At 70.2% G+C, this 55,452-nt stretch carries 55 protein-coding genes and 1 pseudogene (1 of these 56 only partly in view); 32 read left to right on the plus strand and 24 right to left on the minus strand.

Translation table 11 applies throughout. The features are described from left to right. Window positions 1–141 precede the first annotated feature (141 nt). The gene (locus ACFYMC_RS20880; protein WP_388527338.1) at window positions 142–285 is read right to left on the minus strand and encodes a hypothetical protein; all 144 of its coding nucleotides are present in this window, start codon (window positions 283–285) and stop codon (window positions 142–144) included. A 508-nt stretch (window positions 286–793) separates the two neighbouring features. Here ACFYMC_RS20880 and ACFYMC_RS20885 point away from each other — a divergent pair. Both ACFYMC_RS20885 and ACFYMC_RS20890 read left to right on the plus strand, forming a co-directional pair. Then, the gene (locus ACFYMC_RS20885; RefSeq protein ID WP_388527341.1) at window positions 794–997 is read left to right on the plus strand and encodes a cold-shock protein; all 204 of its coding nucleotides are present in this window, start codon (window positions 794–796) and stop codon (window positions 995–997) included. A 296-nt stretch (window positions 998–1,293) separates the two neighbouring features. Further along, the gene (locus tag ACFYMC_RS20890; RefSeq protein ID WP_388527343.1) at window positions 1,294–2,811 is read left to right on the plus strand and encodes a DEAD/DEAH box helicase; all 1,518 of its coding nucleotides are present in this window, start codon (window positions 1,294–1,296) and stop codon (window positions 2,809–2,811) included. A 21-nt stretch (window positions 2,812–2,832) separates the two neighbouring features. On the opposite strand, the pseudogene ACFYMC_RS20895 reads toward ACFYMC_RS20890, so the two are convergent. After that, window positions 2,833–2,976, minus strand: a pseudogene (locus ACFYMC_RS20895) (helix-turn-helix domain-containing protein); the annotation flags it as partial. On the opposite strand from ACFYMC_RS20895, the gene ACFYMC_RS20900 reads away from it, so the two are divergent. Beyond that, complete coding sequence (locus ACFYMC_RS20900) at window positions 2,971–3,279, plus strand: SCO5918 family protein (RefSeq protein ID WP_388527530.1); 309 nt, start codon at window positions 2,971–2,973, stop codon at window positions 3,277–3,279. The pseudogene ACFYMC_RS20895 and the gene ACFYMC_RS20900 sit on opposite strands and share 6 nt — an antisense overlap. Window positions 3,280–4,356: 1,077 nt before the next feature. Next, complete coding sequence (locus ACFYMC_RS20905; protein ID WP_388527346.1) at window positions 4,357–4,695, plus strand: MerR family transcriptional regulator; 339 nt, start codon at window positions 4,357–4,359, stop codon at window positions 4,693–4,695. Window positions 4,696–4,940: 245 nt separating this feature from the next. Here the strand turns inward: ACFYMC_RS20905 and ACFYMC_RS20910 are convergent, their stop codons facing one another. Beyond that, window positions 4,941–5,576, minus strand: a complete 636-nt coding sequence (locus ACFYMC_RS20910) for a TetR/AcrR family transcriptional regulator (protein WP_388527349.1) — start codon at window positions 5,574–5,576, stop codon at window positions 4,941–4,943. A gap of 126 nt (window positions 5,577–5,702) precedes the next feature. Here ACFYMC_RS20910 and ACFYMC_RS20915 point away from each other — a divergent pair, with 126 nt between their 5' ends. Continuing rightward, complete coding sequence (locus ACFYMC_RS20915) at window positions 5,703–6,644, plus strand: alpha/beta fold hydrolase (protein ID WP_388527352.1); 942 nt, start codon at window positions 5,703–5,705, stop codon at window positions 6,642–6,644. 306 nt (window positions 6,645–6,950) lie between these two features. On the opposite strand, the gene ACFYMC_RS20920 is transcribed toward ACFYMC_RS20915, so the two are convergent. Further along, window positions 6,951–7,802 carry a helix-turn-helix transcriptional regulator gene (locus ACFYMC_RS20920; RefSeq protein WP_388527354.1) on the minus strand — a complete coding sequence of 284 codons (852 nt, stop codon included), beginning with the start codon at window positions 7,800–7,802 and terminating at the stop codon, window positions 6,951–6,953. A gap of 149 nt (window positions 7,803–7,951) precedes the next feature. Between ACFYMC_RS20920 and ACFYMC_RS20925 the strand changes: the two genes are divergently transcribed. Beyond that, on the plus strand, window positions 7,952–8,758 hold the full coding sequence (locus ACFYMC_RS20925) for an alpha/beta fold hydrolase (RefSeq protein ID WP_388527357.1): 807 nt from the start codon (window positions 7,952–7,954) through the stop codon (window positions 8,756–8,758). Between the two features lie 173 nt (window positions 8,759–8,931). Here the strand turns inward: ACFYMC_RS20925 and ACFYMC_RS20930 are convergent, their stop codons facing one another. The 3 genes from ACFYMC_RS20930 to ACFYMC_RS20940 all read right to left on the minus strand — a co-directional run bounded on the left by ACFYMC_RS20930 (window position 8,932) and on the right by ACFYMC_RS20940 (window position 11,197). Next, entirely contained in the window at window positions 8,932–9,408 is a 477-nt protein-coding gene (locus tag ACFYMC_RS20930) for a cupin domain-containing protein (protein WP_388527360.1), read from the minus strand. 350 nt (window positions 9,409–9,758) lie between these two features. After that, a complete protein-coding gene (locus ACFYMC_RS20935) occupies window positions 9,759–10,640 on the minus strand; it encodes an RNA polymerase sigma-70 factor (protein ID WP_388527363.1) in 882 nt (293 codons plus the stop codon). Next, a complete protein-coding gene (locus ACFYMC_RS20940) occupies window positions 10,637–11,197 on the minus strand; it encodes a carboxymuconolactone decarboxylase family protein (protein WP_388527366.1) in 561 nt (186 codons plus the stop codon). The genes ACFYMC_RS20935 and ACFYMC_RS20940 overlap by 4 nt, the downstream gene beginning before the upstream one ends. 213 nt (window positions 11,198–11,410) lie before the next feature. Between ACFYMC_RS20940 and ACFYMC_RS20945 the strand changes: the two genes are divergently transcribed. Both ACFYMC_RS20945 and ACFYMC_RS20950 read left to right on the plus strand, forming a co-directional pair. Beyond that, window positions 11,411–11,671, plus strand: coding sequence for a hypothetical protein (locus tag ACFYMC_RS20945; RefSeq protein ID WP_388527368.1), 261 nt, complete (start codon window positions 11,411–11,413; stop codon window positions 11,669–11,671). A 135-nt stretch (window positions 11,672–11,806) separates the two neighbouring features. Beyond that, on the plus strand, window positions 11,807–12,208 hold the full coding sequence (locus ACFYMC_RS20950) for a PPOX class F420-dependent oxidoreductase (RefSeq protein ID WP_388527370.1): 402 nt from the start codon (window positions 11,807–11,809) through the stop codon (window positions 12,206–12,208). 189 nt (window positions 12,209–12,397) lie between these two features. Here the strand turns inward: ACFYMC_RS20950 and ACFYMC_RS20955 are convergent, their stop codons facing one another. The 3 genes from ACFYMC_RS20955 to ACFYMC_RS20965 all read right to left on the minus strand — a co-directional run bounded on the left by ACFYMC_RS20955 (window position 12,398) and on the right by ACFYMC_RS20965 (window position 16,007). After that, a complete protein-coding gene (locus ACFYMC_RS20955) occupies window positions 12,398–12,610 on the minus strand; it encodes a DUF4287 domain-containing protein (RefSeq protein ID WP_388527373.1) in 213 nt (70 codons plus the stop codon). Between the two features lie 70 nt (window positions 12,611–12,680). Next, window positions 12,681–13,349, minus strand: coding sequence for a DUF998 domain-containing protein (locus ACFYMC_RS20960; RefSeq protein ID WP_388527375.1), 669 nt, complete (start codon window positions 13,347–13,349; stop codon window positions 12,681–12,683). Between the two features lie 252 nt (window positions 13,350–13,601). After that, complete coding sequence (locus ACFYMC_RS20965; protein WP_388527378.1) at window positions 13,602–16,007, minus strand: heavy metal translocating P-type ATPase; 2,406 nt, start codon at window positions 16,005–16,007, stop codon at window positions 13,602–13,604. Between the two features lie 218 nt (window positions 16,008–16,225). Between ACFYMC_RS20965 and ACFYMC_RS20970 the strand changes: the two genes are divergently transcribed. The 5 genes from ACFYMC_RS20970 (at window position 16,226) to ACFYMC_RS20990 (ending at window position 20,468) form a co-directional block, all read left to right on the plus strand. Next, a complete protein-coding gene (locus ACFYMC_RS20970) occupies window positions 16,226–17,422 on the plus strand; it encodes an NAD(P)/FAD-dependent oxidoreductase (protein ID WP_388527381.1) in 1,197 nt (398 codons plus the stop codon). Between the two features lie 29 nt (window positions 17,423–17,451). Further along, complete coding sequence (locus tag ACFYMC_RS20975; protein WP_388527383.1) at window positions 17,452–18,348, plus strand: RNA polymerase sigma-70 factor; 897 nt, start codon at window positions 17,452–17,454, stop codon at window positions 18,346–18,348. A 274-nt stretch (window positions 18,349–18,622) separates the two neighbouring features. After that, entirely contained in the window at window positions 18,623–19,033 is a 411-nt protein-coding gene (locus ACFYMC_RS20980; protein WP_388527385.1) for a VOC family protein, read from the plus strand. Between the two features lie 151 nt (window positions 19,034–19,184). Then, window positions 19,185–19,808 (plus strand): glyoxalase, encoded by a 624-nt coding sequence (locus ACFYMC_RS20985; protein ID WP_388527388.1) that lies wholly within the window; start codon window positions 19,185–19,187, stop codon window positions 19,806–19,808. 189 nt (window positions 19,809–19,997) lie between these two features. Further along, a complete protein-coding gene (locus ACFYMC_RS20990) occupies window positions 19,998–20,468 on the plus strand; it encodes an iron chaperone (RefSeq protein WP_388527391.1) in 471 nt (156 codons plus the stop codon). Window positions 20,469–20,517: 49 nt separating this feature from the next. Here ACFYMC_RS20990 and ACFYMC_RS20995 read toward each other — a convergent pair whose 3' ends face one another. Then, entirely contained in the window at window positions 20,518–21,933 is a 1,416-nt protein-coding gene (locus ACFYMC_RS20995) for an FAD-dependent oxidoreductase (RefSeq protein ID WP_388527394.1), read from the minus strand. A gap of 114 nt (window positions 21,934–22,047) precedes the next feature. Between ACFYMC_RS20995 and ACFYMC_RS21000 the strand changes: the two genes are divergently transcribed. Further along, window positions 22,048–22,413: an ArsR/SmtB family transcription factor gene (locus ACFYMC_RS21000; RefSeq protein WP_388527397.1), complete on the plus strand. Its 366-nt coding sequence runs from the start codon at window positions 22,048–22,050 to the stop codon at window positions 22,411–22,413. Continuing rightward, entirely contained in the window at window positions 22,413–22,907 is a 495-nt protein-coding gene (locus ACFYMC_RS21005; RefSeq protein WP_388527400.1) for a GNAT family N-acetyltransferase, read from the plus strand. The genes ACFYMC_RS21000 and ACFYMC_RS21005 overlap by 1 nt, the downstream gene beginning before the upstream one ends. 25 nt (window positions 22,908–22,932) lie before the next feature. On the opposite strand, the gene ACFYMC_RS21010 is transcribed toward ACFYMC_RS21005, so the two are convergent. From ACFYMC_RS21010 to ACFYMC_RS21020, 3 genes are all read right to left on the minus strand, one after another. Continuing rightward, on the minus strand, window positions 22,933–23,211 hold the full coding sequence (locus tag ACFYMC_RS21010; RefSeq protein ID WP_388527403.1) for a hypothetical protein: 279 nt from the start codon (window positions 23,209–23,211) through the stop codon (window positions 22,933–22,935). Window positions 23,212–23,281: 70 nt separating this feature from the next. Further along, on the minus strand, window positions 23,282–24,094 hold the full coding sequence (locus tag ACFYMC_RS21015) for an aquaporin (RefSeq protein ID WP_388527404.1): 813 nt from the start codon (window positions 24,092–24,094) through the stop codon (window positions 23,282–23,284). A gap of 106 nt (window positions 24,095–24,200) precedes the next feature. Continuing rightward, a complete protein-coding gene (locus ACFYMC_RS21020; RefSeq protein ID WP_388527407.1) occupies window positions 24,201–24,515 on the minus strand; it encodes an ArsR/SmtB family transcription factor in 315 nt (104 codons plus the stop codon). Between the two features lie 144 nt (window positions 24,516–24,659). Here ACFYMC_RS21020 and ACFYMC_RS21025 point away from each other — a divergent pair, with 144 nt between their 5' ends. Further along, a complete protein-coding gene (locus ACFYMC_RS21025) occupies window positions 24,660–25,076 on the plus strand; it encodes an arsenate reductase ArsC (protein WP_388527410.1) in 417 nt (138 codons plus the stop codon). A 40-nt stretch (window positions 25,077–25,116) separates the two neighbouring features. On the opposite strand, the gene ACFYMC_RS21030 is transcribed toward ACFYMC_RS21025, so the two are convergent. The 8 genes from ACFYMC_RS21030 to ACFYMC_RS21065 all read right to left on the minus strand — a co-directional run bounded on the left by ACFYMC_RS21030 (window position 25,117) and on the right by ACFYMC_RS21065 (window position 33,067). After that, window positions 25,117–25,647, minus strand: a complete 531-nt coding sequence (locus tag ACFYMC_RS21030) for a hypothetical protein (RefSeq protein ID WP_388527413.1) — start codon at window positions 25,645–25,647, stop codon at window positions 25,117–25,119. 62 nt (window positions 25,648–25,709) lie between these two features. Further along, a complete protein-coding gene (locus tag ACFYMC_RS21035; protein ID WP_388527416.1) occupies window positions 25,710–27,440 on the minus strand; it encodes a type IV secretory system conjugative DNA transfer family protein in 1,731 nt (576 codons plus the stop codon). 119 nt (window positions 27,441–27,559) lie between these two features. After that, a complete protein-coding gene (locus tag ACFYMC_RS21040) occupies window positions 27,560–29,626 on the minus strand; it encodes a peptidoglycan DD-metalloendopeptidase family protein (protein WP_388527419.1) in 2,067 nt (688 codons plus the stop codon). 6 nt (window positions 29,627–29,632) lie between these two features. Beyond that, on the minus strand, window positions 29,633–30,310 hold the full coding sequence (locus ACFYMC_RS21045) for a hypothetical protein (protein WP_388527421.1): 678 nt from the start codon (window positions 30,308–30,310) through the stop codon (window positions 29,633–29,635). A gap of 165 nt (window positions 30,311–30,475) precedes the next feature. Beyond that, complete coding sequence (locus ACFYMC_RS21050; RefSeq protein ID WP_388527424.1) at window positions 30,476–30,859, minus strand: DUF4913 domain-containing protein; 384 nt, start codon at window positions 30,857–30,859, stop codon at window positions 30,476–30,478. 27 nt (window positions 30,860–30,886) lie between these two features. After that, on the minus strand, window positions 30,887–31,903 hold the full coding sequence (locus tag ACFYMC_RS21055; protein ID WP_388527427.1) for a hypothetical protein: 1,017 nt from the start codon (window positions 31,901–31,903) through the stop codon (window positions 30,887–30,889). Then, the gene (locus ACFYMC_RS21060) at window positions 31,903–32,535 is read right to left on the minus strand and encodes a hypothetical protein (RefSeq protein WP_388527430.1); all 633 of its coding nucleotides are present in this window, start codon (window positions 32,533–32,535) and stop codon (window positions 31,903–31,905) included. Before ACFYMC_RS21060 ends, ACFYMC_RS21055 begins: the two co-directional genes overlap by 1 nt. A gap of 67 nt (window positions 32,536–32,602) precedes the next feature. Then, window positions 32,603–33,067, minus strand: a complete 465-nt coding sequence (locus tag ACFYMC_RS21065) for a hypothetical protein (protein WP_388527432.1) — start codon at window positions 33,065–33,067, stop codon at window positions 32,603–32,605. Window positions 33,068–33,350: 283 nt separating this feature from the next. Between ACFYMC_RS21065 and ACFYMC_RS21070 the strand changes: the two genes are divergently transcribed. The 9 genes from ACFYMC_RS21070 (at window position 33,351) to ACFYMC_RS21110 (ending at window position 44,647) form a co-directional block, all read left to right on the plus strand. Next, window positions 33,351–34,961 carry a conjugal transfer protein gene (locus tag ACFYMC_RS21070; RefSeq protein WP_388527435.1) on the plus strand — a complete coding sequence of 537 codons (1,611 nt, stop codon included), beginning with the start codon at window positions 33,351–33,353 and terminating at the stop codon, window positions 34,959–34,961. 66 nt (window positions 34,962–35,027) lie between these two features. After that, the gene (locus ACFYMC_RS21075; RefSeq protein WP_388527438.1) at window positions 35,028–35,294 is read left to right on the plus strand and encodes a hypothetical protein; all 267 of its coding nucleotides are present in this window, start codon (window positions 35,028–35,030) and stop codon (window positions 35,292–35,294) included. 91 nt (window positions 35,295–35,385) lie between these two features. Next, on the plus strand, window positions 35,386–35,961 hold the full coding sequence (locus ACFYMC_RS21080; protein ID WP_388527441.1) for a hypothetical protein: 576 nt from the start codon (window positions 35,386–35,388) through the stop codon (window positions 35,959–35,961). A gap of 7 nt (window positions 35,962–35,968) precedes the next feature. Then, window positions 35,969–38,944 carry an ATP-binding protein gene (locus ACFYMC_RS21085; RefSeq protein ID WP_388527443.1) on the plus strand — a complete coding sequence of 992 codons (2,976 nt, stop codon included), beginning with the start codon at window positions 35,969–35,971 and terminating at the stop codon, window positions 38,942–38,944. A gap of 50 nt (window positions 38,945–38,994) precedes the next feature. Continuing rightward, a complete protein-coding gene (locus ACFYMC_RS21090) occupies window positions 38,995–39,552 on the plus strand; it encodes a hypothetical protein (RefSeq protein ID WP_388527446.1) in 558 nt (185 codons plus the stop codon). Between the two features lie 213 nt (window positions 39,553–39,765). After that, window positions 39,766–42,126 (plus strand): hypothetical protein, encoded by a 2,361-nt coding sequence (locus ACFYMC_RS21095; protein WP_388527448.1) that lies wholly within the window; start codon window positions 39,766–39,768, stop codon window positions 42,124–42,126. A gap of 12 nt (window positions 42,127–42,138) precedes the next feature. Beyond that, the gene (locus tag ACFYMC_RS21100; RefSeq protein ID WP_388527451.1) at window positions 42,139–42,828 is read left to right on the plus strand and encodes a hypothetical protein; all 690 of its coding nucleotides are present in this window, start codon (window positions 42,139–42,141) and stop codon (window positions 42,826–42,828) included. A gap of 349 nt (window positions 42,829–43,177) precedes the next feature. After that, window positions 43,178–44,392: a hypothetical protein gene (locus ACFYMC_RS21105; protein WP_388527453.1), complete on the plus strand. Its 1,215-nt coding sequence runs from the start codon at window positions 43,178–43,180 to the stop codon at window positions 44,390–44,392. A 15-nt stretch (window positions 44,393–44,407) separates the two neighbouring features. Continuing rightward, complete coding sequence (locus tag ACFYMC_RS21110; protein WP_388527456.1) at window positions 44,408–44,647, plus strand: hypothetical protein; 240 nt, start codon at window positions 44,408–44,410, stop codon at window positions 44,645–44,647. Window positions 44,648–44,706: 59 nt separating this feature from the next. On the opposite strand, the gene ACFYMC_RS21115 is transcribed toward ACFYMC_RS21110, so the two are convergent. Both ACFYMC_RS21115 and ACFYMC_RS21120 read right to left on the minus strand, forming a co-directional pair. Further along, complete coding sequence (locus ACFYMC_RS21115) at window positions 44,707–45,666, minus strand: MASE1 domain-containing protein (RefSeq protein ID WP_388527533.1); 960 nt, start codon at window positions 45,664–45,666, stop codon at window positions 44,707–44,709. A 48-nt stretch (window positions 45,667–45,714) separates the two neighbouring features. Further along, window positions 45,715–46,656 (minus strand): PP2C family protein-serine/threonine phosphatase, encoded by a 942-nt coding sequence (locus tag ACFYMC_RS21120; RefSeq protein ID WP_388527458.1) that lies wholly within the window; start codon window positions 46,654–46,656, stop codon window positions 45,715–45,717. Between the two features lie 241 nt (window positions 46,657–46,897). On the opposite strand from ACFYMC_RS21120, the gene ACFYMC_RS21125 reads away from it, so the two are divergent. From ACFYMC_RS21125 to pucL, 7 genes are all read left to right on the plus strand, one after another. Further along, window positions 46,898–50,452, plus strand: coding sequence for a S8 family serine peptidase (locus ACFYMC_RS21125; protein WP_388527461.1), 3,555 nt, complete (start codon window positions 46,898–46,900; stop codon window positions 50,450–50,452). A 321-nt stretch (window positions 50,453–50,773) separates the two neighbouring features. Beyond that, on the plus strand, window positions 50,774–51,256 hold the full coding sequence (locus ACFYMC_RS21130) for a hypothetical protein (RefSeq protein ID WP_388527464.1): 483 nt from the start codon (window positions 50,774–50,776) through the stop codon (window positions 51,254–51,256). A gap of 51 nt (window positions 51,257–51,307) precedes the next feature. Continuing rightward, a complete protein-coding gene (locus tag ACFYMC_RS21135; RefSeq protein ID WP_388527467.1) occupies window positions 51,308–51,865 on the plus strand; it encodes a toxin in 558 nt (185 codons plus the stop codon). 44 nt (window positions 51,866–51,909) lie between these two features. After that, window positions 51,910–53,193, plus strand: coding sequence for an MAB_1171c family putative transporter (locus ACFYMC_RS21140; RefSeq protein ID WP_388527470.1), 1,284 nt, complete (start codon window positions 51,910–51,912; stop codon window positions 53,191–53,193). Continuing rightward, window positions 53,190–53,813 carry a hypothetical protein gene (locus tag ACFYMC_RS21145; RefSeq protein WP_388527473.1) on the plus strand — a complete coding sequence of 208 codons (624 nt, stop codon included), beginning with the start codon at window positions 53,190–53,192 and terminating at the stop codon, window positions 53,811–53,813. Before ACFYMC_RS21140 ends, ACFYMC_RS21145 begins: the two co-directional genes overlap by 4 nt. A 116-nt stretch (window positions 53,814–53,929) precedes the next feature. Beyond that, window positions 53,930–54,850, plus strand: coding sequence for an NADP-dependent oxidoreductase (locus ACFYMC_RS21150; RefSeq protein WP_388527476.1), 921 nt, complete (start codon window positions 53,930–53,932; stop codon window positions 54,848–54,850). Window positions 54,851–55,074: 224 nt separating this feature from the next. Further along, window positions 55,075–55,452: the 5' portion of a factor-independent urate hydroxylase gene (pucL, locus tag ACFYMC_RS21155; protein ID WP_388527479.1), read on the plus strand. It continues 576 nt past the right edge of the window; only the first 378 of its 954 coding nucleotides appear in the window; the start codon lies at window positions 55,075–55,077; its stop codon lies off the right edge, out of view.

Consider the following 55,452-nt stretch of genomic DNA (forward strand, 5'->3'; position numbering starts at 1 on the left):
TGAGCAGGGCGTCCAGGTCATTCGTCACAGATCGATCTTGGACGCCCTGTCTGCGTTCCCAAACGCACCGTCAGCATTCGGAATGACTCGTCTAGACCTCTCCGGGCGTCGCGCACCACCTGTACACCACCCACGCCCGCGTCACCTCGCGCGGTGCCCGAGGTAACGCGTCAGAAGGTCCGCGAAGCGCGGCAAGCCGGCTTTCGCAAGTCGGGCGACGGCGTCGTCGATCGTGACCGGCGGGTTGCGCTTCTCTTCGGCGAGCCAGACCACCGTCTCCGCCACCTCATGCGGCGACCTGCCAGCATCTCTTCGCCGACAGGATCCAAGCGGTGGTCGGGTTTCGAAGAGCGTGTGCAAGGCCGCAGCGAAGCGGTGCGCCTCCCCTTCGGCTCGCGGGCCGTGGGAACCTGCTCTGGGAAGGGCACTCGGGTCCAGACGGGTGGCTGTACACGCCGCAGACGGCAGACGCCCCGTTCAAGCTTGTTCGAGGCGCGGCACTCCAGGCGAATCGATATCTGTGCCCGCGGTCTAAGGATTTAACGGACCCCGCGATGAGACTTTTTACCACCGCGCACAGGGTGGATGAATTTCACACACAAGCCGCCGCAGCATGCTACTGTCGATCTCGGTTGCAGTTTTGGTACCCAGAATCTTCGAGCGTCTCCAGTCGGCCTCCGCGCCGCTGAAGAGCGCTCTCTATTCCCCGGCCATTCTCCGGGCGGGGCATCATCGCGGCGACGCGGTCTCCGCATGGTGCGGATTCCGCTGTACTGCCCCAAGGAGATATGACATGGCTACTGGCACCGTGAAGTGGTTCAACGCGGCAAAGGGATTCGGCTTCATCGAGCAGGACGGTGACGGCGCCGACGTGTTCGCCCACTTCTCGAACATCGCAGCCGAAGGCTTCCGTGAGCTGCTCGAAGGCCAGAAGGTGGCCTTCGACATCGTGCAGGGCCAGAAAGGCCCGACGGCCGAGAACATCGTTCCCGCCTGACGCTGACGCGCATTTTGTAGCTGGGGCCCGCATCCCTCGGGGTGCGGGCCCCAGCTGCACGCATTCCCCGCGGGACGCAGGATTTCATGTGGCGCCCTCTTCGTAGTCGCACCCCTCGACCGCCGTCCTGGATTTCACATCCGCCGGACGTCGCCTATTTCAACGCCTGGGCCTGTACGGATTTCCCGTAGCCCAAATGCACTTTCGCATTCCATTCGGCCCGGTCTCGTAATTCCCAGCGCTGGTTCTCCGCAGCGGGAGTTCCTTGATGCGTGCCGCACCAAGGAAGGTTCTGAATGAACTCCGCACGTAGGAACGAGCGCTCCTCTCGCACCCGCAGCCGCACCGGCGACCCCATTTTCGGCAAGGGCGGCGCTGGTTCGCCTAGGGGCAGCCGCTTCGGCTCGTCCGCGCCGGGCCATTCCGCAAGCCCGAGCCGCTCGGGCGGGCACGGCCGCCGGCCCGCCGCGGTACAGGGCGAGTTCGCCCCGCCGAAGACGATCACCCCGGCGCTGCCCGCGGTCGACGCCTTCTCCGATCTGGGCATGCCCGGGGAGCTGCTGGCCGCCCTCGGCGCGGAGGGCGTGACCGTGCCATTCCCGATCCAGGGCGCCACCCTGCCCAACACCCTGGCCGGCCGCGACGTCCTTGGCCGCGGCCGTACCGGCTCCGGCAAGACCCTCGCCTTCGGTCTCGCCCTGCTGGCGCGCACCGCCGGGCAGCGCGCCGAGCCCCACCAGCCGCTCGCTCTCGTACTCGTCCCCACCCGCGAGCTGGCCCAGCAGGTGACCGACGCCCTCACCCCGTACGCCCGCTCCGTGAAACTGCGTCTGAACACGGTCGTCGGCGGCATGTCGATCGGCAAGCAGGCCGGCGCGCTGCGCGCGGGCGCGGAGGTCGTCGTAGCCACGCCAGGCCGGTTGAAGGACCTCATCGACCGCGGTGACTGCCGGCTGAACCAGGTCGCGATCACTGTCCTCGACGAAGCCGACCAGATGGCCGACATGGGCTTCATGCCTCAGGTCACCGCCCTGCTCGACCAGGTACGCCCAGAAGGCCAGCGGATGCTTTTCTCCGCCACCCTGGACCGCAACGTCGACCTGCTGGTGCGCCGCTACCTGACCGACCCGGTCGTGCACTCCGTCGACCCGTCCGCCGGCGCGGTGACGACAATGGAGCACCACGTGCTGCACGTCCACTCCGCCGACAAGCAGCGCATGACGACGCAGATCGCAGCGCGAGAGGGCCGGGTCATGATGTTCCTGGACACCAAGCACGCCGTCGACCGCCTGACCGAGCACCTGCTCAGCAGCGGAGTACGGGCCGCTGCGCTGCACGGCGGGAAGTCCCAGCCCCAGCGCACCCGGACCCTCACCCAGTTCAAGACCGGTCACGTCACCGTGCTGGTCGCCACGAACGTGGCGGCGCGCGGCATCCACGTCGACAACCTCGACCTCGTCGTGAACATCGACCCGCCGACCGATCACAAGGACTACCTTCACCGCGGCGGCCGTACCGCGCGCGCCGGCGAGTCCGGCAGCGTCGTCACCCTGGTCACCGCGAACCAGCGCCGCGACATGACCCGTCTGATGGCCACCGCCGGGATCACCCCGCAGACCACCCGGGTCCGCCCGGGCGAAGAGGCACTACACCGCATCACCGGCGCCCAGGACCCGTCCGGGATCCCGGTCACCATCACCGCACCCGTGACCGAGCGGCCCCGGCGCAGCAGCGCCTCCCGCGGCCGACGCAAGCCCCGCCCGGCTGCCCGGCGCGTCAACGGGCGGCGGTCCTCCTTCGACGCGGCGGCCTGAGGGCCACTTGATCAGGTCCTTGACGTACGGCAGCCCTGCCGCGTGCGCTTCCTGCCGGGCCCGCAGGCCGTCGTTGAAGACCACGCGGGCGCACCCGAACGCCCCGGCCAGCGCGCGGCGCTGGCCGGGTTCGGGATAGACGCGCAAGTGGTAGCGGAGCTGCACAGCCGCGCCCGTTTCCCGTTCGACCTAACCAAGGGCGGCGTCCTGGAATCGGTGAAGGGTGTCAAGCCCGAGCCGGTCACCGGCGAGTCCCTGACCATCGGCCGCCGCATCTACCCCGCCAAGCAGGTCGGCCAGATCGTCACCCGCCAGGACCGACGCGACTTCAGCACCGGCGAAGTTCTCCGGGCCATCGCGCGGCTCGGCTTCACCTGCCGCGTCCGGCCCAGGGCCACCGCGCCGACGCACCCCCTCGGCCCGCTCCAGCAGGCGTCCGCAATGCTCGGCGTTCCGGCGACATTCTGACCGCCTGAGCGGTGGGCGCGGCACTGGCCGAGTAGCGAGGAGGGCCCGATACGTCCCGCCCGTCTCCGGGATCCCCACCGGTCCCCTGAAGGGTGCGGACCATGTGCAAGTGCAGATGTGTCGGCGGACCCTCCCGGCGGCCGTCCCACCCCCGCCAGCGGTCGCGCCCCTGGCGAGTAGGGCACTCCACATCTCGCCGCGAGAGGCGCGCCGGGCGAGGGCAGTCGCTCGGCCGAGACGATGGGCCACGCCGGAAGTAGTAGTCGAAGCACTGCGCATCGGCGCCACACCGAACCCCCGCGTCCGGCTGCCGCCACGCCCATGGGCCTGACCAGCAGCGATGACCGCCCTGCATACCTAAGACCACCACGGGCAGCTAGCTCAGTCCGAGGCACACGAAAATCTATCCTGGCCGAAGTAGACATTGAGCGGTGGCGTGGGTATGGTTTCTCTCGTAGCCCAGAGAGACCGAAGGGCCCGGCAGAGACGAACTGCCGGGCAGCAGTACAGGCAGTCGCAGTTCGCAAGTCGGTGCGGTGGTGGAGTTCCGAAGCCAGAGCGGTTGCAGGACGGCGACGGGACTGACGGCCGGACCGGGTGGCCCGCAGTCATCAGGGGCCGCCAGGAGCAGTACCGCAGTTGAAGTAGTGGCAGTACCAGCAGTGCAGTCAGTGAGCGGTACCTCGGTAAAGGCGTCGGCTGCGGGCGCGCGTACCGGGAAGTTCGGCAGTGGGGTTCCAAGCCAGAGCAGTTGCAGGATGGGCAACGGGGCTGGCTGCCGAAGAGTGGCGCTGTGACAGGCCACCAGCAGTTGGTCAATGAGGAAGAACGGAGGAGCCAGGCGCCATCAGGATCGCCCGGGCCGAAGGCTGAGCCCGGGTACCGCAGGACATCGATAGTGAGGTGGTCTCCGGTCAAGCAACCGCGATCCCCGCACTCCCGGCAGCAAGTCGGCCGGAGCGGCGGAAACAGGAGGTCGGCGCAGTATCAGGGCCGACAGATGGTGTAGTAGTTCCTTCGGGGCCCTGGTGCCGTACGGCACCAGGGCCCCTCGATGCGTTCCATGAGAGAGGTGCAATGACCGCAGACGACTCGTTCGGCCGCCTTGACGACGACGACTACCCCGCCTACACGATGGGCCGGGCCGCCGCCATGCTCGGCACCACCCAGGGCTTCCTGCGTGCCATCGGCGAGGCCCGCCTGATCACCCCGCTGCGGTCCGAGGGCGGACATCGTCGTTACTCCCGCTACCAACTGCGCATCGCGGCACGCGCCCGGGAACTCGTCGACCAAGGCACCCCCATCGAGGCTGCCTGCCGCATCATCATCCTCGAAGACCAGCTCGAGGAAGCCCAGCGCATCAACGCCGAATACCGCAAGGCCGCAGGATCCCCGAACCCTAAGACCGCCACCTGAAGCGAACTGAGACCCTCAACCCCCTCGGGAACGTGCGGTCTGCGCGCAAGGGCTGAAAGAGCAGCCGGGACGGCACCCCGGCCGAACCTTCTCGCAGTTCAGGGGCGATGAGCGGGCCCAAGCGCCGGATGGTTCCAAGCTCATGGGGCGGGTTCGGTTTCCGTCATCCGCTCCACGACGAAGCCCCAGGTCAGCGACCTGGGGCTTGTTTGTTGCTGAATCCTTCCGCGGTCCTTCGTGACGCGTCACTTCGATGCCACTACCCGCTCTGAGGCCCCCGCAGCCTTGAAGATCCGATCCAGGTGGTGGCGGAGCACCGCGATCGCCGTCTCCGGAGTCCGCTGGCCCACGAGGATGCTGGTACCCATGGTCGCCGCCATCGCGAGCAGGCTGATCGCCTCCGTGCGCGCGTCGGCGTCCGGGTCGGCCAGGCCGGCCCCCTGCGCCTGCTCCAGGAGTTTGGTCATGGCGTTCTCCGCGGCGTCGGGGTTGTCGATGAAGGGCTGGGCGGCGAGCGCCTCATCGGTCACCGACAGGATCGCGTAGGAGCTGTACAGCAGGTGGAACGTGCGGCTCTCCTCGTCGGTAGGCAGCGAGGCCAGCAGCAGCGCCTCCACCATGGCGCGCGGGCCCGGGTCGGGGCCGGCCGCGGCCAAGCGGGCACCCGCCCTCGCGGTGAAGCGGTCGGTCAGGTGCCCGAGGCCGTAGAAGAGCAGCTTCTCTTTGGTCTCGAAGTAGTACTGCACGAGTCGGAGCGAGACACCGGCCTCCGCGGCCACGTCGCGCATGCCGACGGCATGCAGCCCCCGCCGCCCCGCGACCCGGATGAGCGCCTCGGCGATCTGGGCGCGCCGCTCCTCGTGATCCACACGCTTCGGCATGTTCCCGCATCTCCGCCCGTCGACAGTGGGTTCGCACTCCGCCACCCGCCCCCTTCATGGTACCGATGTACCACATTGGTGGTACGGTCGTACCACGAAGAACGGATCTTCACCGGAGGTGCCGCCGTGCCCGAGAACACCACCCGCGTACGCCGCGACGTCGGCCGCTACGTCAACGACGCCCTGCGCGACCGCTACTTCGCCGCCGCCGACGTCCTCTACGCGATGGGGGCACCCGCCCGCTCCGAGATGGACGTGGAGACGAGCTTCGGCACCACCCACGTCTACCGGTACGGGCCCTCTGACCCGGCCGCTGACTCCCGGACGCCGATCGTCCTGATCCACGGTGCCGGATACAGCTCGGCGATGTGGTACCCCAACACACCTGGGCTCAGCCTCGACCGCCCCGTCTACGCCCTCGACACCCCCGGCGACGCGGGCCGCAGCGTCCACCGCGAGCCCATGTGGCAGCCCGAGCGCGCCGCGCAGTGGATGGACGAGGCCCTCGACGCGCTCGGCCTCGGCCGGGTCCACCTCGTCGGATCCTCCTACGGCGGCTGGCTCGTGCTCAACCAGGCCCACCGGCGGCCCGGACGGCTCGCCTCGGTCACCGCGCTCGACCCCGGCGGCCTGGAGAAGGTCGGCCTGCGCTTCTTCGCCTGGGTCTTCGTGAGCCTGTTCGCCACCTTCGCCCCGAAGGCGCTCCGTCCCCGGCTCGCCAAATGGCTGGACCAGCCGGTCATCGCCGTCCCCGAGATGCGCAAGTGGATCCACCTCGGCGCCCGCGCGTACCGGATCCGCCGCCCCGCACCGCTGCCGCTGGCCGAGGACGCGCTGCGATCCATCCGGACCCCGCTCTACCTCATCATGGGCAAGCACAGCCTGCTCGTACACCCCAAGCGACAGCTGGAGCGTGTTCCGCGCCTCGTCCCCGGAGCGCGCGCCGAGATCATCACTGCAACGGGCCACGGCCCGCAGATCGACCACCCCGACGTGGTCAACACCCGGATGCTGTCCTTCATGGAAGACGTCGACTCCCTCGACCCTGCTGCGGTCGGCGGCGCGTAGGACGACGGCAGGGGAAAGGAGCGCCGGCGGCGCCCACTGCGCGCCAGCGAGAACGATGAAGAACAGTCAACACGGGGTGCGCACAACCAGCCAGGACAGGTCAGCTGTCTGACATTCCAGCAGGTAGGGGGCGTACACACGGCCAAGTTCCGGGTGATTCCCAAGCCTACGGCGCGGGTTCGGTTCCCGCCATCCGCTCCACGACGAAGCCCCAGGTCAGCGACCTGGGGCTTCCTCATGGAGGTCAAGCAGGTCGGCAGCCACCGCGGAGGAGGGTGCGGCACGCCTCGCATGCCGTGCCGCCCGTCAATCGGAGGCGGTGAACTGGCCGGTGCCCACCACCTTGAGGAGCGCGAGGCGTTCGGCGGTGTCGCTACCGACGGGCGGGGTGTACAGGACCACGCGCTGGTCTCCCTCCGGGGCGAGCAGGACCTGGCAGTCCAGTTCGACCCGGCCGACCAGAGGGTGGAGTACGCGCATGCGAGAGGCCCGGCGTACGGAGACCTCGTGTAGTTCCCACAGGGCGGTGAACTCCTCACCGGTCGCCTTCAGCCGCTCCACGAGGCGGGTCGCGGCCGGGTCTGCGGTCCGTCGGCCCACTGTCGCCCGCAGGTCCGCGACGTGCAGCCGGCTGTAGTACTGGTGTTCCTCCGGCGGGTACGCGGTGCGCTGGGCCGGGTCGGCGAACCAGCGCCAGACCACGTTGCGGCCGTGCTCGGACACCGTGCACACGCCGCCGAGGAGGGCCTCGGCCATCGCGTTCTGGGCCAAGACGTCACCGAGGTCACTGAGTACCTGGACCGGCGTGACGGGCATCTGGTCCAGCAGGTGCAATAGGCCCGGGCTGACGTGGTCGCCCGAGGTGCGGGGGGCGGGCGGGCGTCGGCCGGCCAGCAGGTGGAGGTGGTCGCGTTCGTCGTCGGACAGGCGCAGGGCGCGGGCCAGGGCGGCGAGCATCTCCGGCGAGGGCTGCGGTCCGCGGGCCTGTTCGAGGCGGATGTAGTAGTCCGCCGACATGCCCGCAAGCTGGGCGACCTCCTCGCGGCGCAGGCCCGGCGTGCGCCGCCGCGGACCGACGGGCAGTCCCACGTCCTGGGGCCGTACCCGGTCACGCGAGCGGCGCAGGAAGTCGGCGACTGCCTCACGGTCGATCTTCATATGGTCATCCTGTCGGACGGACAGGGCCCCCACCAGGGACTGCCGATCCCAGGGCAGGCAGGTCTCTCCCGGCCGTTGCCGGACGGCGGCACTGTGGGCCCGACCGGAGCACGAACGCCCCGGCCGACACCGCGGATCAGGAGCACTCCATGGCCATCGTCAACGTCAACGGCGCACAGGTCCACTACGAGAAGACCGGCTCGGGCCCCGCCCTGGTCCTCGTTCATGGCACCGGATCAGCTGGCGCCGCCCTCAACTGGGGGCAGACCACACCCCGGTTCACCCCGGACCACACGGTGATCGCTCCCGATCTGTCCGGCACCGACGCGACCGTCGACGACGGCGCCCCGCTGACCGCCGAGGGCCTCGCCGCCCAGGTCATCGCCGTCATCGAGGACGCGGCGGACGGCCCGGTCGACCTGCTGGGCTTCTCGATGGGCTCCACCGTCGCCGCCACCGTGACCGCCCAGCGCCCCGACCTGGTGCGACGGCTGGTCCTCGTCGCCGGCTGGGCCCACACCGACAAAGACACGTACCTGCGCAGTCTGTTCACCCTCTGGCAGGACCTCGGCGCCTCCAACAACCCCGCCGCCTTCGGCCGCGCGGTGGCGATGACCGGATTCAGCCGCGGATTCCTCAACTCCATCGGCCCCGAAGCGTTCGAGACCCTCGTCTCCAACATTCCGCCCACCGCGGGCACCCTGCGGCACGTGGACTACGACCTGCGGGTGGACATCCGGCCCATGCTGCCCCGCATCGAGACCCCCACTCTCGTGATCGCGGGCACCCAGGACATCACCGTCCCGATCGAGCACTGCCGGGCCCTGCACGCCGCGATCGCGGGCAGCTCGTACGCCGAGGTGGACGCGGGCCACGTCATGTTCTTCGAGCAGGAGGACGCCTTCGTCAAGCTCGTGACCGACTTCATCGAGAGCCCCACGACGGCCGGCGACTGAGCGCGGCCTGACACCATGACGGGTCAGCCGACGCACCGGGCGGGGCTCGCGTCCGGATGGTCCAGGAGGCCGGGCGCCATCGTCGCAGTCACCGGCGAATCACCGCCCCCGGCACGCGGTGGCGAGGGCGGACGCCTGCTCCCCGACCCGACGTCGTCATACGTCCTCGTGGGTCAGGCGTGCTCGTCCGACGGCCGCCGGACAGGCTGGACCGACCAGCTCGGCGGCTCGTCGCCGCCTGCGTCCTCGTCCCGCTCCGCGTCGGCGGCCGTCGCATGGATCTTGCCCGACGCGTGGTGGACCGGCGCGTAGACGGCGTAGAGCCGCAGGGGCTCGTCACCGATGTTGGTGACGTTGTGCCAGGTGCCTGCGGGTACGAAGATCGCCCAGCCGTCCTCGACCTCCCGGTCGAAGTCGAGTTGGCCCTTGGTGCTGCCCATCTGGACTCGGCCCCGGCCGGCGTCGAGTCGGAGGAACTGGTCAGTCTCCGGGTGCGCCTCCAAGCCGATGTCCTCGCCCACCGGGATCGACATGAGGGTCAGCTGAAGGTACTTCCCGGACCAGGCGACCGTGCGATGGTTGGTGTTCCCGAGCGTCGCCTCCTCAAGGTCGAAGCTCTGAGGTGCCGGCCCGATGTCCTTGATGGTCATGCTTGTCTCCCGGTCAACGAAGGTGGTACGCGGTACTCGGTCGCGGTCTTGCGTCAGCCCACCTCAACGATCTCAGAGCCATGGGCTCTTCTGGCCTTAAGCGCGCGAGCCTAAGGGCTGCCGAACGAACGCGATCCGCTGTGGTCGCCCGGTGCGTACGGATCGGTGCCGAAGTTGACCTCGGACCACCCGCGGCCGGACCGAGGAGCGTTCCCGAGCCGTTTCACCGCTGGCCAAGGACGAGCTGCGGTCTTGCTGGTGCCCCCCCCAAGCCGCAGTTGTAGCGCGTACCGCGCCTCCCTCCCGGAGCCCAGGTCAAAGACCTTGGCCCGCGCCATCGTCCGGACTCCTCACTCCTTGCCGCACCCTCCGGCGGCGGGTCGGGCCAGGTGGAGGAGCTTGTCGGGGTTGCGGATGACCCGTATCTCGGTGATCCGGCCGTTCTCGACTTCTGCGCAGCTGACGCTGTCCGGCCGGCCAACCGTAGTGATCAGCAGACCCGGCCGACCATTGACGTCGATGGCCACAAAGCGCGGGTCCTCCATCGGCTGGGCGAGCACGGCTGCGAGGAACCGGGCCACGTTCTCGGCGCCGTGCAGCGGGCGCAGGGCCGCCTTGACCTTTCCGCCGCCGTCGCTCCATACGGTGACGTCCGGAGCAAGAAGTTCCAGCATGCGGTTCAGATCGCCCCCGAGACACGCGGCCAGAAACTCGTCGTTGACCTCGCGCCTCACCTCATCCGAGGCCGTATAACGCGGCTGACGTCCGCGGACGTGCGACTTGGCCCGGGAGCCGACCTGGCGCACCGAGGCCTCGGTGCGGTCGAGCGTCTCGGCGATCTCCCGATACGAGAAGGCGAACACCTCCTTGAGTACGAAGACCGCCCGCTCCAGCGGCGAGAGGCTTTCCAGGACCACCAAAATCGCGAGCGAGACCGACTCGGCCACCTCCGCGCCCCCGGTGGCGTCCGGCACGGTGACCAGCGGCTCGGGGAGCCAGGGGCCGACGTACTGCTCCCGCCTGACGGACGCCGACTTCAAGCGGTTGAGCGCAAGATTGGTGACCGTGCGGGCCAGGTAGCCGCGCGGATTGTCAATCTGACCGGACACCTGGCTACAGCGGAGCCAGGTGTCCTGCACCATGTCCTCGGCGTCCGCGACGCTTCCGAGCATCTGGTAGGCGATGCCGAAGAGCATCCGGCGGTGCTGTTCGAACACGGCGACTTCAATCACGCACGAGACGGTACCTCGCAGGCCTCGGAGAATCCCTGGCTGGTCAGGCCGAAGGCGCTGTTGATCCGGGAACGCCAGTTCTCCAGGGCGACGACGGCGGTGAGTTCCACGAAGGCGGCCTCCCCCAGCCGCCCCAGCAACGCTGCGGCGAGCCCGTCGGTGACACTGGGCTCGGTCTCGGTCATGGCCTCCGAGTACTCCATGATCTGGAGCTCCAACTCGGTGAAGGCCTCTCGGTGGTCCCGCCACTGCGGTACCTGGGAGATCTTGTCGCTCGACAGGCCGAGCTCGTCACCCTCCCAGTGGCCGAAGTCCATGCACCAGGAGCAGTTGATCCGGGCCGCGGCGGCCATCACGGCGAGATGCCTCAAGGCAGGGTCGAGCGCGTTCCACTTGGCCACGGAGCGCTCCAGCTTGACGTACGTGAGCAGGACCTTGCGGTTGTGGCCGATCGCGAGCCCGGGATCGAGCACCTTGCCGTACATCCGCCGCGAGTACCAGGAGCCGAAGCGGTTCAGCAGGGTGCGAGGCGGGGTGAGCGAGATTCGGGCGGTCATGGGGCCTCCAGGTTCCGGGGTCCGGCAGGTTCCGGGCTTGTGCGGATGCTTCTGGAGGTAGGACAGAGCAGCTCCCAGGACCGTGACATCAAAGACTCGTCTACGTGCGAGACCCCCACGGGGGTCTCAGGGGACGAGGTCGGCTCAAGAAGCGTACGCAGGGAGAGCCGGCCCGAACGCGTGACCTGCGCGGTGGGGACGCGTTCTCAGGACATGCGAAAGATCATCACCTGTGGCCTGTTGGCCGCCGCGGCGCTCTCCGCCGCCACGCCCGCCTTCGCCGCCGACGACGACACCAACTTCGGCGGTGGGGTCAACGCGGCGAACAACTGGAACTTCACCACCGCCGACGTGTGCACGCAGGAGGTCGCCGTGGTGCCGGCCCTGAGCGACTGGAGCAGCAGCCCCCAGAACACCTGCGCCAACGGCAACGTCATCGACCACTCGGACAGCGGGCAGCAGCAAGGCAGCTGACGTACGCCCGCGGGGCCGTGCCGCGGACGTGCACGACAAAGCCCCGGGCCCCGGCCCGGGGCTGAGTCGTCGACGGACGCACCCCCATTACGCTGTGTGCCCACTGTGGAACTTTCCGCGATGTGAGGAGTGGTCATGATGGAGATGCCGGCGCGGGTGAAGGAACTGCTGGACTCTCGGGTGTTCGCGGTCGTGAGCACCCTCCAGCCCGACGGCAGCCCGCAGCAGTCCGTCGTGTGGGTGCTGCGAGACGGCGACGACCTGCTGTTCTCCACCACCCAGGACCGGCAGAAGACCCGGAACATGGCCCGGGACCCGCGGGTGGCCGTCCTCGTCAACCCCGCCGACAACCCCTACACCTACGTCGAGTTTCGAGGCGAGGTCACGGTGACCACCGAGGGAGGGCAGGAGCTGATCGACAAGCTGTCCCAGAAGTACACCGGGAAGGAATACCGCGAGTTCAACCCGGACTCGACGAGCGACGGCACGCGCGTAGTGGTGCGACTGACCCCTCGGAAGGTCGTCGGCAACATCTGACGGGCATGCAGCCGGTACGGCCCGTCAAAGGAGAACTTCTCGCCCACCCGGTTGGGCGAGAACCGACTCGACCGCGGACCGGCGCTCCACACCGGCCCGGGTCGACCGGGCCTTGGGCGGCGTGTACTCCGTGACGTCCACGGCGAGTTCGGCTGCTCTACCAGCTGGACGGCACGACCTGACGACCGCTCACCCGCCACGGCTCTCAGCGAGGGTGTGCGCCACCAAGGCGTTGGCATGGCCGTGTCCGAGACCGTACTCGGACTTGAGCCAGGACACGAGCTCCATGTGCCCGGTCAGCGGAGACGAACGGATCAGACCCTTCCACTGGGAGATCGGACGGCCGTGCTTCTGCTCGATGGAAGGGAAGTAGCTGGCGGGGCCCTTTGCCGCGTCGGTCATGGCATGTATCCGTTTCCTGTTGAATCGGTCTTGGCCTGGCAGTGGTGCACGTCGAGAACGCCGGACGGCGCTACTCGTGGTTCCTTCGGACGTTCAGACGGGCCGTCACCGCGGTCAACGCCAGCAGGCCGAGGCCCGCACCAGCCGTGAAGGCCATCACCGAGGCGGCACTGGCCGTGAAGCCGACAAGGACGGCCACGGGCATCAGGCGAGAGGCGCGAGCCCAACGACGGTGGCCCCGGGCGGCGAGTGGGCGGGCCAGGACCACGAACGCGGCACACAGGGCGAGGTAGCCGATCATCCCGGCGAGCATGTGCGCCGCCCCGTGGCCGCTGATCACCGTGGTGTCCGCGGAGCCTTCGGGGAACCCCGCCCCCGCGTCGGCCGGGAAGAGCGCGGCAGCCCAGAACGAAGCGCCGAAGAGGCCGACCAGGAGCGGGCCCCCGGTTCCGCCCGGGCCACCGCGCAGCACCTTCCGCAGCCCGGCCGCACCCGCGAGCAACAGCGCTCCGGTGAGCAGGAAGTTCACCGTCTGGATCCAGCCCGACTCGCCGAGGGCGAGTTGACTGATCGCGTTGCGGCTGAAGTCGAAGCCGTCCCGCGCCAGGCCCTGGGCGAGTCCGACCGCCAGGAACAGCGGGCCCGCCACGACGGCGCCGATGGTGGTCCGCCGCGCCGCAGTTCGCGGCGGGGGTGCGACGGAGACGAACTCGCCGGGCGCGGTGAGCGTGTGGGTCATGGCGGTGCCTTCCTTGCGTCGAGTTCGGTGTTCGTATGACCGACGGCAAGGGGCCAAGTCATCGCTCACGACAGTGTGTGCTGCATCACATGTCTCCACCTGTGTGCGAGCGACTCCACCGAACCCGCCCTGCGGGTGCTGCGGTTCAGCCCGGGCGCTGTTCCGTTGGCCCGCAGGGTCGATGTCACCGCAACAGGCGCCGCGCGGGGCGCGACGAACCGCTTGGAGGGTGGCCGGCGACCACCCCGGACGTCAGGACGGCCGCACGGTATCGGGTCCTTGCGGCCCCGAAAGACGCAGGCGCTTGAGGGCGAGGGCGTTGACTGCGACGATCACGCTGGATCCGGACATGGACAGCGCGGCGATCTCCGGGCGGAGAACCAGGCCGGTGACAGGTTCGAAGACGCCTGCGGCCACGGGCAGGGCGATGGCGTTGTAGCCGATGGCCCAGCCGAGGTTCTGTCGCATCTTGCGCAGGGTGCCGCGGCCGATACGCAGGGCGGTGGGGACGTCGAGCGGGTCGGAGCGCATCAGTACGAGGTCGGCGGTCTCGATGGCGACGTCGGTACCGGCGCCGATGGCGATCCCGAGATCGGCCTGCGCGAGGGCCGGGGCGTCGTTGACACCGTCGCCGACCATGGCGACCTTGCGACCGCCGCGCTGGAGCTCAGCGATGGTGGCCGCCTTGTCGCCCGGCAGGACCTCGGCGATGACGGTGTCGATGCCCAGGCGCCGCGCGATCCGTTCGGCGGTGGCCCGGTTGTCACCGGTGAGCATGACGACCTCGATGCTGAGGGCGTGCAGTTCACGCACGGCGGCCGAGGAGGTCTCCCGTGGTGCGTCGGCGATGCCGATGAGGGCCGCGGCCTGGCCGTCGATGGTGGCGATGACGACGGTGCGCCCGGTGGCCGCGAGTTCGCCCCGGCGGGCGGCCAACGGTCCGAGATCCACGCCTTCGCGTTCGACCAGCCGGCGGTTGCCCACGGCCACCCGGTGTCCGTCCACCACCGCGGTCGCCCCGTGGCCGGGCACGTTCTCGAAGTGGCGGGCCTGAGCCGGCTCCACCCCGCGCGACTCGGCATGACGTACGACGGCCTCGGCGAGCGGGTGCTCGGATTCCCGCTCGATCGCCGCTACCAGGCGCAGGACTTCGGCCTCTTCGCGGCCCGGTGCGGTGATCACCTCGGTGACCTCGGGTTCGCCCCGAGTGAGGGTGCCGGTCTTGTCCATCACCACGGTCTGGATTCCGGCGGACGCCTCCAAGGCCATGGCGTTCTTGAAGAGGACGCCCCTCTTGGCTCCCAGCCCCGTACCGACCATGATCGCGGTGGGGGTGGCCAACCCCAGCGCGTCCGGGCAGGTGATGACGACCACCGTGATGGCGAACAGCATCGCGGTGCTGAACGGCCGATCGGTGGCCAGCAGCCAGACGGCGAGCGTGAGTGCGCCACCGGCGAGGGCGACGAGGACCAGCCAGAACGCGGCCCGGTCGGCGAGCCGCTGTCCCGGGGCCTTGGAGTTCTGGGCTTCCTGGACCAGCTGGACGATCTGGGCCAGCGCGGTGTCCGCACCCACCTTGGTCGCCCGTACCCGCAGGGTGCCGTTGGCATTGAGGGTGGCGCCGACCACGGTGGAGCCCGGGGCTTTGTGCACCGGCAAGCTCTCCCCCGTCACGGTCGACTCGTCGACCTCGCTCTCGCCCGCCTCCACGACACCGTCCGCCGCGATCTTCGTCCCGGGGCGGACGAGTAGCAGGTCACCGACGGCCACCTCGGCGGTGGCGACGTCGACCGGTTCGCCGTCCTTGAGGACCACGGCCCTGGGCGGCGCAAGGTCCAACAGGGTGCGGATCGCGTCATTGGCGCCGCCTCGGGCCCGCATCTCGAACCAGTGGCCAAGCAGGACGAAGGACGCCAGCACGGTGGCGGCCTCATAGAAGACGTCCCCGCCACCGGTGAGCGTGATGACCAGCGAGTACAGCCAGCCCGCGCCGACGCCTACGGCCACCAGCACCATCATGTCCAGCGTCCGGGCGCGCAGTGCCCGCACGGCGCCGGCGAAGAAGATCGAGCACGAGTAGAGGATCACGGGCAGGCTCAGCAGGAGCGCCCACACGTCCTGCCGGAGCCCGAACGGCACGGGCGCGTGCCAGCCGAAGACCTCCTCACCGATCGGGGACCAGATCACGATCGGAACGGAGAAGATCACCGCCACGAGGAAGCGGTTGCGCATATCGGCCACCATGGCCGCCATCGACATCCCCGGGTGCCCGCCGTGGCCGTCCGCCGCGTCTGGCGCCGTACCGCGCTCCGGCCCGCGCCCCTGGTGTACGGGGGGCACGGCCTCGGCTGTTCCCGCGGCTCCGGGCGGGTCCGGCTCGTCCAGCGGGTCGCAGATATGGGCGGGCACCGACTGGCCGGCGCAGTGGTAGCCGCACTCGGTCACCCAGCTGCGCAGTTCACGCAGCGAGGTCCGCCGCGGGTCGAAGACGACCGTGGCCGACTGGGCCACCGGGTTGACCTCGACGTCCAGTACACCCGGGCGGCGGCCCAGCACGGCGGCCACGGTGTTCTGCTGGCTGGCGCGGACCATGCCCCGCACGTCCAGCACCGCGGTACTGCGTTCCTTGCCGGCATCGCCCGGCTGGGGATCGCACATGCCCGCTCCCCTCTGGGGTCTTCCGTGGCCCGACTCGGCCAGGGCTCTTTCCCGTGGCCTGTTTGCAGCCTGTGGCCGTTGCCGCGGTGCCGCAACGGCAGAGCAGCCGCCGGAGACCTACTCGCGCCAGTGATCTGGGTCACGGTGCGTCACAGCTTCCGCTCGCCCGGTGTCTTGAGGCCGAACACCTGAGAGGGATCTGAGAGGGAGGAAACACCATGGCTGGACACACCGAGGTGGTCGTGATGGGCGGCGGATACGCCGGGGTCATGGCCGCCAACCGCTTGACACAGCGCGCCGACGTGACCGCGACCTTGATCAACTCTCGTTCGGTCTTCGTCCCGCGCCTGCGCCTGCACCAGCTGGTGGGCGGGTCCCACGAAGCGGTCGTCGACTACCGCCAGATCCTGGCCAACGGCGTTCGGCTGCTCGTCGACACCGTGACGCAGATCGACGCGGCGAAGCACCGCCTGACCCTGACGCGAGGCGGCTCGGTCCCCTACGACCACCTCGTGTACGCGGCGGGTAGCGGCAGCGGAGGGCTGGACGTCCCGGGGGCGGCCGAGTTCGCCTACCCGGTCGCCACCCTGGAGGCTGCGCAGCGGCTGCGGTCGGCCCTGGACGCCGCACCGGCTTCGGCGGCGCTGACGGTCGTCGGAGCCGGCGCGACCGGGATGGAGACGGCCGCGGAGCTGGCCGAGGGCGGCCGACGGGTGACCTTGGTCACCGGAGGGATGCTCGGTCCCTACCTGCACCCTCGCGCCCGACGAACGGCTTCCCGGAAACTCGCCCGGCTCGGGGTGAGGGTGCTCGACGGACCCGACACGAAGGTCAAGGCGGTCACGGACCGGGCCGTACACCTCTGCGACGGTCGCGAACTACCCGGCGAGATCACCGTCTGGACCGCGGGCTTCGCCGTGCCGGATCTGGCCGCGCGCAGCGGACTGAGCACCGACCCGGTGGGGCGCCTGCTCACGGACGAGACGCTGACCAGCATCGACGACGAGCACATCGTCGCCGCCGGCGACTCCGCGGCGCCATCGAACCTGCCGTTCCGGATGAGTGCCTACGCCGCAGGATGCCTGGGAGCACACGCCGCCGACACGGTGCTGGGCCGCATCGCGGGAGAGCGACCGAATCCCGTCAACCTGTCCTTCCCCGCCATGTGCATCAGCCTGGGCCGTCGCTCCGCCGTCTTCCAGCTCGCACGGAAGGACGACACCGCGACGAGGCTGTACGTCGGCGGCTGGGCCGGTGCCAAACTCAAGGAACTCTCCTGCCAGTTCAGCGTCAAGCACCTGGTGGAGGAGGCCCACAAGCCCGGTTCGCACACCTGGCCCAAGGGCGGGCATCGCCAACAGCTGCTCCGGGCCGCTGGCGCCAACTCGTCGGCCGCGACCAGGCGGACAGCCTGACCGGGGGGCGCGAGAAGAGGAGACGAGCGTTGACCGACCACACCCCGGACGCGGCGACCGAAGTCTTCGTCGCCCACCGGAACCTGCTCTTCACCGTCGCCTACGAAATGCTCGGCTCGGCGGCCGACGCCGAGGACGTCCTCCAGGAGACGTGGCTGCGCTGGATCAGAGCAGACCTCTCTCATGTGCGTGACCAGCGGGCGTACCTGGTGCGGATCACGAGCCGGCAGGCGCTGAACCGGTTGCGCACCATGAAGCGACGCCGCGAGGCGTATGTCGGCCAGTGGCTGCCCGAGCCGCTGCTCACCACTCCGGACGTGGCCGAAGACGCCGAGCTCGCCGAGAGCATGTCGATGGCGATGATGCTCGTTCTGGAGAGCCTGTCGCCGACCGAGCGGGCGGTGTTCGTCCTGCGTGAGGTCTTCGAGGTCGACTACGACGAGATCGCCGAGGCCGTCGGCAAGAGCCCCGGCGCCGTCAGGCAGATCGCACACCGCGCTCGCCAGCACATCGGCGCCCGCCGCCCCCGTAGGGCAGCGTCCCCGCGGGAAGCCCGGGCGGCAGTTGAGTCGTTCCGGCGCGCCCTGGAGACCGGGAACCCTCAGGACCTCCTCGATGTGCTCGCACCCGACGTCGTCCTGCTCAGTGACGGCGGCGGCATCAAGCGTGCCGCGCTCCGACCCGTCGTCGGCGCCGAGAAGATCGTCCGCTTCTATCTCGGCGGCTCCGCCAAGGCCGCCGCCACCATCGCCTGCGAGCCAACCGTGATCAACGGTGGCCCGGCGCTGGCTGTGCTCGTCGACGGCGAGTTCGACGGCGTGATGGCCGTCCACGTCGAGGACGGCCGGATCACCGGCCTCTACTTCGTCCGCAATCCCGAGAAACTGACCCATCTCAGCGCCCAAACCCCACTCACCCTGCGTTGACAACGGCGAGCAACGCCTGCGCCCCACCCAAGGGCGGCCGGGGTACGGGGGCGGAGGTCCAAACCGGCGCTGATCCGGCAAGCGCCCAGGAAGGCGCCCCACGGGCCGTCCCCCACACCGCGGCGGGCGCACGAGGACAGCCACGGCGCCTCGCCGCGTCGTCGAATCACCCGAGCGCACCCGGTATGAAGGCGCCCCTCCGCCTCGCGGCGCACCGCAAGGACGCCGCGCCCTGACCCACCGGGTGGTCCGGGACAGCCCTTAGCTTTGTGCCATGGAGATCACCATTCACACCACGGCGCTCCCGCAGGACGACCCGGACGCCGCACTGGCCTTCTACCGCGATGGCCTCGGATTCGAAGTCCGAAGTGACGTCGGTGAGGGCAGGATGCGCTGGATCACGGTCGGCCCGGTCGGACAGCCCGGCACCTCGATCCTGCTGGCGCCGCCGGCCGCCGACCCCGGGATCACCAAGGACGAGCGGCGCACCATCATCGAGATGATGGCCAAGGGCACTTACGGATGGATCCTGCTGGCCACCCCCGACCTCGATGGCACCTTCAAGAAGTTGCGGGCCCAGGGCGCCGAGGTCGTCCAGGAACCGACCGCGCAGCCGTACGGGGTTCGAGACTGCGCCTTCCGCGATCCCGCGGGGAACCTGGTCCGCTTCCAGGAAGTCCGCTGACCCCGCCGCACCGCCCGGTGGGCGCGACGTGACGACGGCGGCTCAACGCCGGCGTCCTGCGGTGAGGGGCCCTGGCGCGGGGAGGGACGGTGTCCGCAACGATCAGGAATCGAGAAGCGCCGGGAGCCCCTGAGTCACTAGCGTGACAGCCATGAACCCCATCGACTCCCTCACCCTTGAAGTGGCCGACCCCAGGGCCGCCAAACGCTTCTACACCGCCTTCGGCGTGGGCAGCCGAGTACGCCTGCGGGCCTCTGGGGCTCCGTCGGCTGGCTTCCGCGGGTTCGCGGTGTCGCTCACGGTATCCCAGCCCGCGGATGTCAACGGCTTCCTCGGTGCCGCCCTCGACGCCGGGGCCACGTCGTTGAAGCCCGCCTCCAAGTCCTTTTGGGGGTTCGGCGGCGTGGTGCAGGCCCCGGACGGGACGATCTGGAAGGTCGCGACCTCGGCGAGGAAGGACTCCGCGAGGGCCACCGGGCGGATCGACCGGCTCGTGGTGCTGCTGGGAGCCGCGGACGTGGCGGAGAGCAGGCAGTTCTACGTCGAGCACGGCCTCACCGTGGCCCGGAGCTTCGGACGCAAGTACGTCGAGTTCGAGGCTCCGGCGGACTCCGTCACGCTGGCGCTGTACGGGCGTCGCGCCCTCGCCAAGGACCTCGGCGTCTTCGTCGAGGGCGCCGGGTCGCACCGGCTCGTACTGGGCGGTGTCGCCGGATCGTGCACCGACCCGGACGGCTTCGCCTGGGAGACCGTGTCGATGGCCGCCGCGTCCTGATCGGGCCGCCGCGCGGCGTCGGATGCGGCGCGCCGCAAGGCGGCGGGGTGTTCCCGCGATGGAGTCGTCGGCAGTACCGGTGTGGCGGGGTGTCCCGCCAACGCCGCGAGGTGCCGTAGCCGCCACCGTGCGCTGTCCTGGGATGAGTGGGCAGGCATGAGCCAAGCTTTGCGAGAGAGGAAAACGGTAATGAATCGCACGCGACCGTCCGCGGCCAAGAGCACCGACGAGACCGCTGAGCGGCACGAAGGGTTCACCGAAGAAGAGCGGGATGCGATGAAGGAGCGCGCCGGGGAGCTGAAGAAGAAGGCGCGCCGCGGTGCCAAGGCGGACCTGGAGAGCGAGGTGCTCGCGAAGATCGCCGAGATGCCGGAGGCGGACCGTGTGCTGGCCGAGCGGCTGCACGCCATCGTCAAGGCGAACGCGCCGGAACTCGCCCCGAAGCTCTGGTACGGCATGCCGGCCTACGCCAGGAACGGCAAGGTGGTCTGCTTCTTCCAGGGCGCGCACAAGTTCAAGACGCGGTACGCCACGCTGGGTTTCAGCGACCAGGCGCATCTCGATGACGGGACCATGTGGCCGACCGCCTACGCCCTGACGGAGCTCACCGCGACCGTCGAGGAGCGCATCGGGGCGCTCCTCAAGGGCGCGGTGAGCTGATCCCGCGCCTGCCCACGGGCACAGGGGCCCGGCGCGGCCCGAGTGTCGTTCAGCAGCCGCCCGAACCGGTCGAGCCGGGCCGGGCGCCGATCTTCAGCGTGTCGGGCGAGGAGCAGCAGCCCGCGGTGTCCTCGGCCGCTTCGGGCTGGTCGAAGAGGCCAGAGCCACCGCAGACACCGGTCTGCGGGAGGGTCAGCTCCACCCGCTCGGCGGCTTCGTGGTCTCCCGCGAGGGCCGCGGCGATGGACCGCACCTGCTCGTAGCCGGTCAAGGCGAGGAAGGTCGGGGCCCGGCCGTAGGACTTCATGCCGACGACGAAGGCGTCCTTCTCGGGGTGGGACAGTTCGCTGGCGCCGTGTGGGTAGACGGTTCCGCAGGAGTGCTGGTTGGGGTCGATCAGCGGGGCCAGTGCGGTGGGGGCCTGGAGGCGTTCGTCCAGGGCGAGGCGGAGTTCGCCGAGCAGGGCGGGGTCGGGGCGGAAGCCGGTCAGGCAGATCAGCTCGTCGACCGGGTCGAGGCGACGGCCGTCTTCACTCACGAGGACGAGTCGGCCGTCGGCGGCGGGCTCCACAGCCGCGATGCGCAAGCCGGTGACGGCCTCGACGCGACCGTCCGCCACGGCGGCCTTGGCGGCGAGCCCCAGGGCGCCCCGGGCGGGGAGTTGGTCGGCCGTACCGCCGCCGAAGGTGGCGCCGCCGATACCGCGCCGCAGGATCCACTGGACGGAGGTGTCGGGCTCTTCGGCGCCGAGGCCGGCCAGGGCCGCGAGGGCGGTGAAGGCGGAGGCGCCGGAGCCGACGACGGCGGTGCGCCGCCCCGCGTAGCGGCTTCGCTGTGCGGGGTCCTTGAGGTCGGGTACGCGGTAGGAGACGTGGTCGGCGGCTGCCCGCTCGCCGAGGGCGGGCAGTCCGTCCGCGCCGAGGGGGTTCGGGTTGGACCAGGTTCCGGATGCGTCGATCACGGCGGCACCGAGGATCCGCTGTTGCGCACCGTCCGGCGTGGTGATGTGGACGGTGAACGGCTGGGCTCCGCGGTCGGCGTCGACCACCCGGTCGCGGCCGGCGCGGGAGACTCCGGTGACCTTCACGTCGTAGCGGACCCGGTCGCCGAGCGCGTCGGCCAGCGGCTGGAGGTACTTCGCGGCCCAGTCGCCGCCGGTCGGGTAGGTGGCGCCGTCGGGTCGGACCCATCCGTTCGGGGCGAGGATCTTCTCCGCGGCAGGGTCGGTCAGCTCGGCCCAGGTGGAGAACAGTCTCACGTGCGCCCAGGCCCGGACGGCGGTGCCGGCGTGCGGCCCGGCTTCCAGGACGAGTGGCTCCAGCCCGCGCGCGAGGAGGTGGGCGGCGGCGGCGAGACCTACCGGTCCCGCGCCGATGACCACGACGGGCAGGGGAGGCGCTGCGGGGAAGTCGGTGGTGGTCACGGGGACTCCGTTTCTGATTCGACATTCATCGATGTGTCGCATGGACCAGCATGGACCCTGCATCGACATGCGTCAACATAGACATTCATCTAATCAACTGGGTCGGGTGCCGGCCGTCCCCTCGCCCACTGATTCGACGCATGTCAACATAGATGCATGTCGAACACGAGGGCACTGCCCCTGGCCGAGCCGGGCACCGCAAGTGCGCCGTGCTGCCCGCCGCTCAACGAGCGCCCACTGGCAGCCGAAGAGGCCGAGACCGCCGCGCGGATGTTCAAGGCCCTGGGCGACCCGGTGCGCCTACGCCTGTTCTCCCTCGTCGCCTCCCACCCAGGTGGGGAAGCCTGCGTCTGCGACATCTCGGACGTGGGAGTCTCCCAGCCCACCGTCTCGCACCACCTCAAGAAGCTCAAGGAAGCCGGCCTGCTCTCCTCACAGCGCCGCGGAACCTGGGTCTACTACCGGGTGGAGCCATCAGTGATCGCCGCCATGAGCGCCCTGCTCCCCACGGTCCGGTCCTGATGACGGCGCACATCGCCCCGATGCTGCCCTCCCACGCGCAATCGGTGCTGGAGATATACCGGGCGGGCATCGACGAGGGCCAGGCCACCTTCGAGACGGCGGCACCGACCTGGGCGGCCTTCGACGCGGCCAAGCTGCCCGAGCACCGGTTCGTCTCGCTCGGCGAGGACGGCCAGGTACTCGGATGGATCGCTGCCGGAAGGGTGTCCCCCCGTCAGGCCTACGCCGGAGTGCTTGAGCACTCGGTCTTCGTCCACCCGCGGTCGCGCGGCCAGGGCGTGGCCCGGGCCCTGCTGGCCGCCCTCATCGCCTCCAGCGAGTCGGCGGGCGTCTGGACCCTCCAGGCCACCGTCTTCCCCGAGAACGCCGCCAGCCTGAGCCTCCACCAACGGTCCGGCTTCCGCAGCGTCGGCACCAGGGAACGCATCGGGCGTCAGCACGGCCGCTGGCGTGACGTCGTGCTGCTGGAGCGGCGCAGCCCCACCGTGGGCTGAAGCCGCCGACCAGGCGCGGACACACTCAGTACGGTCGCGGGGACATGACGTACTGCTCGCCGCCGGGCACCTGGAGGACGCAGCGCGGAAGACCGGGACCCGGTGTGGCCTTGACCTCAGCGGGCATCGGGGGATCGGTGGGCAGTTCGACGTGGAGGATCACGGGGCGATCGCGCTCGGTCGTGAGGTGTCCCGTTTCCTTGCCGTCCACCAGCACCTCCACCACCGGGTGTCGTCCGGTCTGGACGGTGGCACTGACCGAGTGGCCCGCGTGGTCGACGTGGAAGTGGTGACGCCGTCTCATCGACCTGCCTCCCGCGGGACGACCCCCCGAAGGTGCGCCCTTCCAGGTTAAGGGCCATCGCTTCGGTGGGTCAGCTTGCGGCGTCCGGGCGGGCGGCGGGCGGGCGGCCATGGGCGCCGTGGCGAAACACGACCGCCACCAGGGCCAAGCCCACCGCGGCGCCGACGAACTGCATGCCGATGAAGGCCGGCACGGAGCCCGGAGCGATCCCCGCGAAGGTGTCGGTGAAGGCGCGGCCGACGGTCACGGCGGGGTTGGCGAAGGATGTGGAGGAGGTGAACCAGTACGCGGCCCCGATGTAGGAGGCCACCGCCACGGGAGCGAAGCGGAGCCGGTCGGTGCGGGCCAGACCGAAGATCAGCATGATCAGACCGGCGGTCGCGACGACCTCGGCGAGGAGCAGTTGCCCGGCTGAACGGTCGTGGGTGGACCACTTCACCAACGGCTCGCCGAACATCGCGTCGGCGAGGATCGCACCGGCAATGCCACCGAGAACCTGTGAGGGCAGGTAGACGGCGAGTTCGCGGACGGTGACGCCGGGTCCACCGCGTCGGGCGGTCCACCACTCGGCCACCGTGACGGCCGGGTTGAAGTGCGCTCCGGAGACCGGGCCGAGCAGGGCGATGAGCACGCCGAGGCCGAAGACGGTGGCGGTGGAGTTGGCCAGCAGTTGCAGTGCGACGTCGTCAGTGAGCTCGGTGGCCTGGATGCCGGAACCGACCACGACCGCGACCAGGGCCGCGGTGCCGATGAACTCGGCCGCGGCCCGGGAGACCAGCGGGGCGCGGGGCGGGGTCGCACCGGGAGCCGGCTGCGGCCGGTCTGCGGCTATGGGCTCCCCCGTGGCGGGTGGGGTGGCGCCGGTGGGCTCGGTGGCGGTCAACGGGTTCTCCTCGGGCAGGTGAGGCGGGCGCACAGCCGTCTCGCGGTGGACGGCGCAGCATTGCGGGCGGGGGCCGGGCGGTCGGTCCCGCCCGTAGCCGTCCCCCTCAGGGGCAGGACCGCTTGAGGTTGGCTTCGGCGGAGGTGCGGGCGACCCGCGCCAGAGCGGCGAACTGGTCGGCAAGGCCTTCCAGTACCTCTGGACGCAGTCGGTAGTAGGTGAACCGCCCGCATGGTTCGGTCTCGACGACGCCGGCCTCCCGCAACACCTTCAGGTGGTTGGAGAGGTTCGTCTGCTTCGCACCGGTCTCCTCCACGAGGTGGGTGGTGCAGAGCGTCTCCCGGGCGAGGAGGGTCACGATCTGGAGCCTGAGCGGGTCGGCCAGAACCCGAATCAGATCAGTGTCGACTGACGTCATCATGGACTGATACTGTCACATCAGCATGGACTGACACCAGCAAGGGCTGATCCACGGCTGCGCCTCCCGCACGAACCAGCCGCGTTCGCCCCCCCGTGCACCGCCCGACCCGCACGACGAACCCCGCCCACCGTGAAGGAAGAAACCATGTCCTCCGCCAAGCCCTCCGTGCTGTTCGTCTGCGTCCACAACGCCGGCCGCTCACAGATGGCCGCCGCCTGGCTGAGCCACCTGGCAGGGGAGCGGATCGAGGTGCGCTCCGCAGGTTCCGCCCCGGCCGCGTCGGTCAACCCCGCCGCCGTGGCGGCCATGCGCGAGGTCGGCATCGACATGTCGGCGCAGTCCCCCAAGATCCTGACCGTCGAGGCAGTCCAGGCGTCCGACGTCTGCATCACCATGGGTTGCGGCGACACCTGCCCCGTCTTCCCGGGCAAGCGCTACCTGGACTGGCAGTTGGATGACCCGGCCGGCCAGGGCGTCGAAGCCGTCCGTCCGATCCGCGACCAGATCAAGGAGCTCGTCGAGGGTCTGATCGCCGAGATCGCCCCCGGACCGGCCGCCTGAAGCCGCGGGCCCCGGCGCACGCCCGGGCCCGCGGACCCGATCAACGGTAGTCGTCCGGGTGGTCCTGCATCCAGGTGTTGATCTTGTCCCGGGTTCCGATCAACTCTTCCTGGTGCTTCTTGAGGTTGTCGAAGGACCGGTCGCCGCCGAGGGCCTCCTTGAGGTCCGCTATCCAGGCCAGCGGCTCGGGGAAATGGCCCGGCCCCTTGGGGTCCGCCTTCATCGCGGCCCCGAGCTCATCGAGCTCCCGGTAGACCCGGCCAAGGAAGTACTCGCAGTTGCCCGGGGTGCACGATTCACCGAGCGTCGCCTGGAGAGTCGCGAAGGCGTCCCGGACCAACTCCACCGGCTGTGCGGCCGGTTCCCCGCCCGCCGAAGCCTGCGGAGCGTCCGCCGGATTCTGCTGGACTTCCGCCGTCGTCTCCGCCTCGGGGTCTGCCGCGACCGTCGCGCTCGGCGCGGCGACGGACGGACGGGCGGGCTGAGCGGTCGGTTCAGCATCGGCCGAGCAAGACACGGTCAGCGCCGCGAGCGAAAGCGCGAGCACGGCGGCGCCGCGCGAGATCCTCAACAAGGTGATCCTCCTGTAGGGGGTGGAACGGACTCAGGGCAACCTGTCCACGGAGACGGACATCATGCTCCCGGCTCGTACCGGGACAGTGAGGCCTTGACCTCGCGCGCGTACGGACCCTCCCACCAGGGGATCGTCTCCACCAAGACCGGTTTGGTGCCGGAGGCCAGGACCAGGGCCCGACCCGGCGGCATCGAGCCGAGGTCGGAGACCTGTAGGACGCGCTCGCGGCGGTGGGACTCGTTCACGGTGCGGTTGCCGGACCAACCGCCGGCCTTCGACTCGCGGGTCGTCGCGTACTCCCGCACCTCGTACTCCCCGGCCAGCTCCGACAGGTCCCCGAGGAAGCGGGTGTCGGAGACGCCGCCGCCGTAGACCCGCACGTTCGCGGCCGACCACAGCTTCTCCATCCCGCGCTCTCCCCACACCTCGATGCCCTGGGCCCAGGACTGGAGGACGGTCATCAAGATGATTCCGCGCGAACCGTAGTGCGAGTACAGGTCTGGCAGGGCCCGCCAACGGCACACGTTCGCCGCCTCGTCCAGGACCCCCACCATCGGGACCGGCAGCCGTCCCCCGCGATGTGTGGTCGCGTACTCCTCGGCCGCCTCGACCACGGCCACCGTCAAGGCGGTCACCAGGGGCCCGGCCGAGTCGCTGCCCTCCCGCGAGAGCGAGTACAGGGTGGAGGCGGTACGGACGAACTCGTGGGGATCGAACTCCGGGCGGTCATCGGCCGGCCCGGCCGGCGTCACCCACTTGTTGACCTCCGGGTTGACCAGGCAGGAAGCCATCTGCTGGGCGACCCCGTAGATGCCGCTGCGCTGTTTGTCGGGCGCGTTTATCACTCCGGCCAGGGCGTCGGCGGGCATCAGGTGGCCGGCCGAGCGCAGGACGCGTTCGGGGGTGTCGTCCTTCGGGTTGGCAAGCCAGCTGTAGATGCGGGTGATCGGGGACTTCGCGGTGGCAGCCGCGAGCAGCAGGTTGGCCAGCAGGTCCTGGCCCGCCGGATCGAAGAACGCATCCGTGGACGCGTCCGCGTCCCGGGAACCCGAGGCGAAGTGGTCAGCAAGTTTGCGCGCCTTGGCCACATCGGTGACGTAGGTGAGCGGGTCCCACCACCAGGCGGGCGGCTCCTGCGCCACTTGCTGCGGGTCGAAGACCCAGACCTGGCCGCGTTCCGCCCTCGGACCGCGGCTGGCATCGACGATGTCCCGCTTGTTGGAAGTCACCAGCACCGCACCGGGGGCGTCCAGGATCGCCGGAATGGCGCGCCGGGTCGTCTTGCCGGTGCGCGGGCCCCAGATGTCGATGTGCATGTCCTCGTAGGACCCGTAGAGCGGCTGCCGACCGCGCACGGACCTGCCGATGAAGACACCCGGTACCCGGCTGCGCACCCCCAGCCGTTCCGCGGTCGCCGCGGCCCCCTTCATGGTGAGTTTGCCCAGGTCCTCGCCCTGTGCCAGATGGCGGGCCGCGCCGTCGACCTTCGGCCGTCGTGCGCCGCGCTGGGACAGTCGGTAGACGGCCAGGCCCCCCACGAAGACCACCAACGCCTCACCAGCGGCCAGGGCGTTGGCTGCGCCACCGGGCCACCGGTACTCGCCCCGCACCAGGGCGACCAGGAAGGAGGCCGGGTTGCCCGGCGGCTGCGGTTGGTCGGCGAGCGTCGCGCCGAGGTGGGCCGCAAGCCAGGCCCCGCACACCAGGCCCAGGACACCGGCCACCAGGAGCGCGATCTCCTTGGTCCAGTCGTCCTCGGCGCGGGGCTTCTTCTGTGGTTCCACGGTCATCGGGCCTTCTTTCGCGGATGCCCCGGCCTTCGGACCGGGGAGGAAGGGAAGCTCCTACGGAGCAGGGCAGGAAGAGCCGTTTCGCCGTCGGGACCCCGCCCGAGGGGCGCTGCCACGTCCTAGGCCCGCTCGTGGCTGCCGTCGGTCTCAGCGGGGTCGGTCCCGGAGGGGATCGGCACCCGGTACACCCCGGTGATCTCGTCCTGTACGTCCCAGGTGCTGAACTCGACGCTCTTGCCTGGCCGGGGGGCGTGCACGATCTTCTTGCCTGCCGGGTCCCATATGACACCGACGTGCTCCGGACCACGCTGACCGGGGCGGAAGAAGACGAGGTCGCCGGGCTGGGCCTGACTCAGCGCCACCTTGTGCGCGCGGAGCCGCTTCTCCTGCTCGTAGGTCGTCGAACCGATGTTGATCTTGCCGTTGCTGGCCTGGTAGTAGATCCACTGCGTGTAACTGGAGCAGTCGAAGGACACCGGACTGTCTCCCTGGAGACGCGGCGCACCGAACACGTACGGCAGGCCGACCCCGCGCTGCGCCCACCGCAGCGCGGCACGGACCACCGGGTCCTCCGAGTCCGGCAGTACGCCCGTCAGCCCGCCCCCGTCCGGCGGCACGGCGGTACCCCGGCCGCCCTTGGCACAGGAGGCGTAGTCGGCGTCCTTGCCACCACCGCCACCACCCGGAACCGTGCCGTAGTCCGGGTTGGCGGAGATCCGGCCCTCCAGCCAGGCCTTCGGGTCGACCATGCCCGGTCCCAGGTCCCTCCCGCCCACGAAGGGGTCGTCCACTCCGGGCACCCGTACCTCCCAGTGCAGGTGCGGGCCGGTGACGTTGCCGGTGGCACCGACCGTGCCGATCCGCTCGCCACGGCGGACGTTGGCGCCGTTGGAGACGGAGACCGTGCTCTGGTGCGCATACAGGGTGACGACGCCGTTCGCGTGCTCGATGCGGGTCTCGTTGCCGTACGCCCCGCCACTTCCCTGCTTGGTCACCTTGCCGTCGGCGGGGGCGTAGATGGGCGTTCCGGTGGGGGCCACCAGATCAAGTCCGGTGTGGTAGCCCAAGCTCCACATGCTGCCGTTCGCGTGGTAAGCGGTGCCGACCTGGTAGGTGCCCTCCTTCATCGGCCACTGCCAGTCCCGCCCGTCCGTGGGCGCGAACGGTGCCCGGGGCGCAGCCAACGGACGGGCAAAGGCGATCGGGGCCATCGCCGTCGCGTTCTGCTTCTGCTCCTCGTCGAACGGCGGCGTGGACCAGGAACGCGAAGGGGAACTGGGGATGCTCAACGCCTCGGCGGGCTGGGCGTCGTTGCCCACCGGCTCGGGGATGTCGGACCGCTGGCCCAGGGTCGGGAAGCCGGGGTTCTTCTCGACGGTGCCCTTCAGGTGCCGGTACCAGCCGGATATCAGCTCCTTCTCGCCGGTGAGACTGCCCCGGTACCGGGTCGCCTGAGTCAACACCACCCGCGGGTAGATGGTGTTGGTGCGCCGAGAGCCGGAGTACTTGAGCAGGGCGTCCCAGGCGTTGGTCTCGGCGTGCAGGGCGTGCAGGAAGTTCGCGGCGGCGAAGGCGGCGTCGTCGATGTTGTACAGGTCCTTGGTGCCATCGCCGTTGCCGTCGGCCCCGTAGTCGTGCCAGGCGTCGGAGCCGAACTGGAGCAGCCCCCGGTAGCCGGCGCTGTTGCTGCCGCCGGGCGCGGCGGACGGATCCTGCCCGTACTTGGTCTCCTGGTACATCTGACCTGCGATCAGGGTCCAGTCCAGCCCCTCGTAGCGGGCGGCTGCGCGCATCGCGGCGAGGATCATCTTGGGGGGTATCTCGTGGCGGGCCGTTTCGCTGGGCAGGTACACCTTGCCCGCCGGCATGATCGGATTGGTGGCGGCCTTGTCAGTGGTGTTGCCCGCCGCGGCGTTGTCCGCGTAGTCGGCGCAGGCGGCCCGGGCGGCGCCGCTTCCCAGGCCGCCCACCAGGGCACTGATCATGATGACGAGGACGAGGAAGATCCCGAAGACCGGCAGCATGCCGCCGCCGACGAGCAGCAGCCACCAGCCACGGCTCTTCTTCCCACCGCCGCCCGACCCACCGGGGCCACCGGGTCCGGCTGCCAACCGGGCCGCGTTCTGAGCGGACTTCGCCACCTTGGCGGCCTTGGACGCCGCCGCCAGTACGGCAGGAGCCACCATCGGCGATCACTCCCCCGTCTGGTCGGACGCGCCCACGTTGCCCAGACCGAACAGGTCGAACGCGGACACCTTCCAGTCACCGCCGCTCTTGCGGGCGCTCACCAGCCAGGAGTTGGTCTCGGCCCCCGTGGCACGGCCGTCCTCGGAACGGGCCGCGGTCACCTCGACCACACTGGAGACCATCGGGCCGGAACCGCGCACCAGGTCCTCGGCGATCATCGCGTCCCGAACGACACGCGCTTCCCCTCGCGAAGAACACCTGGACTCACGGCAGTTCGCCCACTCCCTACCGGAGGGCAGTGCGGTCTCCTTGCGCAGGGCCTCGTCGCCGTGTGTGAGAGCGAGCAACGGTGACGCCCAGGCGGACTTGTGATCGCTGTAGCGGTAGGTGTTGAGCCCCGCGAGGTACTCGACCATCACCTGATGGGCGGCGAGCAGTTCCGCCGGCTCGATGACGGGCGGCACGTCACCCACCGCGGCAGTCCGGCCCGCACCACTGCCACCACTGCCGGAGCGGGAGTCCCGGGCTCCGGTGGTGGCGGTGCTCGGCGCCGCACCGGAGTCCCCGGCCGAGCCGTCGTCCCCGTCGAGGAAGAAGAACACCGACAACGCGCCGATCAGCAGTACGCCAATCACCGCCAGGGCCAGTACCGCGCTTTGCTTGCTCTCGGCAGGTGACTCCACCGTCCCGGGCCTCCCTCAGTCAGGTCGCCGGGACACGGTAGGTGGCGGGAAAGCGAAGCCGGACGTGCTTTCCTCACGGGGAAAACCGAGGAAAGCAGGTGCCTCGGAACGGAAGCGGCCCACGGTCCCACGGGGCGGCGGTCGGTGGTGCGACGCCGCCCGTCCCTACTCCCCCTCCGGTTCGTACCCGTCCACCGGAAGCGGGTCGAAGGGGTAGTCGGTGTGACCGTCCTTGGGAGAGCAGGCCCCGAAGGGGCCCGCGTCCGGGTCCATCAGCACGCGCAGGTGCGGATCGGCATGGTGCAGCCACCAGGTGGACATGCCCAACGCCGGATCGTGCCGCAGATGCTCCCAGGCCAACCACAGCGCGGACAGCCGGGCGCCGGCCTCCGGGTGCTCCCACCAACGAGGACACCAGGTCGCCGTCGACCCGTTCAGCCGCCTTCGTACCAGGGGCGACAGATAGTCCGTCATGAAGACGAAGACATCAGCGAAGTGGAACTCGACCGCCGCCTCAGGTGCGGCTCCTTGACCGGTACTGCTACTCATGGCGCTAACTCCCCCGGCAACCGCCGGTCAGTGGCTGATGCCAGCGGACTTCGGGGCGGCCTCGACGGCCACCGGATTGACCACACCGTGGCCAGGGGTCCCGCGTGGGCTGGGCTGGGCAGCCGTGGGACGAACCGCGACCCCGGGCAGGAAGGCGTTCGCCCGCGCGGGCACCACCTTGTCCGGCACCACCTTGTCCGGCTGACGCAGCTCCTCATAACTGTCCACGGCCGACAGCCTGGCGAGCGCCTCCCGATGCGCCTCCCGCTGGCCCTCGGGAACGTCCAGGCCAGCGAGCTTCTGCGCGAACTGCCGCGGCGTGGTGTCGGCCGCCCGGAAATCCTCCATCCGCACCTGACAGCGAACCGCCTCGTCCGCAATCAACTCGTCCACCTCCGGAGGCAGATGCTCATGACGCGGCGAGGGCAGGGGGAAACGCACGCCCTCCTTGCCCACCTGCTCGTGCGCGAGGAGCCTCGGCAACTCGTCCTTGCCCAGCACAGATCCCGCACCGATGTCCGCGGCGAACACGACCACCTCACCGGTGGCGGCCTCCGCGTAGCGCCCGGAGACCGTGCTCCACACCTCCGGCGCCAATGCCTCCACCTCGGCGAGATCCAACTCGAAGTCGCGGGCGAGGACCTGCTGCACCTCCTTCGCCCAGAGGTGGTAGGAGTCCAACTGGCGCCCTGCCGGGGTGTCCTCCAGGACCTGGAACCCGCGCTCCTCACCACATGCCTGGGCGACGAAGCGGTGCCCCACCTCAGCCGTGGCCCCCTCCGGCCGGGAGCGCCAGGACCAGAAGGCGCGCGCCTGCCCGCGTTCCCCGGAGGTGACGGGCTCGGTGGCGGCCACGTCCCTGACGAAGGACAGCAGATCCGGTGACTTCCGGCCCGCTGCCGTGGCCGCTTGCCAGTCCTCGAAGATCCGGCTCGCGGTCTCCAACGCCTGCGTGGGAGTCCTCGGAGTTGATTCCTCGTAGGAAGACTCCAGTTCGACCGCGCGCTTCAGCTCCTCCACTGACGGCGGTGACACCTCCGCCATCAGCGGTCACCCAGGAACTCTGCCGGCGCGCTCACGTCCAGAGCGATGGCGGATCCGCCCGGCGCGGACGTCGTCCAGGTGGAGAAGCCCACTGACTGACTCAGCACCAGGAAGGGCTGGCCCGACGTCGTGCCATCGGGAGCCCAGTAGGCGAACTCGTAGGGCCGCCGGCTCCGCATCCGAAACTCACGGTCGGGCCAGTACGAGGGGTGCGGCGGTTCGGGGAACTCCGGATCGTCCCAGGAACCGCTCCATGTCGGAGCGCCGAGCACACCGACCGCCGCTGCCAGGAACACCGGCCATGCGCCCGCAGCCGCGGTGAGGACCTCCCCGTTCTCCTCCGCCGCTTCCGCGCGCACCTGCCACGGATAGTGCGTAAGGCTCGCCAGCGGGCTCCATTCGCCTTCCGTCTTGCTGTAGAAGGTCCAGCTGCCCCCGGTTGCGGTCCGCAGGAGCAGTTGGCGGTCGGAGGTCCTTGGCTGCCAGCCGTAGCGCTCGCACCACTGCACGAACTCGGACGATCCGCCCTGCGGCGGCCCCGACCACACCGAGGGCCAGTCGTCCACCTGCTGCAGGCCGCGCAGTTCCGCAGCCAGGTCCTCAGCGGTCCGCCCCGTTGTCTCCGTCAGCATCGCCATCTCCTCAGTGAGCCGTTCCCACGTGACCGTATCCACACAACCCCCACCTGCCGCACGCCCCTCAGGACAGGAAGACCCCGAGGACCAGCAGACTGATGACGAGCGCGCCCATGATGAACCGGGCCTTGGGATCCTCCCGCTCCCACAGTTCGTGGACCACCGCCCAGCCCGTGAGCCGCGCGGCACGCCCCTCGTGCAACCCCCCGGGATGCTCGGGATCTGACGGACCGGAGACCTCCGGGTCCTCCTCCCGCGAGTCGTCTTCGGTAACGGGGCCTGTGGCGCCCTGCTGGGCCTGCGCGACCTCGACGAGCCCGGCCAACAGGTCGGGCATGGTGTGCGGGGTGAGGGGATAGGTGGCGATGCCCTGCTCGGTCTCCAGGCACAACTTCGCCTGCCAGGGGTTGTCGCTCGGGAAGCCCGATATCCAGGCCCGGCCGGCTTCGACGGTCCCGGCTCCCAGGCGGGCCTCCCGGGTCGCCGGCGGGTCCACGGCCTGGCCGGAAGGGACGTACTGGTCGCTCAACTCTCGTCCTTCGCTGCGTCGGAGGTGCCTCGACGCCCGGCACCGGGGCACACACCCGCATTGTGGCGGAGGAGACCGGGCGCACCACCGCACCGGCCCGTGGCCGCGTCCTCGCCGGGACTGCGCTCGCTTTCCCCGACTTTCCTCAACCTTTCCCGGTGGGGAATCCGGGCGAGGCCCGGCGGCTCCGTTTGTCACACTGCCGTCCGCGCCCGGCCTCACCAGGCCAGCCGCACGGGCCGACCGGCGGACGGGGATCACACGTGTGGGAGATACGGACTCGATGACGGACCACAACAGCTCTGCTGGCGGGGTCGCCGGGGGGCAGCCCGCGCAGTTCACACCCGCCGAGCAGGGCGGCCGGCAACAGGGCGGGGAGCCGGACCCGTATCCGGCCACCGGCGCTCACCCGGTCGCCCCGGCGCTCAGCCCGGAGGCGGTCCGGGCCCAGGTGGCGGCGGCCTGGGTGCGCAATGCCCCGCATGCCGCCGTCCCCGCGGCGGAAGCCGCCGTGCCGGCGCTGCCGCCACGGGCGCAGGGCCCGGCCGGCTCCTCGAAGAAGGCGCAGCGCGAGCAGGCCAAGTCCGACCGGCGCGCGACGGCCGAACGTAAACGCAGTGAGCGCAAGGCCGCCCAAGAGCACAAGAAGCGGGCCGGTCGGGGGCGCGAGGCCGCCGGGGGCGGCGCCCCCGAGCAGTCTGGTGCCCCCGGCCCCGGGGCCGCCTTCGAAGTCCCGCGGCCCGGCGGCCGGCTGCCCTCCCAGGGCCGCACCCTGCATGTCGCCTTGCGCGCCACCCTGCTGGTCACCGGGTGTCTCTTCGCGCTCGGCTCCTGCGGGGTGATGGGCCTCGTCGTCGGCACCACTTCGAAGGCGCCGACGGCAGCGGCCCTGGACGCCAAGGACGTGAGCCGGTACCGGCTCACGGACTTCCCGACCCGGTCCGCGGCGACCTTCGCCGAGGAGTACGCGACGCTCTGCATGACGTATGCGCCCGCGGACGTCACCGAACGCCGCGAGGAGCTGGCCCGCTACGTCTCCACCGGAGTGGACCGCGACTGCGGCTGGAACGGCCAGGGGGTCCAGCGGGTCAAGAACGCCACCTGGGACGGCAGCATCGAGGAACTTCCCGAATACGGGAAGCACGGCCGCTACCTGGGAATCCAGGTGAAGTTGACGAACGGTCGCAGCACCACCCTGTCCGTGCCCGTGTACGTCGCGGACCTGACCGGCGGCACCGGGCTGCGCATCGCCGGTGACGTCGGCGAGATGCCGCTGCCCGAGCACGGCTCGGCCCCACTGGTGGACCGCGATGAGGAATCCATCGACCACACCCTGTCCGACGAGCTCAAGGCCAAGGTCCTGCCGGGGTACTTCACGGCTTGGGGTGTGTCCGACGCGACCGCCATGGCGCGGTTCCTCACCGCCGACGCGAGCGCCGCCGCGACCAGCGGTCTGGCCGGCGCCCTCCAGCACCCGCAGATCCGTGACGTGCAGGCGCTGGCACCGGCCGGCAGCGACCAGACCGAAGAGGTCACCTACCGCGACGGCCAGGCCGTCCCGGTACGGGTGACGGTGCTGTGGGGTGGCTCTGCCAAGGGCGGCAGCAAGCCCTCGGCCCGCCTGATCGAGCGTTCCTACCGGGTAACGGTGGTGAACACCGCACAGGGCTGGTTCATCAAGGACGTCCGCGGCGGGCTCCTGGACCCGACGGGCGGCCGTGCGGACGGGGCGGAGCCCGGTGCCCCCGACGCCTCGGACACCTCGGAGCCTTCGGACGCCCCGGAAACGCCGCAGGCGTCGCCGGGCCGACCGAAGTCCGCCAAGAGCACCCCCACCAGCCGAGCCACTCGCAAGCCGAAGGCCAGCGCCACGGCCTCGGGCAGCTCCCGCTGACCCACCCGACCACCACCTCGGTCGCCCCACCCCACCCAGCGGGCAACTCCCCCGAAAGGAACCCTCATGTACCTGGCTGCCACCACTCTCGAAGGCATGTTCGGCGAGATCCAGAAGATCCTCGTCACCATCGGCACCACCGTGGCCGTGATCGCACTGCTCATCCTGGGCATCCGGATGCTGCTCTCGATGAAGCGGGGCGACGGGATGCGCGAGGCCTTCCAGGGCTTCGGCATGATCGCGCTCGCGGCGCTGATCATCGGTGGTGCCAGTGGCCTCGCCGGCCTGCTCATCGACCTCGGCGCCCAGATCGGCGGCAGCGGCCAAGGCTGAGCCCCCAGCGGCACGGGCGACGTAGCCCGCAACGCCCATGCGCGGCCGGCCCTCGGCCGCCGCGCCCACGTCACAGAAGGGGGACCGGCCGATGGCGCAGCACACTCCGGACGCGCCCGAACCGATGGTCGCCTACGACCACACGGATCTACTCAACCGGCCCAAGCGCATCTGGAACTGGGGCAACATCCCGCTCCCCGGCCTGCTGCTCCCCGCCCTGGGGGCGGCCGTCGGCTTCGGGGTGCTGTGGCTGGTCGTCCTGCTGTCGCTCTCCGCGCTCCTGCCCTTCCTCGGCATCTCGATGCTGACCTCCCCGCTGTACCTCGGGCCACCGTTCGCCGTCTACTTCGTCTGGGGCCGGCCGCTGCCCTCGGCGCTCACCCTCAGCCAGCAGCTGGTGGTCTGGGCCGACTACCGGCTCCAGCCCAAACGGCTCCAGGGCCTGGCCGCTGACCGCGAACCCGAGCAGATCCACTGGCAGGTGATCCTCTGGCAGCCGGGTTCGCCGCGCTGGCGGCAACGCTACGACTCGGCCCTCGCCGAAGCCGCCCGGCACGGATCCTCCTTCCGACACTCCTCGGCCGCATCCGGACAGAGCCCACCAGCGGCTACCGCCCACCCGCAGTCAGCCCACTCACCGTCCGCCCCCTCCGAAACCGCAGGATGACTCCTCCATGTTCTTGCTGATCCTTCTGTGCGGAGCGGTCGCCTTCTTCCTGATCGCCATGCTCCTGGCCGCCACCTCCAAGAACACCAAGGGCGGCCAAGGTTCCGCCGGCTCCCGGGGAGGCGGGAGCCCCAAGGGGCGCAGTCAGGGTTCCGCCCGGCGCGAGGACATGCGGCTGCCCTACCGCTACGCGGACGATATGGTCTTCGTCCACGGCGACTCGGTGTGGACCGGCCTGGTTCTTCCCACCTCCATCGACGAGTACCTCAACGCCGCGGAACTCCAGTCCATGGCCGAGGGTCCGGCCCGCGGCCTGCTCAACCTCGCCCGCGGCGACCGCAACGTCGAATGCCAGTACCGCAAGGTGTACCGGCCGATCACCGCCGTGGACTGGGCCGAGCAGCTCAACGCCACGGCCTGGGACCCCACCGAGAACTACAAGGCGTACAACCTGCGCAAGGCCGAGTACCAGGAGCGGATCGGGGCCACCCGGGAACGCAACATCCTGCTGGTCAAGCTGGGCGCGCTGAAGCGGAACTCGAAGGACGGCAGCGGTGTCCTGCCCGGCGGTGACGACCCGGTCGAGGACCCGGGGCTGACCCGCACCCTGATCGCGGGCGTAGACCAGGCCACGGCGGGCGCCACCGGTGTCCACCCGGAGTACCTCACGCCAGAGCTCCTCGCCCAGTGGACGCAGGTGGCCCATGAGGTACACGAGAGCCTGGAAGGTCTCGACGGCACCCCACTGACCCGTGAGGAACTCGTCTGGCTGATCCGCAAGCCCCTGCACGGCGACCTCCAGGTGCCGCCCGAGCCCGTACTGGGCTCCCGCTCCTGGGGGCCCGACCAGTTCGACCTGGTCGTCGACTTCTCGGGCGAGAACCGCAAGACGCACATCGTGCTGCACCAGTACGACGAGGTCACCGGCGAGCAGCACACCAGCTACACCACCACGCTGGTCGCCGCCAACTGGCCCACCGAGACCCGCTTCCGCCAGTCCACCGCCTGGGCCCGGTACGCGGCGCAGCACGTCGACTTCCCCGTCGAGATCGACATGCGCTTCACCCTGATCCCGTACCTGAAGTTCAAGGACCGGGCCCGCAAGATCAGCGGCAACCTCGTCGACGAGATGAACGACATGGCCAACTCCGGCCGAGCCCCCGGAACCCAGCTCTCCGCTCAGGTCACCCGCGCCCAGCACCTCCTCGACGACGTCGAGGAGCACAAGATGCCAGGCATGGAAGCCCAGATCCGCTTCACCATCTCCGCGCCCGACCTCGCGGAGCTGGAGCGCCGCCGCCGGGCGCTGGAGATGCAGTTCAAACAGGACCTGAAGGTCACCCTGCTGCGCCCGACCCGGCAACAGTGGCGGCTCCTACAGTCCCAACTGCCCGGCGACGCACCCCGCCTGCCCATCGCTCCCTACCTGCGCCTACAGGAGGTCGAGCAGCTCGGCGCCGGGCTGCCCACCGCCGGAACCGAGCTGGGGGACAACCCTGAGCACCGCTCCGGCAAGCAACTGGGTTGGGTGGGCAACCTCGTCGGCTGGGCCGGAAAGATGCCCGTCCACTACTCGCTGCACGTCGGTCCGGCCCGCAACGACGGCGGCGGACTCGCCATCGTCGGCGCCTCCGGCGGCGGCAAGTCCTCCCTGGCGTTGCAGAAGTTCTACGAGGAGTCCGAGTCCGGGGTCCGCTGCCTGGTCATCGACCCCAAGACCGACTTCGCCCAGCTCTGCTACTACTTGGGCTTCGGCTCGCAGGTCAACGACCCCGCTTTCGCACACGACGCGGAGACCGGCGTCCTCGGCACCGCGCACAGCCGCTTCCAGCCGGTGAACCCGGAGTTCTGGGCCGAGACGGAGGTCGTGGACCTCCTCAAGGGCCGGGCCGGAGTGCTCGACCCGTGGGTGGTCGCCCGCGACGTCCCCTCCGGCCGGCTGCTGGCTGAGACCATGCTGCGCGGCTTCCTCGGAGACGAGGACTACCAGCGGGTCCGACTGCCCGTCATCGAAGCGATGGCCACCGTCGTCGGCTGGTACAACTCGGCGATCCGGCAGGCCACCGAGCAGGGTCTGGGCGCCCGCGAGGCGGAGCAGCAGGTCCCCCGACCCACGCTGTGGCAGGTGGTCGACGAGGTGGTCCGCGCCTACGAACAGGCCACGGCCTCGGGCGACCGGGAGGCGGTCAAGGAGCTCAAACTGGCGCAGATGCTGCTGACCGAGCTGCGGACCCTGCCGTACGCACGGCTGGCCTTCGCCGAGCACCCGCAGCCGCTCTCCGCGATGCGCAAGCGCCGCACCGTCATCACCTTGCGCGGCTTCCAGTCCCCGGCGGCCTCGGACCCGCGCGGCTGGAACCCGGCGGAGCGACTCGCCGCCACCGCGTTGATGGCCGTCGTCGAGCTGGGCAGCCAGATGCTGGACGTCGGCTACGAGAAGAACCCGGTGACGGGTGAGATCGGGCTGCGCCCCAAGGCGCTGTTCGTCGACGAGGCCTACGTGGTGACAGCCACGGAGAGCGGACGTGATCTGATGCGCCGCGCCCTCAAGCAGGGCCGCTCGTATCTCGCGGTGACCGTCCTGATCACCCAGCAGGCCATCGACCTGGTGCAGATCGAGGACTCCGAGGCACGCAGCGGCGGTGCCAACCAGATCCACACCGTCTTCGCCTTCAAGCAGAAGTCCGCTCAGGAGGCCTCCCTGGTGGCGCCGCTGCTCGGTCGCCCGGAGGACGACCCCAAGGTCATCGCCTCGCTCCAGGAGCTGCGGACGGGCGTCTGCCTCCAGCGGGACGTGGACAAGCGGGTCGGCACGGTGGCGGTGGACCTCGTCTTCAAGGAGATCCTCGCCGCCACCGACACCAACGGCACCACCCGCCCGGCCCGCCAGGGCATCGATGCACCTTTGAGCGTGTGGGACTGGACCTTCCTCCAGGAGGCGGCCGAGGAAGAACGGGCGGCCGGGGCGGCTGCCTCCCGCTGATCTCGCCCCACCCGGAAGACCCATCGATTCGAACGACCCCTGGAGCCCCCATGCGCATGACGAAGGCCCTGACCCTCACCACCACCCTGCTGGCCGCCGCTGCCCTGACGGGCTGTGGCGGCGACGCGGCCAGCGGGCCCATGGCCGGTCTCGGGCTGCCGAAGGCGGACGACATGGCGGGCGTCGCGAAACTCCTCAACGCCCACACGGTCTGCCGTGAGCTGGAGTCGGGCTCCGCGGTCGGCAAGTTCTCCGAGGCGGCCAAGGAGTTCAACGAGGAGGTCGAGGACCCGGCGTACGGAATCGAGGAGCGCGGGATCTGTAAGGACGACGAGGGGCGTCCCGTGACCCTCCTCCTGCTGCCCGACATGGAGAAGTTCCAGACGGCGGTCAAGAACGCCGAGGGTTCGGGCGACAGCAAGACCTACCTGGTCGGGCAGAACTTCGCGGTGATCCCCGTGAACGACCGGACCACCTCCGCCCTCAAGGCTGCCGGTCTGTTCACCATGTCCTGCAACCCGGACCACAAGTCCCAGGTCCCGAGCGGCTTCAAGGTCGAAGAACCACTGGTGAAGGGCTGTTTCGTCACGGACTTCTTCCCGTCCTGAGGTCGCTCCCCGCCATCCCCGGTGGTGCCTGGCAAGGCGGAGGGCCGTCCCGGTGCGGGTCGTGTGCGGGCCCTTTGATGACACGGCGAGGCGCCGTGGCTCTCGCCGTGCGCCCGCCGGGGACGACAGGGGCGCCCCAGCCTCTTCGCGCCCGTTCGATCACGTCCGATCACCCCACCCGTCGCCCGCAAGCGGAACCTTCGAAGGAAGCAGATGTTCGTACGCCGCAGTGCCAGAGCAGGTGTCACCGCCGAGGCCCCTTCGTTCCGCGAACGGGTGAGACGGCTCGGCCGGGCCACGAGGGCGGGTGTCTTCCTGGTCTTCGCCCTGCTCGCGTTGACCATGGCGACGCCCGGCACCGCCTCCGCTGACTTCGCCTGCCAGTTCACCGGCGATGACGCGTACGAGATGGACTCTCCGGGCGCCAATGGTGAGGCGGTGTTCCCCGCGGTCAACCAGTGGCAGCGGGAGTCGGAGCGCGCCAAGAACCTCAGTGACAACACGGGCATGGTCACGGGGGCCGTGAAGATGCCCCGGAGCCCCGAGCTGTACACGATGTACGAGCTCAACGGTGTCCGGGGGATGAACTGGTCCGGCACACAACGCGACCGCGGCGACGCCTCGCAGACGGACTCCCGCTGGGATGCGAGCGGGGCCGACGACTGCGAGATCATGGACTACGTCAACAACGGCATCGCCAACATCGTGTTCGACGGCACGAAGGTCATCACCCGCATTTCGATCTCCACCAAGGAGTTCGCGTCGAATCCGAACCCGCTCAGCGGGCTCTACGAGGGACGCGACAGTGTCGTCGAGACGTTGAAGAAGAACGTGCTCGTCCCGGCCGTACCAGTGATGATCACCCTTACCGGACTCTGGGTGTTCGCCCGATGGCGCAAGGGAGAGATGCGCGAGGCGTGGTCAGGTGTCGGCTGGGCCGCGCTCACCACCGTGGCTGTCGTGGCCCTGCTCACGGGCGGCAACTACGCGAAGGTCATCAACGAGGCCGACTCCGGGATCGCCAAAGTCAACTCCCTGCTGACGGAGGCGGTGCTCAGCGGCGTCTCGGGGCGGATGCAGTCACCCTGTGACCTTCCCCAGGAGGAGCACAACCGCGGGATGCGGATATCGAGCTGCGCGATGTACGACACCCTCGCCTTCCGGCCCTGGTCCCTGGGCCAGTTCGGGCAGCTCGGTACCAACTGCATCTTCCGGAACGACGGCGGTAAGGTCGTCAACGGCGAATGTCTGCCTGCCGATCCGGGCAGGACGTGCAGCTACGGCAAGGGCGCTCGCTGCGAGGACCTGCGCGTTCGTCAGCTGGTGTCCCAGTCGATGACCAACAAGGACGTGTTCAGCGGCGACGACTTCGACAAGCGCAAGGACGAGTGGTACCCGGTCAGGCAGGACATCGCCGGGGGCAAGGGCGACAACGAGAGCCACGGCGACAAGCACGTCTACCCCGTGGCGTTCGACGAGTGGGCGGGCAGGGACGCCGGCAACCGGATCGGGCTCGCCTTCTACTCGCTGATCGCCGCACTGATCGTCGGCCTCATGGTGATCGTGCTCAGCGCGCTCACCCTGTTGTGGCACGCCGTGACCCTGATCATGATCATCTTGTTGCCGCTGATCGCGACGCTCGGCATCCACCCGTCCCAACAGAAGCTGCTCAAGGGGTGGCTGGAGACCTTCATCCACAGCTTCGTGCTCCGTGCCGGCTTCGGTGTGATCCTCACGGTGCTGCTGGTGCTTTACCAGATGATCCTGCCCGCCAAGATCGCCCTCGGCATGCAGCTGCTGATGTTGCTGCTGGTGACCGTCGCCGTGGTGATGATGCTCAAGAAGCTCCTCTCCGGGAACTTCAGCCCGAAGATCGCCGGCGCCCAGGACGGCCTCGGCATCGCGGACATGGCGAACACCGTCGGTGGCAAACTCGCCCAGTACACACCGGGCGTGGCAGGAGGTTCCGCCGCCGCTGCCGGCCGGGCCACGGGGCGGGTCGCCGGTAAGGGCGCCGCAGCCGCCGGGAGGTCCACGGCGGTCGCGGGCAAGGCCGGGATCCGTTTCGCCGACTCCAAGGCGAACAAGGGCCGGCTCCAGAAGGGCGGATGGATCGCCACCCCCGTCACCAAACGCGAGGAGCGCAAGCGGACGCAGCAGAACGAGGAGCTGAGACAGAACCAGTACGACCAGCTCCAGGCCGGCAAACAGCAGGAGGCAGCGGCGTCCGACGGGCCCGGCAACGGCGCCCCGGACCCGGGCCGCAGGCGCAGCGGGCGGGTCAGCGCCAACGCCCCCACACCGGCGCCGCAGTCACGTCCCGACACCAGCCGGCTCGGCGCGAGCGAGCCCGCCCCGGTGGCGCCCCAGCCCACGGCCACGCCCCCTTCGACCCCGCCACGAGCAGCCCCGCGCCCCAGCGCTGGCCGGATCCAAGCGCCGGAGCCCGACCCCGCCCCGGCACGCCAGCGACCCCGGCCGCCCGCGCCCCGAACGGACCCGCGCGCCCAGCCACAACCACCGCAGGTTCCGCCGCCGCCGGCACCCCGGCGCGACGACCGGATGCCCCGCTAGGAGGACCCCGCCATGGCACGTCGGATCGCACGTGCGGCCGGTCCGACCGCGCCGACGCGTCCGACCCACACCACCAACCCCCGGCACCACGATGGACGGCCCAAGATGCCCGAACACCGCAGGCTCGGAGCTGTACTGACGAGCCGTCTGGGGAGGTTGGCCGCACAGCGGCGCGATGATCCCTGGGCGATACGGATGCTGCCCCGCATCGCCTCGGTACTGGCCGCGGGCTACACGCTGTTCGTGTTCGCTTCGGCGGGCACGGAGTCCCTCCTCACCGTGTGCGTGGTCCTCGCGCTGGCTGCCGTCGGCTGGCTGCTGCGCCGGCGCGCGCAGTTGCTGTTGGCGCTCGCCTCGACGGTGGTGACCGCCGCCGTCACCGGATACCTCGCGGCCACCGGCGACATCGCGCGGGGCACCGCGAGCGGCCCCCTCAGCGGGCAGGCGGTTTTCGGCTACTGGGCGCTCGCCGGGATGGTCCTGCTGGGCGCCTGGATGCCCCGTGAGCACTCGGGGCGTCGGGGGGTCACCGTGGTGGTGGCCGATGTGTTTTTGATCATCTGCTCCGGCGTGGGAACGGTCTTCCCAGCCGCTTCCATTCCTCTTGGATTCCTGTGCGCAGTAGTGATTCTGACGGTACGTGGCGGAGCAATCACCGCTGTTCGGCGACGTTCCAAGCGCCCGCGGAACGGTACGGTATGACGGCCCCCATCGGCCTTCTTTCAGGGCAGGTGGCGACATGACGGGCATTCAGCGCGCCTCGGACGTACTGAACTCCGTTCATTTGGGGCGATTTTGCCGTTGCCAATTCGCCTGTTCTAGAGTCCCCGTGGGTCATAGATCAATTCGGGGGATTTCTTTTATGGTCACGACAGCCTTCAGAGCCCCGCCGGCGCCCGTGGCGCCGGCTGTCATCGCCGGCCCTGCCGGCATAGCCAGCAGTAACGTTCCGGCCCTGCCCTGCCAGCGGCGACCGGACATTTTCAGCCAACCCCTCTTGGAGACGCCGCCTGCGGGCACTCCCGGACTACCACTCCAGACGCGCCGCCGGATGGCGCTCGTACACGCCGCCCGACAGCTGTGCTCCTCCTGCCCGCTGTGGGCGAAGTGCCTGCGCGACTCGGTCGTACGCTCCGACCCGGGCGGGTACGCCGCCGCCACCACCCGGCAGGACCGTCGCTGGATGCGGCGCAGGCTGGGCATCGGCGACAGCCAGGGAAGACTGGCGGCCGGCCCCGGCCCGGAGCGCCAGAGCATCGAACTCGACGCGGTCCTCGATGTCTTCGACGACCTACAAGAACACCGCGCGCGCCGTCCCCCCCACCGGGCAGCCGATGCGACCGCCACCCGCCACGACGGTGCACGGCGCATCGCTCCCCACAGTCGGCAGCAGGTCCAGACCCACGAGGGATCAGCCATGGCCGCTCCGACCGGCGAGCGGATCACCTTCTCGCTCGACGACCCGGCCCTCGCCGTACAGAAAGCCGTGCTCGGCCCGCTGGCCCACGGCACCCTGCAAACCCTTCTCGTCACCAGTCACCTCGCCGGCATGCTGGCGCACACGCCCTCCGGCGAGGTGACCCCGGCCCTCCTCGACTCCCTAAGGGCGATGAGCGACGCCCTGGACCGCTGGCGTGAGGCCGCCCAGGACACCGGCCTGTACCAGGGGACGGAGGGCGCCCTGACCGGCTCGGTACGGGTCGGGCTGGCCGCCAGCGATCCCGTGACGGCGCTCCGGCAGGACATCTTCGGTCCGTTGTTGCACCGTCTGGCCGAGGCGCTGGAACGGATCGAAGCGATCACCTCGCTGCTCCTCGCCAGCCCGGGCGGAGCCGATTCGGTCGGTGTGCCGCACGGCCCGGAGCTGTCGACCCTGCGCACCGCGGGACGTGAACTGGCAGAGCAACTGGTGCGCTGCGGAGCCCTGACGCCCGTTGACACGGATCGTGGTGCGCCGCAGGAGACAGCCCGAGAGGGGCGGGCCCGGGCCGGCGCCGAGAAGACGGTCGGGGAGACACTCGCACCCGCCCGCTGGTCCACTCCGAGCCTGCGCAAAGCGGTGGAGGCGGTGGTAGGGACCTTCCCCGGCCCCTTCACCGGCCGCGACGTACTGGCGGCTCTTCCACCGGGGGTCTACCGGGACCCGGGCAAGTCGGTCAGCAACGTGCTGTCCGCACTGGCTGCCGCGGGCCGGCTGCGCCGGACCTCCCGGGGCACCTACCGCGCGATCCCCCCGTCCGCCGGCCCCGTGGCCGCGAGCTCCTGAAAGGCGGGTGCCTTCGTGCAGCCCCAGCAGCCGGACGCCGAGGTCCACGTCTTCTCCCGCAATGCGGGCCTCGTGGACGGCGTGCCCGTGACCGCCCCGCCCTTCGGAGACATCCAGGACGTGGTGATCGGGATCCTGCAGCAACGCGCCCAGCAGCTCGGCGCCTCGACCCCGGCGGTCATCACCGATGACCGGTACGGCGGGGCGATCCGCCTGCTCGTGCACCCGGACGGTCGGACCGAAGCCGCCGGGTGAGGGGCGAGCCGTGGCGTGGGGCTGTTCGCGCGGAGACGGTCGTCTCCGGGGGCGGTGGTTCAGTCGCCGTTGCGCCAACGGCCGGGGGTGAGCTGCTCCACCAGCTCGGCCAGCTCCACGCACACCTGCTCGATGCCCGACCGGGTGTTCATCTGTTCGGTGATCACGGCCGCCAGCAGCAGGCCGGTCAGGGCCGCCGCTCCGTTGAGGAGCTGGAGGTTGACCATCACCTCGAAGAGGCTGTGATCGGCGAACGGCCCGACCCGGTCGGTGGCCGCGGAGACCGCCAGTACGGACAGCAGCAGCACGCAGGGCGCGCTCCCGGCGAGCTGGAACCTGAGCGCTGCCCAGACGAGGAGGGGGAAGACCAAGAACAGCAGGGCGAGGGAGCTGCGGGTGGCCAACAGGGTGATGGCGACGGCCGAGACACTGAGGACGGCGGCCTCGGGCAGCCGGTAGGACTCCCGGGGCAGCCGGGCGCGGCTGATCACCAGCAGCAACGGGGTGACCACCAGTACCCCCATGGCGTCGCCGGCCCACCAGGCCGACCAGGCCGACCAGAACCCCTCGGCCGGCAGACTGCCGGTGACCAGCAGCAGTCCGGAGCCGAAGCTGGCGCTGATCAGCATCGGCAGCAGGCCGCCCAGGAAGACCAGCGCCAGGCCGTCCCGCAATCGGTCCAGCTCCACGTGGAAACCGACCCGGCGCAGCATCAGGTACGCGCAGACCGGGGCGAGGGTGTTACCGACCAGGATCCCCATGCCGACCAGCTCGAAGGGGTTGAGCGTTTCGATGATGAGGTACGTGCCCACCGCGATGCCCGGCCAGATCCCCAGTCCCATCCAGAGCAGACAGCTGAGCGCGATGCCGGTGGGCGGCCAGAGCGGCGTGACCACCGCACCGTCGATCACCACCTGCTGGAGCAGGCCGATGCCTCCACCCACGTAGTAGGCACCGGCGACGCCGAGGATCCGAAGGAGAGCTACGGACAGCCGTCGGACATCCTCGGTGCGCACCACGTCATGAGACAACAAGTGCGGTCCGACGGCGGCGTGTGACACGCGCGGTCACCCGGGAGCGCCCCCCTCGTGCTCACCGTCCGGGCACCGCGCGCCCTCGGGCCGCCGGTCCGGCGCGTACGGGGCCGTGCGCCCCTGTGTCACTGCCCGCGCCGCTGCGGCTTCGGGGCCGTCCGCGGCCTCGTAGCGCAGGACCAGCACGGCGGAGTCGTCCTCGTGACCGGTGGAATCGGCCACCTTCATCACTTCGGCGGCCAGCTCGTCCGGGTCCTCCCCGGCCCCTTCCCTGGCCACCGCGGCCACCCGGGCCAGGCCCTCGTCGATGGGGAAGGCCGGGCCTTCGACCACCCCGTCGGTGACGAGGACGAGGCAGCCAGCCCGGGTGAGCCGGTGGCGGGTCACGCAGTAGCCGGAGCCGGGCAGCATGCCCAGCGGTAGACCTCCTTCTTCCTCGGCGACGCCGTGGGCGCCGTCGACGGTGGCCCACACGGCGGGGACGTGGCCGGCTCGGGCGCTCTCGATCTCCCAGGTCACGGGGTCGAATCGGATGAAGCTACAGGTGGCGAAGAGGTCACAGTCCACGGAGATCAGGAGGTCATTGGCGCGGCTCAGCACCTCGCCCGGGTCGGCGGCTGCCCCGGCCACCGCGCGCAACCCGATCCGTACCTGCCCCATGAAGGCGGCTGCCTCGACGTCGTGCCCTTCGACGTCGCCGATGGAGAATCCGAGGGCGCCCTCGGGTAGCTGGAAGCCGTCGTACCAGTCGCCGCCGATGTAGAGGCCGTGGCGGGCCGGGGAGTACCGGGCGGCTGCTCTCAGACCGGGGACGCCGGGGAGCGAGGCGGGCAGCATCTCGCGTTGGAGCGCCTCGGCGAGCTGGACGCGGGCCTGCTGGAGCTCAGCGCTCTCCCGCGCCTGGGCGGTGAGCCGCCCCAGCGTGCTCAGCAAGTCCTCTGTGCTCGCCGATCGGGTAGGGCGACGTCGGGTCATGGCCCTCTCCCGGGTCGGAAACACCGCGTCTCATCATATTTCCCGCACACCGGATCTGCCCGACTCGCCCGATCCGGCCAGTTCGATGCGGCCGGATCGAACTGGCTCGAACAGGCGCTCTTGTAATGGCCATGGCGAGCCCCTCACCATGACCGCGTGCTCACAGGTGCCTCACAGGATGACGGCACCAAGCACCCGCACCACGCACGTCCTTCCTGCACAAGAGGCTTGAGGAGACCACGTGGCAAGACGGAACACCCGGTTACGCGCGGCGCTCGCCGCATTCGGCTCGATCCTGCTGCTACCGCTCGGCGCGGGCACAGCGGCGGCGGCGCCCGAACCCCAGCCGACCCCCTCCCGCACACTCGCCGAACGCAAGATCGACACGAAGCTGAGGGCCCAGCTCGACCAGGGCAAGACCGCGTTCTGGGTGCGACTGGCCGGAAGCGCCGATCTCACCACGGCCGCACGGCAGCAGACCAGGGCCGAGAAGGCCGAAGCCGTGTACCGGGCAAAGACGGACTACGCCCGACGATCCCAGGCCGAGTTGATCGAACTGTTGGACGGCGTACGCGCCGAGTACACCTCGTACTGGATCACCAACGCGATCCGGGTGGTCGGCGGCGAGAAGCTCGCCACCGCCGTGGCCCAGCGCCCCGAGGTCACCCGGATCGACGCGGAGGAAAGGGTGTCGATCCCCAAACCCCTCGCCGGCACCCGGCACAACCAGGTGGACGCCGTCGAGTGGAACATCGACCGCATCAAGGCGCCCGAGGTCTGGGAACGACTCGGGGTCCGCGGCGAAGGCATCGTCGTCGCGAACATCGACAGCGGCGTCGACTACCTCCACCCGGCGGTGAAGGACCAGTACCGGGGCCGCAACGCCGACGGCAGCTACAGCCACGACTACAACTGGTTCGACCCCGCCGCCGTCTGCGCGGGCGAGGCACCCTGCGACAACAACGACCACGGCACCCACACCATGGGCACGATGGTCGGCGACGACGGCGGGGCCAACAAGATCGGTGTGGCGCCGGGCGCCCGCTGGATCGCGGCCAAGGGTTGTGAGACCAGTTCCTGCTCGGAGTCCTCGCTGCTCGCCTCCGGCCAGTGGATCGTCGCCCCTACGGACCGGGCCGGTCAAAACCCCCGCCCCGACCAGGCACCCCACGTCGTCAACAACTCCTGGGGCAGTTCCCTGCACGACGACTGGTACCAGGACATCGTGACCGCCTGGCGGGCGGCCGGCATCTTCCCGGCGTTCTCCGTCGGCAACTCCGGCCCGGGCTGCGCCACCAGCGGCTCTCCCGGGGACTACGCCGCCTCGTACTCCTCCGGTGCCTTCGACATCAACGACGCCATCGCCTCCTTCTCCTCGCGCGGGCAGGGCCCGAGCGGGGCCATCAAACCGGATCTCGCGGCGCCCGGCGTCAACGTCCGCTCCTCCGTGCCCGACGGCGGCTACGCGGCCTTCTCCGGCACCTCCATGGCATCGCCGCACACGGCCGCCACCGTCGCCCTGATGTGGTCCGCGGCCCCCGCCCTGGCGGGCGACGTGGCACAGACCGAGGCCCTGCTGGACAGCACGGCGATCGACACCGACAACACCAGCTGCGGAGGGAGCGCGGAGGACAACAACGTCTTCGGCGAGGGCAGGCTCGACGCGCTCGCCGCCGTGACGGCCTCCCCGCGCGGGGCCGTCGGCGCACTCGCCGGCACCGTCACCGCGGACGGCTCCCCCGTCGCCGGTGCCCGGGTCAGCGCCAACGGCCCGACCGACCGGACGACGACCACCGCTGAGGACGGCACCTATCTCTTCCCGGCGCTGTCGGTCGGCGCCTACGCTCTCACCGCCGGCAAGTTCGGCTACGCCACGACAACCGCGGACGCCGAAGTGACCGAGGAAACCACCGCCACGGCCGACTTCCAACTGGTCCAAGCACCCTCGGCGCAGCTCACCGGCACCGTCACGGCGGCCGGCGCCCCGGCGAGCGGCGCGAGGGTCACCGTGGACGGCACTCCGGTCACGGCGGTCTCCGACGACCAGGGCCACTTCGAGGTGACGTTGCCGCACGGCACCTACGAGGTCCGCGCCAGCCACCCCTCCCGGTGTGTGACGAACGGCAGTTCACAGGTCACCATCGCCGGTGACACGAGCACCGAGGTCGTCCTACCGGAGCGCACCGACACCTACGGGTACGCCTGCGCCACCGGCACCCGTGCCTTCCCGGCCGGTGACCACAAGATCGCCCTCACCGGGGACAACACCACCGAACGAGTTGAACTGCCCTTCCCCGTACCGCTGTACGGCAAGACCTACCCGGCAGCGCACATCAGCACCAACGGCGTCATCAGCTTCGGAGGGGCGCAGGGCGGCGACTTCAACGGCGACATACCGAGCGCGGCCACGCCCAACGCCGCGCTCTACCCGTTCTGGGACGACCTGGTGATCGGCGGATCCGAGGACTCCGGGGTGTTCACCGCCGTGACGGGCACCGCCCCGCACCGCGCGTTCATCGTCGAGTGGCGGCGGGCGGCGCACTGGTCGGCCCAGGGAGACCGGTTCACCTTCGCCGCCGTGATCGGCGAGGACGGGCGGATCTCCTACCACTACAAGGACGCGACCGGGGTCGGGCTGCCCGCCGGCTCCAGCGCCACCATCGGCGTGGAGAACGCGACCGGAACCGACGCCTTCCGCTACTCCTTCAACACACCGGTCCTCAGCGCCGGGCTCACGGTGGCCCTGCGCACCACCAAGAGCGGAGTCGTCTCCGGGCGGGTCCTGGACGCCAACGACGGCACAGGCGTGGCGGGCGCCAGCGTGACGGTCGGCGAAGGTGGCGGCGCCATCACCACCTCCACGTCCGCGGACGGTGGCTACGTCGTCCAGGGTCCGACCGGCCAACACCCGGTCAGCGTCACCGCCCCGGCCTACCAGCCGGGCACCTCCACGGCCACGATCACGGCCGACCAGGTCACCTCGTTGACCCAGTCGCTGGAGACCGGCAAGGTGGCGGCCTCCACCCCGGCTCTGGAGGTCGTCCTCCCACCGGACGAACGGCGCACCCGCACCGTGAAACTGACCAACACCGGTTTCCCCACCGCCTACGCGCTCGTGGAGGGCGCGCCGTGGCTGTCGCTCAGCCCGGTCTCGGGGGAGCTGGCGACCGGAGCAGAGCAGGCGGTGCAGGTGACCGTGGACACCAGCGACCAGCAGCCGGGCACGGTGCTCACCGCCGAGGTCACCATCGTCTCGCAGTCGGGCCGCAGTCCGGAACTCACCTTGCCGGTCAAGGCCGTGGTGCCGCGCTACCGGGCGGCGCTGGACGTCGGCGCCGGCACCGGCGGGGTCGACGCCCTCGGTGACTCCTGGTCCCCGGACCGCAAGTACACCGAAGGCGGCCACGGCTACCGCGGCAAGTCCGCAACGAAGTCCACCCGGCACGCCATCGCGGGCACCGAAGACCAGCAGTTGTTCCGGGACGCTCGTGAGGGCATGTACGAGTACCGCTTCGACAACGTGCCGAACGGTCTCTACACGGTGGAACTCGGCTTCGCGGAGCTCTCCCGCACCCGGCCCAACAAGCGGGTCTTCGACGTCCTCGCGGAGGGCACCCAGGTGCTGCCCGCACTGGACATCGCCCTGGAGGCGGGCCCGTACACGGCCCTGCGGCGGAGCTACACCGTCGCGGTCACCGACGGGGTGCTCAACGTGCGCTTCGTGGCGCGCGGCGGATACGGCAAGCCGCTGCTCAACTCGCTGCGGGTGACGGAACGCCCCGACCTCGGCGGCTGAGGTCCACCGGGCCCGTCCCGTGCATGGCGCGGGGCGGGCCCGGTCTCGAATGACCGTCAATTTCCGGGCAGCCCGCTCGGATTACTCGGCAGTGGCTGACAAGATGTCATAATCTACGTGTAGCCCTTCGTGCATCCCCCGTCGCGAAGGGCTACACCTCTCCCGGGGCGATTCGGGCAGGGCGCAGCACGCATCCACACGAGCAAGGGGCTCCCCTCGTGGCCCCCTGCCCGTGTTTTTTCGAGTTAACAGTGACGTAGAGTGTTTGCGCAAGCCGGTTCCGACCGGGGATGCGCGGTGGACGTGGACGTGGGGACCAGCATGGACAGCGACGGAGAACGAACCCCCGAGCTGCAGACGTTGCAGCAGAAGGTCGAGTACATGCTGGAGAAGACCTTCCCCGGCGAGAAGATCTCCGGCCGCACCTTCTCCGACCTGGTCAAAGAGCGTGGCGGGTCACTGTCGCACAGCTACTTCTCCAACATCTTGGCCGGCAAGGTCACCCAGCCGTCCGAAGAGATCCTCAAGGCCCTCGGCCTCGGCTTCGGCGTCGACTGGCGGTTCTTCAAAGAAGAGTCCGAGCTCGTCGACGACGTCGTCTCGGGGCTACAGTTCCTCGCCCTGCGCCGCACCGGCGAGATCAGCGGAATCGCCGCCCGCGGCCAAGGCGATGACGGACTGCCTGCCGAACTCCTCCAGTTCGCCCTCTCTCTGCTCGAAGACGCCAAGGCCAAGCAGGAGTCCGGCTTCGACGCACGCTTCGACCCACAGCCAGGGCCCGAAACCCACGACTCAGGTAGCTGAACTAAACTCCCCGATCGGTGTCACGCCGGTGACGACGATCAAGAGGGCTCCATGTCGATGCGCGCACTGCGTAGGGAGTGCGAGGCAGGGCTCGCCGACCTCCCCATCCCCACGCCCTTCAGCATTGAGGGGCTGGTCGCGAACATGGAGGCGGCCCGCGGACGCACCATCTTGGTACGGGAGATGCCGGACCGGCTGGCACGCTTGAACGCCGCCTGCGGACTGCGGCTGAAGTCCGGCGACACCAGCATCGTCCTGCACCGCCGGCGCCCCACGGAGTACCAGACGCAGCACGTGATCCTGCACGAGTTGTGCCACGAGTGGTTCGACCACGGCACCTCGCTGGACGCCGAGCAGATGCGCCGACTCCTGCCGGTGTTCGACCCCTCGCTCATCACCCGAATGCTCCGGTCGGGCACCACCGTCCAGGCCCGCGCGCAGTACGACACTCACGACGAGCGGGTCGCGGAGTTCGGCGCCTCACTCATCCCCCGCATGGCCCGCGACGTCACCAGCGACGACATGCTCGGCCGTCTCGCCAACTCCCTCTCCCGACCGGTGGCCCACCGCCGACGCGGCTTCTTCCGCCGCCCCCAGGACCACCGCTGACCCCGCCCCTCACCGCCGACCGGCCCTTCTCCCCGAGGACTGCCTTGACCCCGCTCGACCTCGCCGGCTACCTCATAGCCGCATTGATGACCGCCGTCGCCCTCTGGCGGATGCCAGCCGCGCTCTGGGGCGACGAGGAGGACCGCAGACGCCGGGCACTGTGGGGTTGTTACGCCGGTTTCGCCGCCGCCCTGTGGACGAAGACCTACGCCGTGCGCACCGCCCTCAACCACAGCCAGGTCGTCGACCTCGCCGTACTGATCAAGCACTACACGGCGACCATCGCGATCCTGGCCATCCTCAGCTACATCGTCGCGATCTACGGGGGCTACCCGACGGACGGTGTGGTGCCCCGCCACGTGCGTTTCGCCCGCACGGTGCAGGCTGTGGCAGCCAAGGCCTCGGTCGCCACGCTCGTCCTGCTGACGGTCCTCTTCTTCACCGTCGTCGACCGTTCCGCCCCCTCCGACCGGTTCGTCTCCGACCACGCCGGCGAGTGGGGGGCCACCCTCTACATGAGCGTCTTCTACCTCTACCTGGGCGCGGCCTCCGCCGTCTGCGCCTACCAGTGGGCGCTGGCCACCTCCCACGCTACCGCCCGCCACCTGCGGATCGGGCTCGGGATGATGACCTTCGCGATGTTCATCGGGGTGGCCTACACCGTCAGCCGCACCCTGTTCCTGTGGGTCAGCGTGGTCGACCAGCCGAGCGTCGACTTCGCCCAGGGCTTCGACAAGACCACCGAGCTCGCCCAGATCGTGCTGTTCGCCTTCTTCTCCGTGGGCGCGTCCGTACCCGCGTGCAACAAGGGCTGGCGCCGCGTGCGGCTGTGGCGGGCCCAGATCAGGCTCTACCCGCTGTGGCGGGCGCTCATGACGGCCTTCCCCGAGCAGCCCTTCACCACTCCGGCCCCGCTGCTGCGCGAGCTCACCCGCTTCAGCACCCCAGCGGACCTGCGGGTGGACCGTTGGGTCGCCGATATCGCCGATGCGGTGGAGAAACTGCGGCACTACGTGCCGGACGAGACGCTGCGGGCGGCCAAGGCCGCCGCAGCCCTGGACCGTCCCGGCCGGCCGCAGGAGGCGGGCCCGCTGGCCGACGCCTACTGGATCGCCGCCGCCCTCCACGCGAAGGCGGGCGGCGCCGCCCCGGGCGGCGCCGCGGCCATGGAGGACAAGCACGCCGCCGATCAGGACGGCGAGGTCGCCTGGCTGGTCCGGGTCGCTGCCGCGCACCGGTCGCTGGACCCGCAACGGGTGCGCACCTTGGGTCCGGACACCGCCACGGCCCCCCGGATGGACGCCCTGAGGGAAGGAAGGTCCACATGAACACCAGCTCCGCCGCGCGTCCCGCAGACCGGGACGCGGCGCCGGAAACCGGCCGGGCCCGCGCCGCGCGGCGGGTGACCGACCTCCTCCAGCCGCGGAACGTCCTGCTCGTGGGCATGCTGGGCATCGGCTGGGCGTCGGCGGGCAACTGGACCGGGCTGCCGTGGGGCCTGCTCGGCGCCCTGTGCGCCGGGTTGGTCCCCGCCGGCTACATCGAATGGGAGCGGGCACGCGGCACCTGGGGCGACCGCCATGTGGTGGACCGGACCCAGCGGGCCCCGATCTTTCTCGTCATCCTCGGCTCGATCGGCACCGGATCGCTGGTGATGGTGCTGGGTGGTGCTCCCGCTGGGATCCTCGCGGCCATGCTCGCGCTGTGGCTGATGACGGTGGGACTGCTGACGGTGAACACCGTCTGGAAGATCTCGGTGGATGCGGCGGTCGCCGCGGCGGTGGTGGCCCTGCTGGCCGCGGCGCACTCCCCCGGCTGGTTGGGTCTCTCAGCCCTCGCCGCCGCCGTGTGTTGGTCCCGGGTCGCCCTGGGGTACCACACGGTGGCTCAGACCCTCGCAGGTTCGGCACTGGGCGCGACCACGGCTGCGGCCTTCCTGTTCGTCTGACCCCGCGCCGGTACGGACGGTCGTCTCGTCCGGCCAATCGTTTCACTCGTGTGAAATGAGCCCGGCGACCCGATCGGATCGGAATGCCCCACGAACCGGGCCCGGTTGCCGGAAACATGAAAGCAATCACACTGCACGCACACGGTACGGCCGATGACCTCAAGCTGACCGAGGTCCCCGATCCCAAAGTCGGCCCCGGCGAGGTACTGGTACGGGTCCGGGCGGCCGGAGTCAACCCGGTGGACTGGAAGTTGGCGGCCGGCTACCTCGATCCGTTCCTGGAGACCCGCTTCCCCTACGTGCCCGGCTGGGACGTGGCCGGAGTGGTCGAGGCGCTCGGCCCCGACACCTTCGACTACGCCGTCGGTGACGAGGTGTACGGGTACGTGCGCAAGGACTGGGTACAGCTCGGCGGGTACGCCGAGCTGGTCTCCGCCGAGGTGCGGCTCCTCGCCCGCAAGCCGCGCACCCTGGGGTTCGAGGAGGCCGCCGCGCTACCGCTGGCCGGGCTCACCGCCCACCAGTCGCTCCAACGCGTCGGCGTGCGCGCCGGGGAGAGCGTGCTGGTGCATTCGGCGGCCGGCGGGGTCGGCTCGCTCGCCGTGCAGATCGCCCTCGCCCACGGCGCCCACGTCATCGGCACCGCGGGCGAGCACCACCACGACTTCCTGCGGGCCCTCGGCGCGCAGCCCGTCCGGTACGGGGACAAGTGGGCCGACCGGGTACGGGCGCTGGCTCCCGAGGGCGTGGACGCAGCACTCGACCTGCACGGCGAAAACGCCGTCGAGGTCCTCCAACAGCTGGTGCGGGACCGAACCCGGGTGGTGTCCATCGCCGACCAGGAAGCGGCGGCCAAGGGCGCCCACCAGCTGTGGGTACGTCCGGACCATCAGGGGCTGACGCATCTGACGGAGCTCGCGGAGAGCGGGCGGCTCTCGGTACGGGTGGCCCGGACGCTGCCGTTGGCCGAGGCGGCGCAGGCCTGGCGCCTGAGCGCGTCGGGCCGCCTCCCCGGAAAGATCGTCCTGACCCCCTGAGTCGTTCAGGAACGCCCCGTTTGGGTGGAACACCGAGGACCGGGTGCCGGTTCTCGGAGGATTCGTCACCTTCCAGGGCCGACCCCCGCGTGGTGCAATCCCAGGCACAGCACCTACGGACCGGGATGCGCGTCAGTCCCGGGGCGGCCCCCGCGGGGGCCGGACGGCGGGGGGTGCTCGCCCCGCGGCACCGCGCGGGCGGCACCGGACGTCGGGCGTACGGGATGCCCGCATCCGGTACCCGAAGGGACGAACAGCGCGTGAGCAAGCACATTCTGGCGCAGAACCAGTACGGCAAGGCCGAGAACCGCATCGTCAAGATGACCCGCAAGGGCAACGACGGCTCCTGGCACGAGATCCGCGACCTGAACGTGTCGGTGGCGCTGCGCGGCGAGTTCCGCGAGGTCCACCTGAGCGGCGACAACGCCAACTGCCTGCCGACGGACACCACCAAGAACACGGTGTACGCGTTCGCCAAGGAGCACGGGGTCACCTCGCCGGAGGCCTTCGGCATCCTCCTCGCCCGGCACTTCGTCTCCTCACAGGAGCCGATCCGCGAGGCGCAGATCCGGATCGAGGAGTTCGCCTGGGACCGGATCCCC

Source organism: Streptomyces sp. NPDC006879, assembly GCF_042869595.1.
GTDB lineage: Bacteria > Actinomycetota > Actinomycetes > Streptomycetales > Streptomycetaceae > Streptomyces.

Excerpts from the sequence above, each read along its gene's own strand:
- ACFYMC_RS20990 (WP_388527391.1), top strand. The coding sequence starts at position 19,998 with ATGAATCGCACGCGACCGTCCGCGGCCAAGAGCACCGACGAGACCGCT.
- ACFYMC_RS21085 (WP_388527443.1), top strand. The coding sequence starts at position 35,969 with ATGTTCTTGCTGATCCTTCTGTGCGGAGCGGTCGCCTTCTTCCTGATC.
- ACFYMC_RS21025 (WP_388527410.1), top strand. The coding sequence starts at position 24,660 with ATGTCCTCCGCCAAGCCCTCCGTGCTGTTCGTCTGCGTCCACAACGCC.
- ACFYMC_RS21150 (WP_388527476.1), top strand. The coding sequence starts at position 53,930 with ATGAAAGCAATCACACTGCACGCACACGGTACGGCCGATGACCTCAAG.
- ACFYMC_RS20950 (WP_388527370.1), top strand. The coding sequence starts at position 11,807 with ATGATGGAGATGCCGGCGCGGGTGAAGGAACTGCTGGACTCTCGGGTG.
- ACFYMC_RS20910 (WP_388527349.1), bottom strand. The coding sequence starts at position 5,576 with ATGCCGAAGCGTGTGGATCACGAGGAGCGGCGCGCCCAGATCGCCGAG.
- ACFYMC_RS20965 (WP_388527378.1), bottom strand. The coding sequence starts at position 16,007 with ATGTGCGATCCCCAGCCGGGCGATGCCGGCAAGGAACGCAGTACCGCG.
- ACFYMC_RS20945 (WP_388527368.1), top strand. The coding sequence starts at position 11,411 with ATGCGAAAGATCATCACCTGTGGCCTGTTGGCCGCCGCGGCGCTCTCC.
- ACFYMC_RS21035 (WP_388527416.1), bottom strand. The coding sequence starts at position 27,440 with ATGACCGTGGAACCACAGAAGAAGCCCCGCGCCGAGGACGACTGGACC.
- ACFYMC_RS20980 (WP_388527385.1), top strand. The coding sequence starts at position 18,623 with ATGGAGATCACCATTCACACCACGGCGCTCCCGCAGGACGACCCGGAC.
- ACFYMC_RS21060 (WP_388527430.1), bottom strand. The coding sequence starts at position 32,535 with ATGCTGACGGAGACAACGGGGCGGACCGCTGAGGACCTGGCTGCGGAA.
- ACFYMC_RS20885 (WP_388527341.1), top strand. The coding sequence starts at position 794 with ATGGCTACTGGCACCGTGAAGTGGTTCAACGCGGCAAAGGGATTCGGC.
- ACFYMC_RS20970 (WP_388527381.1), top strand. The coding sequence starts at position 16,226 with ATGGCTGGACACACCGAGGTGGTCGTGATGGGCGGCGGATACGCCGGG.
- ACFYMC_RS21130 (WP_388527464.1), top strand. The coding sequence starts at position 50,774 with ATGGACAGCGACGGAGAACGAACCCCCGAGCTGCAGACGTTGCAGCAG.
- ACFYMC_RS21100 (WP_388527451.1), top strand. The coding sequence starts at position 42,139 with ATGGCACGTCGGATCGCACGTGCGGCCGGTCCGACCGCGCCGACGCGT.
- ACFYMC_RS20905 (WP_388527346.1), top strand. The coding sequence starts at position 4,357 with ATGACCGCAGACGACTCGTTCGGCCGCCTTGACGACGACGACTACCCC.
- ACFYMC_RS21095 (WP_388527448.1), top strand. The coding sequence starts at position 39,766 with ATGTTCGTACGCCGCAGTGCCAGAGCAGGTGTCACCGCCGAGGCCCCT.
- ACFYMC_RS21040 (WP_388527419.1), bottom strand. The coding sequence starts at position 29,626 with ATGGTGGCTCCTGCCGTACTGGCGGCGGCGTCCAAGGCCGCCAAGGTG.
- ACFYMC_RS21135 (WP_388527467.1), top strand. The coding sequence starts at position 51,308 with ATGTCGATGCGCGCACTGCGTAGGGAGTGCGAGGCAGGGCTCGCCGAC.
- ACFYMC_RS20960 (WP_388527375.1), bottom strand. The coding sequence starts at position 13,349 with ATGACCCACACGCTCACCGCGCCCGGCGAGTTCGTCTCCGTCGCACCC.
- ACFYMC_RS21010 (WP_388527403.1), bottom strand. The coding sequence starts at position 23,211 with ATGAGACGGCGTCACCACTTCCACGTCGACCACGCGGGCCACTCGGTC.
- ACFYMC_RS20995 (WP_388527394.1), bottom strand. The coding sequence starts at position 21,933 with ATGCGACACATCGATGAATGTCGAATCAGAAACGGAGTCCCCGTGACC.
- ACFYMC_RS20925 (WP_388527357.1), top strand. The coding sequence starts at position 7,952 with ATGGCCATCGTCAACGTCAACGGCGCACAGGTCCACTACGAGAAGACC.
- ACFYMC_RS21090 (WP_388527446.1), top strand. The coding sequence starts at position 38,995 with ATGCGCATGACGAAGGCCCTGACCCTCACCACCACCCTGCTGGCCGCC.
- ACFYMC_RS21020 (WP_388527407.1), bottom strand. The coding sequence starts at position 24,515 with ATGATGACGTCAGTCGACACTGATCTGATTCGGGTTCTGGCCGACCCG.
- ACFYMC_RS20940 (WP_388527366.1), bottom strand. The coding sequence starts at position 11,197 with ATGACCGCCCGAATCTCGCTCACCCCGCCTCGCACCCTGCTGAACCGC.
- ACFYMC_RS21000 (WP_388527397.1), top strand. The coding sequence starts at position 22,048 with ATGTCGAACACGAGGGCACTGCCCCTGGCCGAGCCGGGCACCGCAAGT.
- ACFYMC_RS20955 (WP_388527373.1), bottom strand. The coding sequence starts at position 12,610 with ATGACCGACGCGGCAAAGGGCCCCGCCAGCTACTTCCCTTCCATCGAG.
- ACFYMC_RS21005 (WP_388527400.1), top strand. The coding sequence starts at position 22,413 with ATGACGGCGCACATCGCCCCGATGCTGCCCTCCCACGCGCAATCGGTG.
- ACFYMC_RS21145 (WP_388527473.1), top strand. The coding sequence starts at position 53,190 with ATGAACACCAGCTCCGCCGCGCGTCCCGCAGACCGGGACGCGGCGCCG.
- ACFYMC_RS21075 (WP_388527438.1), top strand. The coding sequence starts at position 35,028 with ATGTACCTGGCTGCCACCACTCTCGAAGGCATGTTCGGCGAGATCCAG.
- ACFYMC_RS21050 (WP_388527424.1), bottom strand. The coding sequence starts at position 30,859 with ATGAGTAGCAGTACCGGTCAAGGAGCCGCACCTGAGGCGGCGGTCGAG.
- ACFYMC_RS20890 (WP_388527343.1), top strand. The coding sequence starts at position 1,294 with ATGAACTCCGCACGTAGGAACGAGCGCTCCTCTCGCACCCGCAGCCGC.
- ACFYMC_RS21105 (WP_388527453.1), top strand. The coding sequence starts at position 43,178 with ATGGCGCTCGTACACGCCGCCCGACAGCTGTGCTCCTCCTGCCCGCTG.
- ACFYMC_RS21055 (WP_388527427.1), bottom strand. The coding sequence starts at position 31,903 with ATGGCGGAGGTGTCACCGCCGTCAGTGGAGGAGCTGAAGCGCGCGGTC.
- ACFYMC_RS21080 (WP_388527441.1), top strand. The coding sequence starts at position 35,386 with ATGGCGCAGCACACTCCGGACGCGCCCGAACCGATGGTCGCCTACGAC.
- ACFYMC_RS20985 (WP_388527388.1), top strand. The coding sequence starts at position 19,185 with ATGAACCCCATCGACTCCCTCACCCTTGAAGTGGCCGACCCCAGGGCC.
- ACFYMC_RS20920 (WP_388527354.1), bottom strand. The coding sequence starts at position 7,802 with ATGAAGATCGACCGTGAGGCAGTCGCCGACTTCCTGCGCCGCTCGCGT.
- ACFYMC_RS21070 (WP_388527435.1), top strand. The coding sequence starts at position 33,351 with ATGACGGACCACAACAGCTCTGCTGGCGGGGTCGCCGGGGGGCAGCCC.
- ACFYMC_RS21120 (WP_388527458.1), bottom strand. The coding sequence starts at position 46,656 with ATGACCCGACGTCGCCCTACCCGATCGGCGAGCACAGAGGACTTGCTG.
- ACFYMC_RS20930 (WP_388527360.1), bottom strand. The coding sequence starts at position 9,408 with ATGACCATCAAGGACATCGGGCCGGCACCTCAGAGCTTCGACCTTGAG.